52 protein-coding genes (1 of these 52 only partly in view) are annotated in these 55548 nt (G+C 64.7%); 19 read left to right on the top strand and 33 right to left on the bottom strand.

All coding sequences use genetic code 11. The annotated features are described in order from the left end of the window. Nucleotides 1-87 precede the first annotated feature (87 nt). Genes ACUSIJ_RS26130 through ACUSIJ_RS26150 form a run of 5 tightly spaced genes read right to left on the bottom strand, consistent with a single transcriptional unit; the run spans nucleotide 88 to nucleotide 4607 of the window. On the bottom strand, nucleotides 88-876 hold the full coding sequence (locus tag ACUSIJ_RS26130) for a cyclase family protein (protein ID WP_449311352.1): 789 nt from the start codon (nucleotides 874-876) through the stop codon (nucleotides 88-90). Nucleotides 877-899: 23 nt separating this feature from the next. Continuing rightward, nucleotides 900-2141, bottom strand: a complete 1242-nt coding sequence (locus tag ACUSIJ_RS26135; protein WP_449311353.1) for an SDR family NAD(P)-dependent oxidoreductase — start codon at nucleotides 2139-2141, stop codon at nucleotides 900-902. After that, complete coding sequence (locus ACUSIJ_RS26140; protein ID WP_449311354.1) at nucleotides 2138-3328, bottom strand: thiolase family protein; 1191 nt, start codon at nucleotides 3326-3328, stop codon at nucleotides 2138-2140. The genes ACUSIJ_RS26135 and ACUSIJ_RS26140 overlap by 4 nt, the downstream gene beginning before the upstream one ends. 11 nt (nucleotides 3329-3339) lie before the next feature. Then, nucleotides 3340-3768: an organic hydroperoxide resistance protein gene (locus ACUSIJ_RS26145; RefSeq protein WP_449311355.1), complete on the bottom strand. Its 429-nt coding sequence runs from the start codon at nucleotides 3766-3768 to the stop codon at nucleotides 3340-3342. Nucleotides 3769-3812: 44 nt separating this feature from the next. Further along, entirely contained in the window at nucleotides 3813-4607 is a 795-nt protein-coding gene (locus tag ACUSIJ_RS26150; RefSeq protein WP_449311356.1) for an aspartate/glutamate racemase family protein, read from the bottom strand. A 608-nt stretch (nucleotides 4608-5215) separates the two neighbouring features. Between ACUSIJ_RS26150 and ACUSIJ_RS26155 the strand changes: the two genes are divergently transcribed. From ACUSIJ_RS26155 to ACUSIJ_RS26190, 8 genes are all read left to right on the top strand, one after another. Continuing rightward, on the top strand, nucleotides 5216-6367 hold the full coding sequence (locus tag ACUSIJ_RS26155) for an ABC transporter substrate-binding protein (RefSeq protein ID WP_449311357.1): 1152 nt from the start codon (nucleotides 5216-5218) through the stop codon (nucleotides 6365-6367). 40 nt (nucleotides 6368-6407) lie between these two features. Next, a complete protein-coding gene (locus ACUSIJ_RS26160; RefSeq protein ID WP_449311358.1) occupies nucleotides 6408-7451 on the top strand; it encodes a branched-chain amino acid ABC transporter permease in 1044 nt (347 codons plus the stop codon). Further along, the gene (locus ACUSIJ_RS26165; RefSeq protein WP_449311359.1) at nucleotides 7448-9217 is read left to right on the top strand and encodes a branched-chain amino acid ABC transporter ATP-binding protein/permease; all 1770 of its coding nucleotides are present in this window, start codon (nucleotides 7448-7450) and stop codon (nucleotides 9215-9217) included. The genes ACUSIJ_RS26160 and ACUSIJ_RS26165 overlap by 4 nt, the downstream gene beginning before the upstream one ends. Beyond that, entirely contained in the window at nucleotides 9214-9921 is a 708-nt protein-coding gene (locus ACUSIJ_RS26170) for an ABC transporter ATP-binding protein (protein ID WP_449311402.1), read from the top strand. The genes ACUSIJ_RS26165 and ACUSIJ_RS26170 overlap by 4 nt, the downstream gene beginning before the upstream one ends. Nucleotides 9922-10404: 483 nt before the next feature. Next, entirely contained in the window at nucleotides 10405-11568 is a 1164-nt protein-coding gene (locus ACUSIJ_RS26175; protein WP_449311360.1) for an acyl-CoA dehydrogenase family protein, read from the top strand. 23 nt (nucleotides 11569-11591) lie between these two features. Continuing rightward, nucleotides 11592-11954: a hypothetical protein gene (locus ACUSIJ_RS26180; protein WP_449311361.1), complete on the top strand. Its 363-nt coding sequence runs from the start codon at nucleotides 11592-11594 to the stop codon at nucleotides 11952-11954. A 10-nt stretch (nucleotides 11955-11964) separates the two neighbouring features. Then, on the top strand, nucleotides 11965-12705 hold the full coding sequence (locus ACUSIJ_RS26185; protein ID WP_449311362.1) for an SDR family NAD(P)-dependent oxidoreductase: 741 nt from the start codon (nucleotides 11965-11967) through the stop codon (nucleotides 12703-12705). Between the two features lie 86 nt (nucleotides 12706-12791). After that, nucleotides 12792-13274, top strand: a complete 483-nt coding sequence (locus ACUSIJ_RS26190) for a flavin reductase (RefSeq protein WP_449311363.1) — start codon at nucleotides 12792-12794, stop codon at nucleotides 13272-13274. Between the two features lie 15 nt (nucleotides 13275-13289). Here ACUSIJ_RS26190 and ACUSIJ_RS26195 read toward each other — a convergent pair whose 3' ends face one another. The 9 genes from ACUSIJ_RS26195 to ACUSIJ_RS26235 form a co-directional block, all read right to left on the bottom strand. Then, entirely contained in the window at nucleotides 13290-13775 is a 486-nt protein-coding gene (locus tag ACUSIJ_RS26195) for a MarR family winged helix-turn-helix transcriptional regulator (protein ID WP_449311364.1), read from the bottom strand. Between the two features lie 78 nt (nucleotides 13776-13853). Beyond that, nucleotides 13854-15896, bottom strand: coding sequence for an FAD-dependent oxidoreductase (locus tag ACUSIJ_RS26200; RefSeq protein WP_449311365.1), 2043 nt, complete (start codon nucleotides 15894-15896; stop codon nucleotides 13854-13856). A gap of 60 nt (nucleotides 15897-15956) precedes the next feature. Beyond that, entirely contained in the window at nucleotides 15957-17123 is a 1167-nt protein-coding gene (locus ACUSIJ_RS26205; protein WP_449311366.1) for an ABC transporter substrate-binding protein, read from the bottom strand. 86 nt (nucleotides 17124-17209) lie between these two features. After that, complete coding sequence (locus tag ACUSIJ_RS26210; protein WP_449311367.1) at nucleotides 17210-17608, bottom strand: RidA family protein; 399 nt, start codon at nucleotides 17606-17608, stop codon at nucleotides 17210-17212. Then, on the bottom strand, nucleotides 17601-18014 hold the full coding sequence (locus tag ACUSIJ_RS26215; RefSeq protein WP_449311368.1) for an acyl-CoA thioesterase: 414 nt from the start codon (nucleotides 18012-18014) through the stop codon (nucleotides 17601-17603). The genes ACUSIJ_RS26210 and ACUSIJ_RS26215 overlap by 8 nt, the downstream gene beginning before the upstream one ends. Before the next feature lie 15 nt (nucleotides 18015-18029). After that, nucleotides 18030-19223 carry an acyl-CoA dehydrogenase family protein gene (locus ACUSIJ_RS26220; RefSeq protein ID WP_449311369.1) on the bottom strand — a complete coding sequence of 398 codons (1194 nt, stop codon included), beginning with the start codon at nucleotides 19221-19223 and terminating at the stop codon, nucleotides 18030-18032. 1 nt (nucleotide 19224) lies between these two features. Continuing rightward, on the bottom strand, nucleotides 19225-20082 hold the full coding sequence (locus ACUSIJ_RS26225; protein WP_449311370.1) for an enoyl-CoA hydratase family protein: 858 nt from the start codon (nucleotides 20080-20082) through the stop codon (nucleotides 19225-19227). Further along, complete coding sequence (locus ACUSIJ_RS26230; protein ID WP_449311371.1) at nucleotides 20079-20885, bottom strand: SDR family NAD(P)-dependent oxidoreductase; 807 nt, start codon at nucleotides 20883-20885, stop codon at nucleotides 20079-20081. Before ACUSIJ_RS26230 ends, ACUSIJ_RS26225 begins: the two co-directional genes overlap by 4 nt. 9 nt (nucleotides 20886-20894) lie before the next feature. Further along, nucleotides 20895-23228, bottom strand: a complete 2334-nt coding sequence (locus tag ACUSIJ_RS26235) for a bifunctional salicylyl-CoA 5-hydroxylase/oxidoreductase (protein WP_449311372.1) — start codon at nucleotides 23226-23228, stop codon at nucleotides 20895-20897. A gap of 196 nt (nucleotides 23229-23424) precedes the next feature. On the opposite strand from ACUSIJ_RS26235, the gene ACUSIJ_RS26240 reads away from it, so the two are divergent. The 5 genes from ACUSIJ_RS26240 (at nucleotide 23425) to ACUSIJ_RS26260 (ending at nucleotide 30159) form a co-directional block, all read left to right on the top strand. Further along, on the top strand, nucleotides 23425-23961 hold the full coding sequence (locus ACUSIJ_RS26240; protein ID WP_449311373.1) for a MarR family winged helix-turn-helix transcriptional regulator: 537 nt from the start codon (nucleotides 23425-23427) through the stop codon (nucleotides 23959-23961). Nucleotides 23962-24205: 244 nt separating this feature from the next. After that, nucleotides 24206-26359 carry a thiamine pyrophosphate-dependent enzyme gene (locus ACUSIJ_RS26245; protein ID WP_449311374.1) on the top strand — a complete coding sequence of 718 codons (2154 nt, stop codon included), beginning with the start codon at nucleotides 24206-24208 and terminating at the stop codon, nucleotides 26357-26359. Nucleotides 26360-26480: 121 nt separating this feature from the next. Next, nucleotides 26481-28046, top strand: coding sequence for an indolepyruvate oxidoreductase subunit beta family protein (locus ACUSIJ_RS26250; protein ID WP_449311375.1), 1566 nt, complete (start codon nucleotides 26481-26483; stop codon nucleotides 28044-28046). 47 nt (nucleotides 28047-28093) lie between these two features. After that, nucleotides 28094-29173, top strand: coding sequence for an NAD/NADP octopine/nopaline dehydrogenase family protein (locus ACUSIJ_RS26255; protein WP_449311376.1), 1080 nt, complete (start codon nucleotides 28094-28096; stop codon nucleotides 29171-29173). After that, complete coding sequence (locus ACUSIJ_RS26260; protein WP_449311377.1) at nucleotides 29170-30159, top strand: 3-hydroxybutyryl-CoA dehydrogenase; 990 nt, start codon at nucleotides 29170-29172, stop codon at nucleotides 30157-30159. Before ACUSIJ_RS26255 ends, ACUSIJ_RS26260 begins: the two co-directional genes overlap by 4 nt. Here the strand turns inward: ACUSIJ_RS26260 and ACUSIJ_RS26265 are convergent, their stop codons facing one another. Together ACUSIJ_RS26265 and ACUSIJ_RS26270 are read right to left on the bottom strand one after the other, a co-directional pair. Then, complete coding sequence (locus ACUSIJ_RS26265; RefSeq protein ID WP_449311378.1) at nucleotides 30160-30663, bottom strand: MarR family winged helix-turn-helix transcriptional regulator; 504 nt, start codon at nucleotides 30661-30663, stop codon at nucleotides 30160-30162. A 185-nt stretch (nucleotides 30664-30848) separates the two neighbouring features. Then, entirely contained in the window at nucleotides 30849-32480 is a 1632-nt protein-coding gene (locus ACUSIJ_RS26270) for an ATP-dependent acyl-CoA ligase (RefSeq protein ID WP_449311379.1), read from the bottom strand. 126 nt (nucleotides 32481-32606) lie between these two features. Here ACUSIJ_RS26270 and ACUSIJ_RS26275 point away from each other — a divergent pair, with 126 nt between their 5' ends. Then, complete coding sequence (locus tag ACUSIJ_RS26275) at nucleotides 32607-34223, top strand: AMP-binding protein (RefSeq protein WP_449311380.1); 1617 nt, start codon at nucleotides 32607-32609, stop codon at nucleotides 34221-34223. Here the strand turns inward: ACUSIJ_RS26275 and ACUSIJ_RS26280 are convergent. Then, nucleotides 34220-35329, bottom strand: coding sequence for an LLM class flavin-dependent oxidoreductase (locus ACUSIJ_RS26280; RefSeq protein ID WP_449311381.1), 1110 nt, complete (start codon nucleotides 35327-35329; stop codon nucleotides 34220-34222). The genes ACUSIJ_RS26275 and ACUSIJ_RS26280 overlap by 4 nt on opposite strands. A gap of 111 nt (nucleotides 35330-35440) precedes the next feature. On the opposite strand from ACUSIJ_RS26280, the gene ACUSIJ_RS26285 reads away from it, so the two are divergent. Further along, a complete protein-coding gene (locus ACUSIJ_RS26285; protein WP_449311382.1) occupies nucleotides 35441-36031 on the top strand; it encodes a winged helix DNA-binding protein in 591 nt (196 codons plus the stop codon). Nucleotides 36032-36258: 227 nt separating this feature from the next. Here ACUSIJ_RS26285 and ACUSIJ_RS26290 read toward each other — a convergent pair whose 3' ends face one another. Together ACUSIJ_RS26290 and ACUSIJ_RS26295 are read right to left on the bottom strand one after the other, a co-directional pair. Then, nucleotides 36259-37839, bottom strand: a complete 1581-nt coding sequence (locus tag ACUSIJ_RS26290; protein WP_449311383.1) for a phytoene desaturase family protein — start codon at nucleotides 37837-37839, stop codon at nucleotides 36259-36261. Nucleotides 37840-37864: 25 nt separating this feature from the next. Then, the gene (locus ACUSIJ_RS26295) at nucleotides 37865-38656 is read right to left on the bottom strand and encodes a cyclase family protein (RefSeq protein ID WP_449311384.1); all 792 of its coding nucleotides are present in this window, start codon (nucleotides 38654-38656) and stop codon (nucleotides 37865-37867) included. A gap of 287 nt (nucleotides 38657-38943) precedes the next feature. Here ACUSIJ_RS26295 and ACUSIJ_RS26300 point away from each other — a divergent pair, with 287 nt between their 5' ends. Beyond that, entirely contained in the window at nucleotides 38944-39915 is a 972-nt protein-coding gene (locus tag ACUSIJ_RS26300) for an AraC family transcriptional regulator (RefSeq protein WP_449311385.1), read from the top strand. Here the strand turns inward: ACUSIJ_RS26300 and ACUSIJ_RS26305 are convergent. The 13 genes from ACUSIJ_RS26305 to ACUSIJ_RS26365 all read right to left on the bottom strand — a co-directional run bounded on the left by ACUSIJ_RS26305 (nucleotide 39912) and on the right by ACUSIJ_RS26365 (nucleotide 52063). Continuing rightward, nucleotides 39912-40712: an SDR family oxidoreductase gene (locus tag ACUSIJ_RS26305; protein ID WP_449311386.1), complete on the bottom strand. Its 801-nt coding sequence runs from the start codon at nucleotides 40710-40712 to the stop codon at nucleotides 39912-39914. The two genes, ACUSIJ_RS26300 and ACUSIJ_RS26305, sit on opposite strands and share 4 nt — an antisense overlap. Then, nucleotides 40709-41215, bottom strand: a complete 507-nt coding sequence (locus tag ACUSIJ_RS26310; RefSeq protein WP_449311387.1) for a flavin reductase family protein — start codon at nucleotides 41213-41215, stop codon at nucleotides 40709-40711. The genes ACUSIJ_RS26305 and ACUSIJ_RS26310 overlap by 4 nt, the downstream gene beginning before the upstream one ends. Next, entirely contained in the window at nucleotides 41212-42429 is a 1218-nt protein-coding gene (locus ACUSIJ_RS26315) for a styrene monooxygenase/indole monooxygenase family protein (RefSeq protein ID WP_449311388.1), read from the bottom strand. The genes ACUSIJ_RS26310 and ACUSIJ_RS26315 overlap by 4 nt, the downstream gene beginning before the upstream one ends. 127 nt (nucleotides 42430-42556) lie before the next feature. Further along, entirely contained in the window at nucleotides 42557-43195 is a 639-nt protein-coding gene (locus ACUSIJ_RS26320) for a flavin reductase family protein (protein ID WP_449311389.1), read from the bottom strand. Between the two features lie 7 nt (nucleotides 43196-43202). After that, nucleotides 43203-44171, bottom strand: coding sequence for a carbon-nitrogen hydrolase family protein (locus ACUSIJ_RS26325; protein ID WP_449311390.1), 969 nt, complete (start codon nucleotides 44169-44171; stop codon nucleotides 43203-43205). A gap of 150 nt (nucleotides 44172-44321) precedes the next feature. Beyond that, a complete protein-coding gene (locus tag ACUSIJ_RS26330; protein ID WP_449311391.1) occupies nucleotides 44322-45191 on the bottom strand; it encodes an alpha/beta hydrolase in 870 nt (289 codons plus the stop codon). Nucleotides 45192-45209: 18 nt separating this feature from the next. After that, nucleotides 45210-45908, bottom strand: coding sequence for an ABC transporter ATP-binding protein (locus ACUSIJ_RS26335; RefSeq protein WP_449311392.1), 699 nt, complete (start codon nucleotides 45906-45908; stop codon nucleotides 45210-45212). Then, nucleotides 45902-46711: an ABC transporter ATP-binding protein gene (locus ACUSIJ_RS26340; RefSeq protein WP_449311393.1), complete on the bottom strand. Its 810-nt coding sequence runs from the start codon at nucleotides 46709-46711 to the stop codon at nucleotides 45902-45904. Before ACUSIJ_RS26340 ends, ACUSIJ_RS26335 begins: the two co-directional genes overlap by 7 nt. After that, nucleotides 46704-47723 (bottom strand): branched-chain amino acid ABC transporter permease, encoded by a 1020-nt coding sequence (locus ACUSIJ_RS26345; RefSeq protein WP_449311394.1) that lies wholly within the window; start codon nucleotides 47721-47723, stop codon nucleotides 46704-46706. Before ACUSIJ_RS26345 ends, ACUSIJ_RS26340 begins: the two co-directional genes overlap by 8 nt. 4 nt (nucleotides 47724-47727) lie before the next feature. Further along, complete coding sequence (locus ACUSIJ_RS26350; RefSeq protein ID WP_449311395.1) at nucleotides 47728-48642, bottom strand: branched-chain amino acid ABC transporter permease; 915 nt, start codon at nucleotides 48640-48642, stop codon at nucleotides 47728-47730. Nucleotides 48643-48702: 60 nt separating this feature from the next. Then, entirely contained in the window at nucleotides 48703-49902 is a 1200-nt protein-coding gene (locus ACUSIJ_RS26355; protein WP_449311396.1) for an ABC transporter substrate-binding protein, read from the bottom strand. 100 nt (nucleotides 49903-50002) lie between these two features. Further along, complete coding sequence (locus ACUSIJ_RS26360) at nucleotides 50003-50914, bottom strand: fumarylacetoacetate hydrolase family protein (RefSeq protein WP_449311397.1); 912 nt, start codon at nucleotides 50912-50914, stop codon at nucleotides 50003-50005. A gap of 24 nt (nucleotides 50915-50938) precedes the next feature. Beyond that, nucleotides 50939-52063, bottom strand: a complete 1125-nt coding sequence (locus ACUSIJ_RS26365) for a cupin domain-containing protein (RefSeq protein WP_449311398.1) — start codon at nucleotides 52061-52063, stop codon at nucleotides 50939-50941. Between the two features lie 225 nt (nucleotides 52064-52288). Here ACUSIJ_RS26365 and ACUSIJ_RS26370 point away from each other — a divergent pair, with 225 nt between their 5' ends. Continuing rightward, complete coding sequence (locus ACUSIJ_RS26370; protein WP_449311399.1) at nucleotides 52289-52954, top strand: GntR family transcriptional regulator; 666 nt, start codon at nucleotides 52289-52291, stop codon at nucleotides 52952-52954. A 102-nt stretch (nucleotides 52955-53056) separates the two neighbouring features. On the opposite strand, the gene ACUSIJ_RS26375 is transcribed toward ACUSIJ_RS26370, so the two are convergent. After that, on the bottom strand, nucleotides 53057-53485 hold the full coding sequence (locus tag ACUSIJ_RS26375) for a hypothetical protein (RefSeq protein ID WP_449311404.1): 429 nt from the start codon (nucleotides 53483-53485) through the stop codon (nucleotides 53057-53059). Between ACUSIJ_RS26375 and ACUSIJ_RS26380 the strand changes: the two genes are divergently transcribed. Both ACUSIJ_RS26380 and ACUSIJ_RS26385 read left to right on the top strand, forming a co-directional pair. Beyond that, a complete protein-coding gene (locus ACUSIJ_RS26380) occupies nucleotides 53375-54346 on the top strand; it encodes a nitrilase-related carbon-nitrogen hydrolase (RefSeq protein WP_449311403.1) in 972 nt (323 codons plus the stop codon). The two genes, ACUSIJ_RS26375 and ACUSIJ_RS26380, sit on opposite strands and share 111 nt — an antisense overlap. Nucleotides 54347-54602: 256 nt before the next feature. Continuing rightward, nucleotides 54603-55548, top strand: partial view of an AraC family transcriptional regulator gene (locus ACUSIJ_RS26385; protein WP_449311400.1) — the 5' portion only. It continues 47 nt past the right edge of the window; 946 of the gene's 993 nt are visible here — the first part of the coding sequence; the start codon lies at nucleotides 54603-54605; the stop codon falls past the right edge of the window.

Raw genomic sequence — 55548 nt, forward strand, 5'->3', positions numbered from 1 at the left:
TGCGATCTCCCTATGGTTCGGCCTTTTCTGCTCCCGCACGGCCGGATGCGCCAAGGTGGAAATTATAGCCGGTTCCAGCGCCCTGGATCAGGTGGCATCCTTCGGGACCAGCGCCAGCACGCGCAACGGGCTTCCGGAGCCGCGTTGAATTTTCAGCGGAGCAGCGACGATCACGCTGCCGTGCGCGGGCAGGCGGTCGAGGTTGGTCAGGCATTGCAGGCCGTATTTGCCGTGGCCGTGCAGAAAATGATGGGCGGGATAGGGGGGATCGAGATGACCGCCCTGGCCGGCGTCCGTGCCGATGGTTTCGGTGCCGAAGCCCAGAATGTCGCGTTCCGCGACCAGCCACCGGATGGCGGCTGCATCGGGGCCCGGCGTATGCGCGCCGTCGTCGCCGAGGTTGGCATAGGCGCGCCAGTCCTTCTTGGACCAGTCCGTGCGCATTAGTACCCATGCCCCGGCGGGGATGCGTCCGTGCGTAGCCTCCCATGCTGCGAGGAACGGCACGGTGAGCAGGAAATCGGCATTGGCCGCCGCCTCGCGCGTGCAGTCGATGACGACGGCCGGCGCGATCATATGGCGCATCGGCAGCGTATCGACGCTGTTGTCCGGCAGGTCGCGGCCTGTATACCAATGCACCGGCGCGTCGAAGTGGGTCCCGGTGTGTTCACCGAAGCTCAGGTTGTTCCAGTACCAGGCGGGACCTGCAGCATCGTAGCGGGAGATTTCCTCGATGCGGACGGGGGCCGACTGGCCGATTTCCGGCGGCATGACGATGACGGGAAAATCCGGTGACAGGGTGAAGGTCAGATCGACGACAGCGATTTCGCCGGAGGCAATCGCTTCGGCGAAGCCGGACAGGTCAAAGGTAGGCATGCATTTCCTCCGGCATTTCGGCCTCAGCCCGCGAGCTCTCGTTCCAGCGCCTTTGGATCGGCGAGGAAACGCGCATGAATGTCCTGCGCGACGTCGCCGACAAAGACGTCCTCCAACCCGCGCCGCAGGGCATCGACGATGGCGCGCGCCAGCGCGGCGGGGGCGACCTTGGGCGGCGGCTCGGTCTGGAACCACTCGATATCGAGCGGGCCGGTGAAGATGTTCACGACCTTGATACCGCCCGGCCGGAGGGCGGTGCGCAACGACTGGCCGAGCGACAGGCAGGCGGCCTGCGATGCCGAATAGGCGCCGTAGGCGGGCAGGTTCGCGAGCGCGTAGACGGACAGAATGTTCACCCACGCGGCTGCGCTGTTGACGCCGTCGGCGCCGCGCGCGCGCATGACGGGACCGAATGCCTGCGCGAGCCGCACGAGCCCGAGATAGCCGGTTTCAAGCTCCTCCCGCAGGACGTTGAGGCCGCTGCGCTCGAGCACGCCGCCCGGGCGGATATGGGCGGCAGTATTGATGAGAATGTCGACCTTGGCGCCGATATCGGAAGCCAGATCATGCACCGATTTGTCATCGCGCACGTCGAGCGGCACGATGGTCGCGCCTTCCAGCGCGCGCAGTTCCGCCTCGCCCGGGAAAGGCTTCCACTGCTCCGACACGCCCGCGAACACAGTGCCGGCGCCCGCCGCCTTCAGGGCCTTGATGGCGGCAAGCCCGACGGGGCCGCGCGCGTCTGTCACCAGCACGCGGCGGAACTTGGGATCGGCGGTCAGTTCGCGCCATTGCGGGTCATCGGCCATGTTCGGAGTCCTTGTCGCGGGATGAGCGAAGGCGACCGCCTGCCCGCTCCGGTCGAGTTGCAGGGACAGCATCACGCGCTCGCCAAGCGTGCAATCGGCGTGCAGATGCGCGACCATCGACGGACCGCAGTCGAGCGTGACGATGCCGATGCGCCACGGCGCGCGTTCGCGGAAATAGACCTCGCTCGGCACCCTGATCGTGGTTTCGCTCGCCAGAACGCCCCCCGCGGGCGCCTCTGCGAGCTTCACGTCGAAGGACAGGCATTTCGGGCAGGCCTCTCTTGGGGGATAGTGGAACGTGCCGCATTCCCGGCATCGCGGCAGCATGAAACGCCCTTCCGCCGCCGGGCGGATGAGGCCATGCGCCTTGCGGCTGCGCTCGGCCGGGGGAAGGGTGGGCTGGCGCGTGCGCCTGAGGGGATCCTTCCGGCGAGGAGGAACGAGGGGATCGATCATCCGGTTTCTCCCGTCAGGATGACCGCGCCGGAGGAGAGACCGCGGTCGTAATTGATCATGCCGAACCCTGACGCGAGACCGACGCGCGCGTCCGCGACCTGGGTGGGGCCTGCGGTGCCCAGAACCTGCCGCATCGCCTCGACGATGCCCAGATGCCCGCCCGCCGCGCCTGCCTGGCCAACGGAAAGCTGGCCGCCGGAGGTATTGTGGGGAAAGCTGCCGTCGATGGTGAAGCTGTGCTGGCGCACGAAATCGGGCCCTTCGCCCTTCCCGCAGAAGCCGAGGTCCTCGAATTGCATCATGACGATGACGGGATAGTCGTCGTAGGTCTGGACGAAATCGAGGCCATCCGGGCCGACGCCCGCCATGGCATAGAGTTCGTCGATATCCTGCGCCCAGCCGCCGCGCACCTGCATCGGATCGTCCGCGAAGGCGTTGTGACGCTCGATGGTGGCGAGGACGCGCACGCCACTAAGACCCAATTGCGCTGCCGTCTCCCGCCGCATCACCAGAAATGCCTCGGCTCCCGCGCAGGGCATCACGCAGTCGAAGAGGTGGATGGGATCACTGATCGGCCGCGCGTTCATATAGTCGTCGAGGGAGAGCGGCGTCTTCATCAGCGCGTGCGGGTTGCGGAGGGCGTTCCGGCGCTGATCCACGGCGATTTTGCCGAAATCCTCGCGCCTCGCCCCGAATTGTTCCATATAATGACGGGCGATCAGGGCGAAACTCGCGTTCGCGCCGCCGGAACCGTAAGGATAGACGCCGTCCTGGGCGAAGCGGGAGAAGGTGGAGAGCGTCCGCCTGAAGCTGTCGGGGTGGTTGGTGTCGGCGCCGATGCAGGCGACGATGTCGGCGTCGTGCGCCTGCACCGCGCGCGCGGCCCGCCGCAGGGAGATGATGCCGCTGACGCCGCCCATCGCCACATGGTCGAGCCAGCGCACGTTGAGGCCGAAGTGCTGGGTGACGCCGATCGCGGTATCGGGCCCCACGGTGAAGCTCGCGAGGCACAGGCCGTCGATGGCGGCAGGCGCGATGCCGGCTTCCCGCGTGAGCGCCTGCAAGGCGCGGCCGATCCACCAGTGGGCGCTTTCGATGGAATAGCGTACATACGGAACGGTGATGGGGGTGACTAGCACCACGTCGTCGTAGGGGGTACGGGTGACCGGTGGTTCGGGAGGCGTCACGGACATTCCCTTCAGACGACCGTCAGGGTCACGTCGACGTTGCCGCGCGTCGCGTTCGAATAGGGGCAACGCTCATGGGCCTGCGCGACGATCTCCCTGGCGAGGTCGGGCTCCACTCCCGGCAGCGACGCCCGAAGCTCGACCGCAAGCGCGTAGCCGACCGTCACGGGTCCGATGCCGACGACGGCGGTGATCGTCGTGTCGTCCGCAAGCGAGATCTTCCGTGTGCGAGCGACGAGCTTCACCGCGCCCAGGAAGCACGCGGCATAGCCTGCTGCGAAAAGCTGCTCGGGATTGGTGCCCGGTCCGTCGTCGCCGCCAAGTCCCGCGGGAACGGAGAGCTGGACGGATAGCCGCCCGTCAGAACTTGCCGCTTCGCCTTGCCTGCCGCCCGTGGCGCTCGCCCGTGCGCTGTACAATATCTTTTCTGGTTTCGTCATCGAAGGCCTGCCTCGTTTCGTATGCATCACGCGCGCCGCCGGCTTCAGGCACCCTGTTGTCCGCGCCCTCGGGCGACAAGTGCGCGGAAATCGTCCCGCGCCCGCGCGGACGAAAGGGCGAAGGACGGTCCCCGGCTTGGTTCGATGCCGTTCAGCCGATGTAGCTGCACCCACATCTCGGCGCTCTTCAGGGCCACCGCCGCGCAGTTGGCGACCGGGGCGTGCGCGACCGTAAAGCCGTGCTCGCGGCTGATCAGCAGGCCGGGCAGGACGCCGGCGGGTATAATGACATCCGCTCCCGCATCGACCAGCGGACGGGCGCACGCCACGAAAGCGGCGCGCATGCGCGCGTAGGCTGCCTCGTCGCCGGCGAAGGCGTCGCTGAAGTCTCCGGGCGTGCAATCGAGCCCGCGTACGCCGACGATCCGGTCCCCGAGGCCGTACAACGCGGCTTGTTCCAGATGCCAAGTCTCGAAAACGCTGTCGAGCGTGATCAGGCCCAGGCGTCGGCCGAGCTGTACGCCGGCATGGAGCGACGCCTCGCCCGTGCCGATCACGGGTATGCGTAGCGATGCACGCAACTCATAGAGGCCGGGTTCCTGAAAATGACCGATGACGACGGCATCGTAGCCAGCCTCTTCCGCAGCAAGCCCGTTGTCGATCGTCAGAATCGCGCAGCGCAACTCGCTGAGGCGACCGAAATCGCGATCCGGCGGCGACAGTCCCGCCACCTCCACCGTCACCCCGGGGGCGGCGATGCCGTTCAGGTAGTCTCGCAGGCGCGCCATGTATGGCGCGCTCGCCGACGCATCCACGAAGCTCTGCCAGAATATGCGCATGTCCCCTCCGCTTGATCTTGCAGGATCATCATACGGGATCCGTCGTTTCCGGCCGTCGATTGCCGGAGGTTTTCTTAGCGGACCAGAAATTTAAAGCATAAACTAATTAGGTCGTCAACCGAGCCGGTGACGGCTGCCAATAATCTTGCAGCAGCATAGGCCTGCGGAGGTGCCGACATGCGGCGGGTTTACCGCAAATCGGGAGAGTAGAGATGAACATATTGTCAATAAACGATAATTTTGGCGTTTATAGAGGCTATATGCGAAAAGAATCATCGCTCCTGAAATATGCCGTTGACTTCCGTCATGCAATTCTTCTAAGCTTAAAATAATAATGCGAGCCAGTCGCGAAGGGGAATTGAGAATGCCTTGCTGCGTCAGGCGCTGGACGTCGGCCGACATCGTTCGGGGAGGGCGCGCTTTCCATGCAAATTTGAAGTTGGTGTGCGCGCGACTTGCCGTTGTCATCCGTTCTTGTGGTGATTGAAGCGGACGTCGCCGGGGGCAAGCGCCAATGCAGGTCTGTCCGCCAGTTCAGTTCCTGTCGTGATGGCCGATCATCTTCATTTTCGGCCGCTATCGAACAATAAAACGAAGAGGGAAGTAGAATGAACAAGTGGCTATCCGCAGTATCGCTTCTCGCCGGCATCCTTTCCGCGCAGGTGGCGCTGGCCGATATCAAGGTCGGATTCGTGACCGCGCTGAGCGGCAACGGCTCCTCGATCGGCATTCCGTACGCCAAGGGCATCGCCGCCGGCTTTGAATACCGCAGCGAGGTCGACGGCGAGAAGATCCAGCTCATCCAGCTCGATGACGGCTCCGATCCGTCCGCCGCCACGCGCGCCGCGCGCAAGCTCGTCGAGGAAGAAAAGGTCGATGTCCTCATCGGCACCGCGACTGCGCCCGCCACCATCGCCATCGCCTCCGTGGCGAGTGAATTGAAGGTGCCGTTCATCGCGATCTCGCCGATCAACCTCAACGAGAAGGAGGGGGCGGAAAAGTGGACGGTCGCCGTCCCCCAGCCGCCGGCGCTCATGGTCAAGGTCGTCACGGACCGGATGCACCGCGACGGCGTCAAGAACGCGGGCTATATCGGCTTCTCGGATGCGTGGGGCGATTTCGTCTACGCGGGCGCGAAGGCCGCGGAAGAGGCCGGCCAGTTCAAGGTGATTTCGAATGAGCGCTACTCGCGCACGGACACCTCCGTGACGGGCCAGATCCTCAAAATTCTGGCGGGCCGTCCCGATGCCGTGCTCATCGGTGGTTCCGGCACGCAGGGCGCCCTGCCGCTGCTGACCCTGACCGACCGGAATTTCAAGGGACGGGTCTACGGTACGCCCGCGCTCGTCAACGCGGACTTCATCCGCGTTGCCGGCAAGTCGGCCGAGGGAATCCTGCTGTCTGCGGGGCCGGTCATCGTGGCGGAGCAACTGCCAGACGATCATTTCGCCAAGAAGATCGCGCTCGATTTCCGCGCCGCGTATGAAAAGGTCAACAAGAGCCAGACCAATGACAGCTTCTCGGCCTATTCATTCGACGCGTGGCTGATATTCGCGGAAGCCGCCGCGCGCGCGAAGGCGAAGTCTACGCCCGGCACGCAGGAATTCCGCCAGGCGCTCAAGGACGAGATCTTCTCGACGACGGAGCTCGCCGGCGTCCACGCCATCTACAATTTCACGCCCGCTTCGAACTATGGCGTCGACGAGCGCGGCCTCGTGCTTGTGCGCCTTGAGAACGGCGCCTGGAAATATGAGCCTTGAGCCGACACTGCCCAACAACGACAGGAAGGCGTGACGCAGAATGACGCTTGAAATTGCTGCGATCCTCGGAATAGACGGTATCGCCAACGGCGCTATCTATATTCTGGTCGCAATAGGCCTCGTGCTCATCTTCACGGTTACGCGGGTCATCTTCGTGCCGTTCGGCGATATTGCCGCCTTCGCGGCCCTGACGCTGGCGGCACTGGAGAACCGGCAGGTGCCGGGCACGATCAGCCTCGTCATCGCGCTCGCCGTCATCGCCGCCCTGATAGAGGTCGTATCGCTCACGCGGAGAAGGGATTTCCATGCCATTCCCCGCGCCGTTCTCTTCTATCTCGGCCTCCCGCTACTGGTGGTCGCGGCGGTGCGCTTCGGCATCGCGTTCGAGCTGCCGATGGCGGCGCGTATCGCGCTGGCGATCCTGCTCGTACTGCCGATCGCGCCCCTGCTCGACCGCATCATATTCCGTCCCATCGCCGACGCCACCGTGCTGCTCCTGCTCATCGTCTCGGTGTCGTTGCACTTCGCGCTCTCGGGGCTCGGCCTGCTGTTCTTCGGGCCGGAGGGCGTGCGCACCCAACCCCTGACGGAGATGTCGGTCGATCTCGCGGGCATCCTGATCTCCGGCCAGACGATCCTGATCGTGGTCACGTCGGTGATCTTCAGCCTCGGCCTCTATCTTTTCTTCGACTACACGCTGACCGGCAAGGCGCTGCACGCCACCGCCGTCAACCGCACGGGCGCGCGGCTGATGGGCATCCGGCCGGCGCGGTCGGGCGCTATCGCCTACATCCTCGGCTCGTTGATGGCGGGCGCGTCGGGTGTGCTCATCGCGCCGGTCAACACGATCTTCTACGATTCCGGTTTCCTGCTCGGCCTCAAGGCTTTCGTCGGCGCCATCATCGGCGGGCTCGTCGGCTATCCCTCGACGGCGCTCGGGGCGCTGTTCGTCGGCCTGCTGGAGAGCTTCGCCTCCTTCCAGAGCAGCGCGCTCAAGGAGGTGATCGTGTTCTCGCTGCTGATCCCGATCCTCATCTGGCGGTCCATTGCCTCCACCCATTCAGAAGAAGACATCGAAGAATGAGCCCTAACCAGATCCGTGCGGCGGGCGTGGCAGCGGCCCTTCTGCTCCTGGCGGCACCCTACACGCTCAACTCGTTCAGCATCACGCTGATGAATTACATCGGCGTCTACGCTCTGGTAGCCATCGGCCTTGCCCTGCTGACGGGCGTGAGCGGCATCGTCTCCTTCGGCCAGGCGGCCTTCGTCGGCGTTGCCGCCTATGCAACGGCGTGGGCGACGGCAATCAGCGACTGTTCGCCGTGGATCGGTCTGCTGCTCGCCGTGGTTCTCACCTGCAGCATCGCGGCGTTTCTCGGGGTAGTGACGCTGAAGCTCCAGGGACATTTCCTGTCGCTCAGCACGCTCGCCTGGGGGCTCGCCATCGCCTTCCTGTTCGGCAATATCGACGGGCTCGGCCACTTCAACGGCATCGCCAATATTCCACCCATTACCATCAGTTCGCTCGAACTGCTGTCGGGTACGCAGATCTATTTCCTGATCTGGTCTGTGGTCATCGTCGCGCTCGTGCTCGCCTACAACCTGCTCGATTCCCGGGTAGGACGAGCGATGCGCACGCTGCGCGGCGGTAACCTGCTGGTGGAGAGTCTCGGCGTCAACGCCTTTCACATCAAGCTCACCGTGTTCGTCATCGCGGCTCTGCTTGCGGCAATGTCCGGCTGGCTCTACGCGCATCTCGGCCGCTTCGTGAGCCCGACGCCCTTCGAGGCCAAGATGGGCATCGAATACCTGATGATGGCAATGATCGGCGGCTCCGGCAGTCCTATCGGCGCCGTCATCGGCGCGGCTCTCATCACGCTGCTGAAGGACTACGTGCAGGATATCCTGCCGCTGATCGCTGGCGGCGCCTCCGGGCAGCTTGAAATCGTGGCCTTCTCCTTCCTGTTCATTTTGTTCCTTCAGAACGCGCGCAACGGCATCGTGCCCTATATCGTGCGCTTTCTGCCGAAGCCCGCGATGGCTCCGCCCGCCCCAGCGCCCGCCCTGCCGCGCCGCCCGCAGCCCGCGCCCGGCACCCCGTTACTTGAGGTACGCGACGCCGAAAAGCGGTTTCAGGGCCTCGTCGCCGTCAACAAGGTCAATTTCGAGATCCGGGCGGGCGAGATCGTCGGCCTCATCGGCCCCAACGGCGCCGGCAAGAGCACCATGTTCAACCTGCTCACCGGGGCGTTGCGCGCGACATCGGGCGAGATCCGCTTTGCCGGCCTCGACGTTACCGGGAGCGCGCAGCGCGAGGCGTCGCGTGCGGGGATCGCGCGCACCTTCCAGCATGTGAAGCTTCGCCCGCGCATGAGCGTGCTTGATAACGTCGCGCTTGGCGCCTACCAGCGCACCGGCGCGAGTTTCCTGTCGTCAGCGCTGCGGCTCGACCGGGCCGAGGAGGCGAGCGCCCGCTATGAGGCGTGGCAACAGCTCGAACGGGTGGGTCTTGCCGACAAGGCCTTCGAACAGGCGGGCAACCTCGCGCTTGGGCAGCAGCGCGTTCTGGAGATCGCGCGTGCGCTCGCATCTGATCCGGTGCTGCTGGTGCTCGACGAGCCCGCTGCGGGTCTGCGTCGCCAGGAGAAAATCGCCCTTGCCGAGCTGCTCCGCTCGCTGCGGGCGCAGCATCTGACGATCCTGCTCGTCGAGCACGACATGGACTTGGTGATGAACCTCGTCGACCGCATCGTGGTGATGGATTTCGGCACCAAGATCTGCGAAGGCCTGCCCGCCGACGTGCGCAGTGATCCCCGTGTGCAGGAAGCCTACCTTGGAGGAGTGAGCTGATGTCGCTGCTTTCCGTCGAGAACGTCAGCGTCAGCTATGGCAAGGTCGAGGCCGTGCGGGGTGTCAGCCTGTCCGTCGAGGCGGGCCATGTCGCGACCGTCATCGGTCCCAACGGCGCCGGCAAGACGACGCTGCTGACCGCCATCATGGGGCTCCTGCCCTATAAGGGGTGCATCCTGTACGACGGCGCGGACCTGTCGAGGCTGGACGTCGAGGCGCGCGTCGAGCGCGGCCTCTGCCTGGTGCCGGAAAGGCGCGAGCTCTTCTCGGAGATGTCGGTCGCCGACAACCTCATCCTGGGCGCCTACAGCCGCCGCGACCGCAACAATATTGCGCGCGACCTCGACGCTGTCTACGATCGTTTTCCGCGGTTGCGCGAGCGGCACGCCCAGCTTGCGGGGACATTGTCGGGCGGCGAGCGGCAGATGCTGGCGCTGGGGCGCGCGCTGATGACGAAGCCGCGCCTGCTGATGCTCGATGAACCGAGCCTCGGCCTCGCGCCGCTCATCGTGCGCGAGATCTTCCACGTAATCAGTTCGCTGCGGGAGCTCGGCGTATCGCTGCTGCTCGTGGAGCAGAACGCCCGCGCGGCGCTGGAGACCGCCGACTTCGGCTATGTGCTCGAAACCGGCGAACTGGCGAGTTCGGGACCGTCGAAGGAGCTTATTCACGACCCCCAGCTGATCGCCACCTATCTGGGCTGATCCGGAACGGGGCGGGGCAGAATGGCCCGTCCCGCTATCCCCCTGAAAGAGCGGAGGGGAAGGTACCTGGCCCGGTCATGAACGAGACGGAGGGCATTTGAGGGAATAATACGCAACAGACCAAGCTCATAAATAAAGCCAGTAAGCTTAGTACGCCTTGGGAGATTGTTTCCGAGGAAATTTGTTTTTTATTCTATAATAATAATATTATATATTTAAAAAATATTGTTGACTCTTCTTCAATTTACGGTAATTTTCACGTAAGTTGAATTGCCCGATGCGCCCCGACAGTGTGTATGCGCTTGCAGGAGGGGCGAAGGCCGCTTTTCCGGTTCTGGAGGGCTTTCAAGCGGCGAACCGGGGCGTCTTCGACGGAACGCATCAAGGCACCGGTGCCCGCCGACCCCATCATGATCGGCTGCTGAATACGCGGACGCCCGGACGATAAAGCCAATAACACAATAAACAGAGGAATGAACGACCATGACAACGGATGGTATTGACAGGAGGGGACCGCGAAGCGGGGACGCCGTCGTCGACGCGGATGCCATTCTCGCCGAAATTCGCCGGCGGCGCCTCGAATTCGAGAACCTGCGCCATGTGCCGCAGGATATCGTGCGCAAGCTCCAGCAGCTCGGCTGCTACCGGGCCTTCGTGCCGCGCGAGTTCGGCGGCGACGAGCGCTCGCCGGCCGACTTCTGCCGCCTGTTGGAACGCATCTCGACGGCGGATGCCTCGACCGGATGGGTCGCGAGCTTCGGCGTCTCGTCGGTCTATCTCGCCGGCCTCCCGCCGGAACGGTTCGCGGAGATCTATCGCCGCGATCCCGATACGGTGTTCGCGGGCGCCCTGTTCCCGCCCCAGCCGGCGCGCTCGAACGGCGATGTGCTGACGGTTTCCGGGCGGTGGAACTATTGTTCGGGGGTGATGGGCGCATCCCTCGTCGGTGTCGGCGTCAAGGTCGAGGGCTGGGACGACGGCGGCCTGCCGCGCATGGCGGTGCTGCCGCGCGAGCGCGTCACCGTCGACGAGAACTGGGACACCATCGGCCTGCTTGCCACCGGCAGCCACGACGTGGTTCTGGAGAACGCCGAAATCGCGCGGGACTGGACTTTCGTGCGCGGCGGCAAGTCCAACCGGGAAGGGGCGATTTTCCGCTATCCCGCCATGGCGATCGCCGCGCAGGTACTGGCGGTCGTCGGGCTCGGCGCCGCGCGCGAGGCGCTCAACGTCTTGGCGGACCTGGCGGTCGGCGACGGCTCCATCACCGGCGCGCCGGTGCTGGCGAAGCGGGCCTACGTGCAGGCGGAACTCGCGCGCGGCGAGGCGACATTGGCGGGCGCACGGGGCTACTTCTACGACACCATCGAGGACGCCTGGCAGACGCTGCTTGCAGGCGACGACCTGAGCCAACAGCAGCGCATCCGCCTGCGCCTTGCCGCAACCAGCGCTGCCCATGCGGGGGCCGAGGTGGCGCGCGCGGCTTACGTCGCCGGCGGCACCCGCGCCATCATTCGCCATCATCCGCTCGGACGGGCGATGAACGATGCCGCTGCTGTCGCCCAGCACGCCTTTCTCGGCCTCGGAACCTGGGAAAGCGCGGGCGGGGCGCTGCTCAGCCAGCCGGGCGTGCCCGGCTATCCGTGATCAGCAAAAGAAGGGGAACTATCATGACCACTGAAACAAAGCCCTTGCGTGTCCTGTTCTGCATCGCCGTGCAGCAGAACTTCTTCGATCTGCCCGCCGCCGAGATCGGCACCGTCTGGAGAGCATTCGGCGTGATGCTGAATGATCTCAGGAACCTGCCCGGTGTGACCATTCTCGGCACCATCGACGACGACCAGACGATGGTCGGCACGTCGCCCAACGGCTGGCCGTGGACCGCCTACATCCTGGCGGACGTGCCCGACCACGCCACTGTGGTCGCAGCCTGCAACCTGTTCCGCACGACGCCCGTGGGCGAATACCGGCTGTGGAAGTTCTGCCGGGTCGAAGCCCGCATCGGGCGCGAACTCGTCATCCCCAATCTGTGAGGCCGCAGCGATGACGCAGATCGCAATCGTCACCGGCGCGACGGCCGGACTGGGCGAGATCATCGCCCGCACCCTGCACGGCGCCGGCTACCGCGTCGCCGTCACCGGTCGCAACCGCGCGCGCGCGCTGGAGATCGCCGCCGAGCTCGACGGCACGGGCGAGACGGCCGTTGGCCTCGAACTGGAGATCGCGAAGCGCGAGCATTTCGAAGCCGCGTTGGCGCATCTGGTGGAGAAGTGGGGACATGTCGACGTACTCGTCAACAACGCCTCCGTGACGCGGGCGCAGCCGGTGCTCGACATCACGACGGAGGAGTTCAACGAGGTGATGGCGATCAATGCGGGCGGGACCTTCACCGGCTCGCAGGTGTTCGGGCGCTATTTCAAGGAGCGCGGCTACGGCCGCATCGTCAACCTGGCCTCGCTCGCGGGCCAGAACGGTGGCACGGCGACCGGCGCGCATTACGCCGCCTCCAAGGGCGCGATACTGACGTTGACGAAGGTGTTCGCGCGCGATCTCGCTCCCTTCGGCGTGACCGTGAACGCTATCGCGCCGGGGCCGCTCGACTCGCCCATCGTCCACCGTACGATCCCGGCCGACCGGCTGCCCGGCGTCCTGTCGACCATCCCGGTCGGAACGCTCGGCTCGCAGGAATTCGTGGCGCGGACCGTGCTGCACCTTGCCTCGCGGGAAGCGGGTTTCGTCACAGGCGCCACCTGGGATATCAACGGCGGGCTTTATCTGCGCTGACGGCCCGGGCGGGCGCCGAAGGGGTCGCGTATGCGCGCGATTCGCTGGGCCTCTCCGTATGCAATGCGTCTGCGGGAGTAGATTTCATGATCAGTTCGGATGAATTCCGCGAAGCGATGAGTCGGCTCGGCGCCAGCGTCAACCTGGTGACAACTGACGGCCCCGCGGGCCGCTGCGGCCTGACGGTTTCGGCGGTGTGCTCGGTCACCGACTCGCCGCCGACCATCGTCGTGTGCATCAACCGCGCGAACCGCTCGCACGATGTCGTGCGCGACAACGGCGTACTGTGCGTCAATATCCTCGCGGGACGGCACGAGGCGCTGTCGAAGGCTTTCGCCAGCAGCCGCGTGTCGAGCGAGGACAGGTTCGCGAGCGGGGAATGGGAAACGCTGGCCACGGGATCGCCGGTACTCTCAGATGCCCCGACGGCGCTCGATTGCAGGATTGTCTGCCGCCTCGAGGTCGGCACGCATACCATGTTTATCTGCCAGGTTGAGCAGATCAGGGTGCGGGAAGCGGAAAACCTCGTCTATTTCAACCGCACCTTCCACCATCTGCACCCCGCGTGAGCGCGGGGTGGTCTCTCAGTTCTCCACGGATTCGCGCAGGCGGCGCAAATTGGTGAATGCATGCTGCAGCGTGGTGTTCATGGCCTCGATTTCGGTCGGGCCAACAGCCTTGAAGCCGGCGGCAAAGATACGCTCCGCCTCCGCCCAGGCCAGCCGGCGCGCCTGTTCGCCCTTCTCGGTGATGCGCACTTCCGTGACGCGCCCGTCCGATCGGCTCTGGTGACGCTCCACCAGCCCCTCTGCGGTCATGCGCTGGATGATCTTGGTCGTCGTGTTAAGGCGTATGACGCAGAAATCGGCAATCTCGGAAATGCTGAGCGATTGGCCCTCGTGCAGCGACATCAGCACCCGCCACGCCGGCATGTCGAGGCCGAGGGGCTTGAGCACGCTTTCCATGACCTGGGTGTAGACGGCCGATACGCGGACGATCCAGTAGAACGGCCAGTCCGTTTTCCGGAAATCCTTGTGTGGCTCGTCGGGTAGCGGGAGGGCGTTGCTCATCGTCTGTCTCGGTCCGTTGCGCGACGACGATAACATGACCGCCCGGCAGATGGCGAAGGGCGAATGCGGGACCATTCCTCACGGATCATCCGGGCCGAGTCCTTCCTGCGCGAGACGGCGCAGGAGGCCGGGCACTTCCCATGACAGCGGGTCGTCAGCGGCGAATGCCTCGATGCGCCGCTCGATCTCGGCGAGGCCCACGCGGCCCGCGTAGTGCATCGGCCCGCCGCGCCAGCGCGGGAAGGCATAGCCGTGGACGAGCACCAGGTCGATATCCGCCGCCTTCTCGGCGATGCCTTCCTCGAGAATGCGGAAGCCTTCCTCGATCATGGCGGTGGTCGCGCGGGTGACGATTTCCTCGTCGGTGAAGTCCCGGCGGGTGATGCCGGCCTTGGCGGACTCTTCCTTCACGATGCTTTCGATCAGCGGTGAGGGGGTTGCCTTGCCGTCGGCGTAATCGTACCAGCCCGCGCCGGTCTTGCGGCCGAGCCGCCCCGTCTCCTCCACGATCCGGTCGGCGATGGTGATGTAGCGGAAGTTCTCCCTCGTCTTCCACCCGAGCCGCTTGCGGTTGGCATAGGCGATGTCGAGGCCGGAGAGGTCCTGCACCTCATAGGGGCCCATCGCCATGCCGAAGCCGCGCATGGCGGCGTCGACCTGCCACGGGGTCGCACCCTCGATCAGCAGGATGTCGGTCGTCTGACGATAGCGGGTGAGGATGCGGTTGCCGATGAAGCCGTCGCAGACGCCCGCGGGCACTGGGATTTTTTTCAGACGGGCGGCAAGCCGCAGGGCGGTCGCGAGCGTTTCCGGCGAGGTCTCGCGCGCCTTCACCACCTCCAGCAGTTTCATGACGTGGGCCGGGCTGAAGAAATGCAGGCCCAGCAAGCGCTCCGGACGGCGCACGCCGTCGAAAATGCGGTCGACGTCGAGATAGGAGGTGTTGGTGGCGAGCACAGCCGTTTCCGGCAAGGCAGTGTCGAGCGCTGCGAAGATGCGGCGCTTGACGTCGAGATCCTCGAATGCGGCCTCGATGGCGATGTCGGCGGCCGGGAGCGCGTCGTAGCCGGCGTGGAAGGCGAAGCGGGCTTCCCGGTCGGCTGCGGCGGCTTCCGCCGTAGACTTGCCGCGCCTGACCGCCTCGTCATAGAGCCTCGCGATATTGGCGCGGGCGCGCTCGACGGCGGCCGCGTCGGTCTCGACCAGTGCGACGTCGATGCCGATCCCGGCAAGCGCATAGGCGATGGACGATCCCATGGTGCCGCCGCCGACCACGACGGCCGAGCGAACCTCTGCGCCGCCCTCGCGGCCTCGACCTGCGGCGGCACGTTCGGCGAAGAAGATGTGGCGCAGGGCGGCGGCCTGATCGGAGGTCTGGAGGTCGAGGAAGGTCTGCCGCTCGAGCACGAGGCCCTCGGCGAGCGGCAGGCGGGCGGAGGCGGCGACGAGGTCGATGGCCTTCAGCGGCGCGATCTGGCGGGCGAGCCGCCGCTCGGCATGTCGACGCGCGGCCTCCACGGCCGCATCGTCGGCAGCAGGGGCGGGCAGATCGCCGGTCGCGGGGCGTTCGGTAAGCGTCAGGGCGTGCGCGGCGGCGACGGGATCGGCGTCGACCGCATCGACGATGCCGAGGCGCTGCGCTTCAGCTGTGCCGATCAGCCGCCCCTCGCTGATCAGCGACAGCGCGGCGGCGAGCCCGGTGAGGCGGGGCAGGCGCTGGGTGCCGCCTGCGCCGGGGACGATGCCGAGCGTCACCTCCGGCAGGCCGAGCGTGGCGGCGGGTGATGCGATGCGCCAGCGGCAGGCGAGGGCGAGTTCGAGGCCGCCGCCGAGCGCCGTCCCGTTGATCGCCGCGATCACGGGCACGGGAAAACGCTCGATCCGCGCGATGATGTCCGGCAGGTGCGGTGCGCGCGCAGGAGCGGCAAACTCCCGTGCGTCCGCTCCGGCAACGAAGGCCCTGCCGGCACCCGTCAGAATGACGCGCTCGATATCCGCTGTCCCGGCCTTGTCCAGCGCGGCTACGAGCCCCTCGCGAACCGCGTGCGACGTGACGTTGACCGGCGGGTTGTCGATGGTGATCAGCGCGACGCGATCTTCTATGCGGACTGAGACGGACATGAAAACCTCACGGATGCCGGGCAGTGCTGTGGGAGCGGGCGGGGCGCGGCTGCCCGCCCGTCACAGGGGCGGGAGCAACTTCCATTGCCCGTCCTCGATGCGGATCAGCACGCGGGCTCGTTCGTCGACCCAGTCGAGGTTGTCGGGCTTGAAGTTGTAGATTCCCTGCGTGCCGACGAATTCCCGCGTGTTGAAGATGGCTTCGCGCAGCGCCTTGCGGAACTCCGGGGTGCGCGGCTGCGCGCCCGAAGCCTTCGCCCGCTTTGCCGCATCGACGAAGGCGATCCAGCCGTCGAAGCCATAGGCGGAGAAGCCGTCGGAGGGCGGCGCGCCGTTCACTTTCTCATAGGCCGCCCGGTATGCCAGCGCCACCTCGCGGATCGGGTTCGATTCCGGCAACTGTTCCGCCACCGTGACGGGGCCGGTGGGACAGATGATGCCGTTCGCCGCATTGCCGGCGATGCGGAGGAAATCCGCACTGATCATACCGTGGTTGCCGTAGACGGCGCCCCTGTAGGCCCTGTCCCTCAGGGCAAGCACCGGCAACGCGCCGGAGGTACCCGTGCCGCCGATCATGACCGCGTCCGGGCGGGTGGATACGGTTCTCAGAACCTGCGCCGTCACCGATGTGTCCGCTCGGCCGTAGCGCTCGTCCGCGACCACCTTGATGTCCGCGGCGCCGGCGGCCTCCACGAGGGAATTGTACATCAGATCGCCGAAAGCATCACTGAAGCCGATGAAGGCGACGGTCCCGACGTCGTTGGCCTTCATATGATCGACAATGCCCTGCACCAGCAGGGTCGTCGGCTGCGGCACCTGCGCGACCCAGGGTCCATCCCTGCCGGGAGCCACGGGCGAGATGGGCGAAATCGCGATCATCGGCACCTGCAGCTCAACAGCGGTCACGGCCATGGCCACCGTTTGCGGAGCGCCGGAGGTGCCGATCAGGAAATCGACCCGATCCTGTTCAACAAGCTTGCGCGCGTTGCGGGTGGCGATGGAGGGATCCGACGTGTCGTCGAGCTGGATGATGCGGATTGGCTCACCGTCGATCTCGCCCTGATACTCGAACCCCGCCCGTACGCCCTTCGCATTCGGGATACCGATGGACGAAACTGGGCCGCTGAGGCCCGTAATAAAACCGACGACGATCTCCGCCCGCGCTCCGCCACAAACCAGCGGGACAAGCATCGCAGCAGACAAAAGCAGCTTCTGATAGTATTTCATGGCAGAGTTCCCCTTGTGTTTGCTTACATCGTCCGTTCCGGCGTTTCATTTTTTATTCTTCGCGACGGGCGCCGTCGTCCCGCCAATCACTGGTCCGGGATGACGGCAGTGGCCTGGATTTCGATCTTGGCTCGGTCCTCGACGAGCGCGACCACCTGCACGGCGGCCATGGCGGGGAAATGCTTGCCGATAATGTCACGGTAAGCCTGTCCCACGCCCTTGAGGTTGGCGACATATTCCTCCTTGTCGGTGAAGTACCACGTCAGGGAGGTGATGTGCTGCGGCCCGGCGCCCGCCTCGGCGAGCACCGCGACAACGTTCGTGAGCGTCTGGCGAACCTGTTCGGTGAAGTCGTCGGTTTCGAACTGCTGCTGCGCGTTCCAGCCGATCTGTCCGCCCACGAAGACGGTGCGTCCGCGCGCCTCCACGCCGTTGGCGTAGCCGATGGGCCTGGCCCACCCCTCAGGTTGCAGGACCTTATGCATCGTTGATCTCCAGATGGTGGGAAAGACGGGTGCGGATATCGTCCGGCCACGGGATCGGCCGATGGCTATCGAGCGACGTCGCGACGAGGCGCTGGCTCGCCGTCCAGACAGTATCGCCGCCAACGGCCACGTGATGGGCGAAGTCGAGCGAGCTGCGGCCGAGCCCGGCGACGCGCAGGGTGAAGTCGAGCCGGTCGCCGTGGAAGGCCGGCTTCACGAAGGTAGCGTCGAGCCGCACGGTCGGAACACCGATGTGGCGTTCGCGAACGAGCGCCGTCCACGACGCGCCGATATGGGCGAAGAAGTCCTCCGTCACGCCGACAAGCATGTCGATGTAGGAAGGGAAATAGGCGATGCCCGCCGGGTCACACTGGCCGAAGCGCAGGGGGCGCGAGGTCTCGAACATATCGACTCCTGTCGGTCATGGCGCCTTGGGCAATTCGGCCTTGAGCAACTCGCGCGCGATGATCAGCTTCTGTACCTCGGTCGCGCCCTCGTAGATGCGCAGCGCCCGGATCTCGCGGTAGAGCTTTTCGACGGTCTCGCCGCTCTTGACGCCGCGCCCGCCGAAGAGCTGTACGGCGCGGTCGATGATCGTTTGGGCGGTTTCGGTCGCTGTCATCTTGGCCATGGCGGCCTCGCGCGTCGTCGGCTTCTGCTCCACGTCCCGCCGCCAGGCGGCGCGGTAGGTGAGCAGCGCGGCCGCGTCGACGCTCGTCGCCATGTCGCCGAGGGCGGCTTGCGTGAGTTGCAGGTCGGCCAGCGTCGCGCCGAACATCTTTCGCGCTTTGGCATGTGCCAGCGATTCATCGAGGGCGCGACGCGCGAAGCCGAGCGCGGCACCAGCGACGGAGGCGCGGAAAATGTCGAGCGTACGCATGGCGATCTTGAAGCCTTCCCCCGGCGCACCCAGCAGGCGCGCGGCGGGAATGCGGCAACCGTCGAAGCGCAGGGTGGCGAGCGGATGGGGGGCGATGACCTCGATGCGCTCCTTGATGGAAAAGCCCGGATCGTCGGGGAACACCACGAAGGCCGAGATGTCGCGCGTGCCCGGCTGCTCGCCGGTGCGGGCGAACAGCGTGTAGACGTCGGCGATGCCGCCGTTGGAGATCCACGTCTTCTCGCCGTCGAGGACGTAATGGTCTCCCTCGCGCTGCGCCGCGCATTGCATGGCCGCGACATCGGAGCCGGCCTGCGCTTCCGACAGGGCGAAGGCGGCCAGCCATTCGCCGGCGGTGACGCGCGGCAGCACCGCCTGCTTCAGCTCGTCCGACGCCGCGAGGCTGATGGCGCCGGTGCCGAGGCCCTGCATGGCGAAGGCGAAGTCGGCGAGGCCGTCGTGCCAGGCCAGCGTCTCGCGGGCGAGGCAGATGGTGCGCGAGTCGATGGCCGCGCTGCCGGCGTTGCCGGTCGCTGCCGCGAGCAGCCCGGCCTCGCCGAGCAGGCGCACCAGTGCGCGGCAGGCGGCGTCCGTATCGGCGGGGTCGACGCCGTGGAGTGCGCCGGAAGCCGCGAAGGCGTCGAGCTTTTCCGCGAAGGCGCGGTGCTTTTCCTCGAAGAACGGCCACGCGAGATGCTCGCGCGTCGGGCCGGCAAGGACGGAGGGGGTGGTCATGTCAGTCCCCCTCGAAGGCGGGCCTGCGCTTGGCCGCGAAGGCCTCGAAGGCGCGGCGGAAATCCTTCGTCGCCATGCAGATGGCCTGCGCCTGTGCTTCCGCCTCGATCAGCTCGTCGAGGCCCATGGCCCATTCCGTGTTGAGCTGGTTCTTGGTGATGCCGTGGGCGAACCAGGGACCGTCAGCGAGCTGGTGCGCGACCGCAATTGCGGCACCGAGCAGGGCGTCGGGTTCGTGAAGCGCGTTGTAGAAGCCCCAGGCATGGCCTTCCTCGGCGCTCATGGCGCGGCCGGTGAACAGCAGCTCCGCCGCCCGGCCCTGGCCGATGATGCGCGGCAGGATGCCGCAGGCGCCCATGTCCGCCCCCGCGAGGCCGACGCGGGTGAACAGGAAGGCCGTCTTCGCCGCCGGCGTCGCGTAGCGCAGGTCCGAGCCCATGGCGAGGATCGCGCCGGCACCTGCGCAAACCCCGTCCACCGCCGCGATGACCGGCTGCGGGCATTTGCGGATCGCCTTGACGAGATCGCCCGTCATCCGGGTGAAGGCGATGAGGTCCGGCATCGCCATCTCGGTCAGCGGCTCGATGATCTCGAACACGTCGCCGCCTGACGAAAAGTTCCCACCGGCGCCCGCGAGCACCACGGCACGGATGTCGGAGGCGTAGACGAGGTCGCGGAACAGGTCGCGCATCTCGGCGTAGCTGTCGAAGGTCAGCGGGTTCTTGCGCTCCGGGCGGTTGAGGGTGAGGGTCCCCACGCGGCCGTCGTCGCTCGTCTCCCAGAGGAAGTGACGCGCCTCGTAATCCTTGAACGGGCGCAGATGCGAACGCATCGAAGTGAGAGTTGCCGTGTCGCTCATCCTGCCATGACCTCCCCGCCGGCCACCACGATGGCCTGTCCTGTTATCGATGATGCGCCGGGTCCTGCGAGCCAGCGCACGGCGTCCGCCACTTCCTGCGGTCGAACGAGACGCCCCTGTGGATTGGATTTCGTGAACTCAGCCAGCGCCTCCTCGCGTGAGCGGCCGGATTTTTCGGTGATGATGTCGAGCGAGCGGCCGACGAGCGCCGTATCCGTATAGCCGGGGCAGATCGCATTCACCGTGATGCCGGTGCGCGCCAGCTCCAGCGCCAGCGCGCGCGTGAGGCCGACGACCCCGTGCTTCGCCGCCGTATAGGCGGACACATAGGCATAGCCGGTGAGGCCCGCCGTCGAAGCGACGTTGATGAGGCGCGCGCCTTCGCCAGATGTACCCTCGCCATGCCCGCGCAGCTGTGGCAGCACAGCCTGCGTCACCAGATAGACGCTGGTGAGGTTGACGGCGAGCACGTGCTGCCACAGCTCGGGCGTCGTCCTGTGAAAGGGGCTGCTGGGCGCCTCGCCGGCGTTGTTGATCAGGATCGAGACCGCCCCAAAGGCGGCATTCGCCCGCTCGAGCCCCGAGGCGATGGCGGCGACATCGGTGACGTCGAAACCGTCCGCGACGAAGGCCCGGCCCGGCGGCAATTGCGCGGCGACGGCGTCGAGCGGTTCCCGTCGCCGCCCGGCCAGGGTGACGTTCGCGCCATCGCCCGCGAGCGCCAGCGCAATGGCTGCCCCGATGCCGCCGCCGGCGCCGGTGACGAGAGCGTGCCGGCCGGCGAGGGGTGCAGTGGTGGACATCGCATGCTCCTACTGGGACGTGCCGGCGGCGCGGGCGAGGTTCGACTCGTACTGGTATTTGGCCGACCGGTACTGCTTCGGCCATTCGATGCCGGTGATGCCGATCTTCGCCGCCTCGTGCAGCGACCAGGCAGGATCGGCGAGGTGGGGGCGCGCCAGGGCGCACAGGTCCGCACGGCCGGCGGCGATGATCGAATTGGCGTGGTCGGCTTCCGAGATCGCGCCGACCGCAATGGTCGGGATATGGATTTCGTTGCGGATCTTGTCCGAGAACGGTGTCTGGAACAGACGGCCGTAGACCGGCTTTTCCTCCTTCCACACCTGCCCCGACGAGCAGTCGATGAGGTCGGCGCCGGCATCCTTGAAGAACTGCGCGAAGATCGCCGCGTCGTCGGGCGTGTTGCCGCCCTCGAACCAGTCATGGCAGGACAGGCGCACGGATATCGGCTTGTCCGCCGGCCAGACGGCGCGGATGGCGGCAAAAACCTCCAGCGGATAGCGTGCTCGGTTCTCGTGGCTGCCGCCGTATTCGTCGTCGCGCCGGTTGGTGAGCGGCGACAGGAAGCTCGACAGCAGGTAGCCGTGCGCGACGTGAAGCTCGAGCCAGTCGGCCCCGGTGGTGGCGGCGAACTCGGCGGCGCGCACGAAATCGGCCTTGACGCGGTCCATGTCGGCGCGGTCCATCGCCTTCGGCACCTGGCTGTGCGGCAGGTAGGGCAGGGCGGAGGCGGAGAGGAGCGGCCAGCCGCCCTCCTCGGTCGCGGGATCGCCGTCGAGCGGCTGGTCGATGCCGTCCCATGGCCGCCTGGTCGCGCCCTTGCGGCCGGCATGGCCGAGCTGGATACCGACCTTGGCGTCGCTGTAGCCGTGGACGAAATCCACCAGCCGCCGCCAGCCGGCGGCCTGCTCCTCGTTCCACAGTCCGAGGCAGCCGGGAGTGATGCGCGCGTCGGGCGAGACGCAGGTCATCTCGGCGAAGACCAGCCCGGCGCCGCCCAGCGCCCGGGCGCCGAGATGCGTCAGGTGGAAGTCGTCGATGAGCCCGTTCTTCGCCGAGTACATGGCCATGGGCGAGACGACGATGCGGTTGGCGAGCGTGACACCCCGCACCGTGTAGGGCGTGAACATGGGCGGCAGCGCCCGGGCGTCGTCCGCCACGTTGAGGCCCGTCTTGCGCGCGAACCAGCGCTCGTAGCCCTCGAGCCATTTCCTGTCTCGCAGGCGCAGGTTCTCGTGGCTGATGCGCTGCGAGCGGGTGAGCATGGAGTACATGAACTGCTCCGGCTCCAGCGTGTCCGCGTAGCGGCGGCCGACGACCTCGAACCATTCCATGGCGTTGCGGGCGGCGTTCTGGATGCGCGCCACGTCGACGCGCCGCACTTCCTCGTAGGCGTCGAGGACGGCGGGAATGGCCTCCGTGCCGTGGCCGAATTTCTCGAACTGGCAGGTGAGTTCGATGGCGTCGTCGATGGCGAGCTTGGTACCCGACCCGATGGCGAAGTGCGCCGTATGCGCCGCATCGCCCATCAGCACAACATGCGAGCGGCCGTTGAAATGGCTCCACTTGCCGCAGATGAGGCGGTTGAAGTTGAGCCAGGCCGAGCCGCGCAGGTGGCGGGCGTTGGTCATGAGCTTCGCGCCGTCGAGCACCTCGGCGAACAGCTTTTCGCAAAAGTCGATCGAGCCCTGCTGGTCAAGCTGGCCGAGGCTGTGCGCCTCATAGGCTTCCTCGGTGGTCTCGACGATGAAGGTCGAGGTCTGGTCATCGAACTTGTAGATGTGGGCCTGGAACCAGCCATGCTCCGTCTTGCGGAAGTCGAAGGTGAAGGCGTCATAGAGCTTGTTGGTGCCGAGCCAGATGTAGCGGTTGGGCCGCACGACGAGATCAGGCTCGAACACCTCCGCGTAGCGGTTGCGGATCTTCGAGTTGAAGCCATCGGAAGCGATGATGAGATCGGCGTCGGGGAAGTCGAGGTCGCTGTCGACCTCCGTTTCGAACACCAGTTCGACGCCCAGATCCTCACAGCGCTTCTGCAGGATGTTGAGCAGGCGCTTGCGGCCGATGCCGACGAAGCCGTGTCCGGTGGTCCGCTGGCGGGTGCCCTTGAACAGCACCTCGATATCGTCCCAATGGTTGAAGGCATCCTGGATATCGGCGGCGCTCTCCGTATCCCACGCCTTCATGGCGTCCATGGTGGCGTCGGAGAACACCACGCCCCAGCCGAACGTATCGTAGGGCTTGTTGCGTTCGACAACGGTGACACGATGCCCGGGATGGAACTTCTTCATGAGAAGCCCAAAATACAGTCCTGCCGGACCTCCGCCTATACAAACGATGCGCATGGGGACGACCCTCCTGGGTAATGGTTCCCGTCCGGAACGATTATTTTAATATTAAAATAATGGCGCAAAACATACCCTGTCAAGCGTCGAATCCGCGTCATTTTGCGCCTCTCTGGCTGCTGGATGACACGAACATTGTTTTTTCAAGATAATTTAAGTATGAAGCAAAGGGGAGATATAGAGGCGGGATTGCATCGTGGAAGTCACTGGAGAAAATGACAGCGTATTGATCGATGCCGAGTCCAAGGTGCATGAGAATCCGCATGCGCACCGGACGGAATTGCGGCTGTGGCTGCGGTTGCTGACCTGCGCTACCATGATCGAGACTGAGATTCGCAAGCGGCTGCGCGAGCGGTTCGGCACCACGCTGCCGCGGTTCGACCTCATGGCGCAGCTGGAGCGGTCGCGGGACGGCATGCTGCTGGGCGAGCTGTCGCGGCGGATGATGGTGTCCAACGGCAACCTGACCGGTCTCGTCGAGCGCCTCGTGCAGGAAGAGCTGGTCGAACGGCAGGTGAGCGAGGCCGATCGCCGCGCCGCCGTTGTCCGCCTTACCCCTCGCGGGCGAACTGTCTTCGCGGAAATGGCATCCGAGCATAGCGAATGGATCGCGGAACTCGTCGGCGATCTCGACAGCAAGGAACAGGACGCTCTGTGGCTGCAGCTAGGGGCTCTCAAGTCTTCCGTTTTGCGTGCGACAACGCAAGCCAAAGGGGCTGTCGACAAGGACTGAGCCCATGCCGGGCGGCGGCGCGTCGTCATCGATGGCAGCATGTGGAGCGGCCTTTGCCGCCATATAAATATGTTTTTTCATATAAATGAGAGTCGTCCTTTCTTGTGTTATCTGCTGATATTACTTCAATTTTAGGGCAAGATCGTATTTGCTAAAAACCTGATTGACAGGCATTCGATCTATATCATATGATTTTGCAGATTTATAAAATCATAAAGTCCGTTGCAGGACGGGGGATAAGGCTATGGCTGAGCGTTCCTTTGCGCGCGAGGTGGAGGACCTGAAACTCGGTGCCGGCCAGGTGTTCAAGGGCGAGGGGATTCTCGCCATCACCAAGGCGCTGCTGCAATCCGGGGTCAGCTACGTCGGCGGCTATCAGGGGTCGCCCATTTCGCATCTGATGGATGTTCTGGCGGATGCCAAGGACGTCATGGAGGATCTCGGCGTCCATTTCGAGACGTCCGCTTCGGAGGCGACCGCCGCGGCCATGCTGGCTGCATCGGTCAATTATCCGGTGCGCGGCGCGGTGACGTGGAAGTCGACCGCCGGCACCAATGTCGCCTCGGATGCGCTTTCCAACCTCGCCTCGGGCGGGGTGACGGGCGGTGCGCTCATCATCATCGGCGAGGACTACGGCGAGGGTTCCTCCATCATGCAGGAGCGCAGCCACGCCTTCGCGATGAAGTCGCAGATGTGGCTGCTCAATCCCCGGCCCAACCTGCCGTCCATCGTGCAGGCGGTGGAGGACGGCTTCGAGCTGTCGGAGGTCTCCAACACCCCGGTGATGCTGCAGGTTGGCATCCGCAGTTGCCACATGCACGGCCAGTTCGTCGCCAAGGACAACAAGCGCCCGCCATTCACGCTGCGCCAGGCGCTGGAGAACCCCTCGCGGGACCTCAACCGCATCGTGCTGCCACCGGCCTCCTTCCTGCACGAGAAGGAGAAGATCGAGCAGCGCTGGCCGGCCGCCGTCGAATTCGTGAGAAGTCGCCAACTCAACGAGTATTTCGGCCCCGAGAGCGGCGACGTCGGCATCATTGTGCTGGGTGGCCTGTATAATTCGCTGCTGCGCACCCTGCAGCAGCTCGGCCTTGCCGACGTCTACGGCAATTCCGCCATCCCGCTCTACGTGCTCAACGTCGCCTATCCGCTCGTCGACGACGAGGTGGCGGGCTTCTGCGCGGGCAAGAAGGCCGTGCTGATGATCGAGGAGGGCGCGCCGGAGTATATCGAGCAGTCGCTGCACACCATCTTGCGCCGGCGGGACATCCAGACCCATCTGTCGGGCAAGGACGTGCTACCCATCGGCGGCGAGTACACCGCGCCCGTGCTGATGCAGGGCCTTGGCGCCTTCTTCGAGGCGCATGCACCGCAGCTGCTCGGCAACCGGCCGCCGGTGCCGGATCCGTCGCGGGTGCTTGCCGACAAGCGCGTGAAGGCGCTGGCGGAGGTGGTGCCGCCGCGCCCGGCCGGGTTCTGCACGGGCTGCCCGGAACGGCCGATCTTCGCGGCGATGAAGCTCGTCGAGAAAGAGCTCGGGCGCCATCACGTCTCGGCCGATATCGGCTGCCACCTGTTCTCGATTCTGCCCCCCTTCAATCTCGGCGCGACCACGATGGGCTATGGCCTCGGCCCCGCGTCGGCCTCGGCCTTCAACGTGGAGGCCGACAAGCGGCCGATCGCGATCATGGGTGACGGCGGTTTCTGGCACAACGGGCTGACGAGCGGCGTCGGCAATGCCGTGTTCAACAAGCAGGACGGGGTCATCCTCGTCGTGGACAACTACTATTCCGCAGCCACCGGCGGGCAGGACGTCCTGTCTTCGCGTGCGCAGAACCCGCGCCGCAAGACGAACAACTCCATCGTCAACGCGGTCAAGGGCATCGGAGCGACATGGGTGCGCCAGATCGACCGCACCTATGACGTCACGAAGATGCGCGACACGCTGCGTGAGGCGCTGACGACGAAGGAACCCGGCCCCAAGATCATCGTCGCGTCGTCGGAGTGCATGCTCAACAAGCAGCGGCGCGTCAAGCCGCAGTTCGCCAAGGCGGTGAAGGAAGGCAGGCGCATGGTGAAGGAGCGCTTCGGCGTGGACGAGGATGTCTGCACCGGTGATCACGCCTGCATCCGTCTCTCGGGTTGCCCGTCATTGTCGGTGAAGCACACGGACGATCCGCTGAAAGACGATCCGGTCGCGGCCATCGACAACACCTGCGTCGGCTGTGGCAATTGCGGCGAGGTGTCGGAAGCGGCCGTGCTGTGCCCGTCGTTCTACCGGGCGGACATCATCCACAATCCCACGCGGATCGACCGCTTTCTGGCAAGCGTCCGCGGCAGGGTGATCGGCTGGTTGCAGGCCCGCCGCGAGGCGCATCGTGTCGTTTTCGCCGAATAGAGTTGTTTGCATTACTGTTGAATAAGGCTGAATTGCGCAAACATCTCCAATTTATACAGTTTACCGCGACTTGCGTCTAATTTGAGAGCACAATTAAACGCAAACTGCTTTGGGAACAGCCATGACCGATATCGTGACGACGGCGGACCGGCACGCGGTCGCCCACGGCCTCGCCAGCGACAAGCCGCTCGCCATTGCCGTGCTGGCGATGGGTGGACAGGGCGGCGGTGTGCTGGCCGACTGGATCGTGGCGCTTGTGGAGGAGAACGGCTGGATCGCGCAATCCACCTCCGTGCCCGGTGTCGCCCAGCGCACCGGCGCCACCATCTACTACATCGAGGCGATCCCTGCGCGCGAAGGCAGGCAGCCGGTGCTTTCGCTCATGCCGACCCCCGGCGATGTCGATGTCGTCATCGCCGCCGAGCTGATGGAGGCGGGACGCTCCGTGCTGCGCGGGCTGGTGACGCCCGACCGGACTACCCTGATCGCCTCCACGCACCGCTCTTTCGCCGTCATCGAGAAGGAGAAGCCCGGCGACGGCATCGGCGATCCGACCGTGGTGACGGACGCGACCGATTTCGCCGCGCGGCGCACCATCGCCTTCGACATGGAGACGCTCGCGGTGAAGAACGGCAGCGTGGTGTCGGCGGCGCTGTTCGGGGCGGTGGCGGCGTCGGGTGTGTTGCCTTTTCCCAAGCAAGCGTTCGAAGCGACGATCCGCGCCGGCGGCAAAGGCGTGGAGCCGAGTCTCCGCGCCTTCAACGCGGCTTATGAACGTGCAAAGCACAAGCCGAAGGACACGCTGACGGCGACGCCGGAGAAGCGCCTCGACCCGCTGCCGGAGACGGCGGGACACGCGCTGCTCGACGCGCTGGTGGCACGCATCCGGCAGGAATTTCCCGAAGCGGCATGGCCGCTGCTCTACGCTGGTGTGAAGAAGCTGACGGATTTCCAGGACCCTGCCTATGCAGGCGAGTATCTCGGCCGCGTGGCGATGCTTCATGCGCTCGACCGGGAGCATGGGGGAGCGACGCGCGAATACGCCTTCACCGTTCAGGCAGCGAAATACGTCGCCGTGGCCATGGCCTATGACGACGTCATCCGGGTGGCGGATCTCAAGGTGCGCGCTTCGCGTTTCGCGCGCGTTCGGGCGGAAGTCGGCGCGAAGGCGGACCAGATCGTCTACACCACCGAATACATGCATCCGCGCATGGAGGAAATCTGTGGCACGCTGCCCCGCGTCTGGGGCGAGTGGATCGAGAACCGGCCCGCGCTTTTCGCCCGTCTCGACCGCCTCGTGAACCGGGGGCGGCGGGTGCGCACCGGCACGCTGTTCTGGTTCTGCGGGCTTTACGGTGTCTCCGCCCTGCGGCGCATCCGCCGCAAGACACTGCGCCACGCGCGCGAGGAGGCGCACCGTGAGGCTTGGCTCGCCCGTGCCGCGGATACCATCGCCGCCAACTACGATCTGGCCGTCGAGGTCCTCAACTGCCGCCGGCTGATCAAGGGTTATTCGGACACCCATGCGCGCGGCCATTCGAAATTCGACCGCGTGCTGTCGGCGCTGCCCGCGTTGACCGCGCGAGAGGATGGGGCCGCGTGGCTGCGCCGCCTGCGGCAGGCGGCGCAGCTCGATGAAGAAGGCGTCGCGCTCGATGGCGCACTGAAGACGGTCGCCACGCTCTGACAGTGGTCGGCGAACATTTCAAGCAATCAGAACGAGAGGGAACAACAATGAAAGTCGTCGTAATCGGCGGGGGCAACGGTTCTTACGCGGCCGTCGCGGATCTGGTGGAAGCCGGGCACGACGTGCGCTGGTGGCGCCGCGACCGGGCCAGCTTCGAGGATGTGCTGGAGGCCGGCGGCATCACTGTCATCGATCATGCCGGCAGCCGCAAGATCACTGTTGCGCCCACCGATGACCTCGCCGCCGCTCTCGACGGCGCCGCGCTCATTCTCGCGCCGATCCCCGCCTTTGCGCAGGAGGACATCGCACAGGCGCTGGCGCCGCATCTCGTCGACGGGCAGGTGATTTACCTGCCGCCCGGTACGTTCGGCTCGTATCTCATGCTGCGGCGCATCCGCGAATGCGGATCGACGGCCGACGTCGCCATCGCCGAGACCGGTACGCTGCCGTGGCTCGCCCGTAAGCAGGGGCCGCTTCACGTGCGCATCACCACCCGCGCCTCGCGTCTGCCCACCGGCGTGCTGCCTGCCCGCCTCACGGACCATGCGCTCGCCGTCATCGGCGAGGCGTTCCCGGGCGTGATCGAGCCCGTGGAGGACGCGCTTTCGGGCGCACTCATGAACGCCGGCCCGATCATCCACCCGCCGCTCATCCTCATGAATGCGGGGCCGATCGAGCATTTCGACCGCTGGGACATCCACAACGAGGGCACGCAGCCGGCCATCCGCCGCACCCACGCGGCGCTCGACAACGAGCGCATCGCCGTGCGTGAGACATTGGGCTATGGTGCGCCGCATTTCCCGCTCGCCGATCACTACGAAACCAGCAACTGGATGTACGGCAACCTCGCGCACGACAAGCTGGTCGATTCCGGCGACTGGCACGAGGCGCTCGATCTGAAGACGCACCGCTACATGCGGGAGGATGTCGGGCTCGGCCTTGCCTTTCTCGTCTCAGTGGGCAATTGGGCGGGGGTGCCGACGCCGGTCGCTGCCGGGCTGCTCGCCATCGCCTCTGCTGTGGCTGAAACGGATTTCCGCGCGCAAGGCCGCACCTTCGAGAACCTCGGCCTTGACGGGCTCGACAGGGCGCAACTGCAGGCAATCCTGCGGGAGGGGCTGTCATGAGCGGGGAAATCGTTGCCTGCATCGGAGCGGGACGCATGGGGCGCGGCATCGCGCAGAGCGTTGCCTACGGCGGCCATGAAATCCGTCTGCTCGACGCGCGGGCGCGCGATGGGGATGCGTTCGACAAGCTCGCCTCGGAGGTTGAGGCTGAAATCCGGCAGGGGCTTGCCGCGCTTGCCGACCTCGGCGTCTTCGACGGCGCGGCCATTGCGGCGATCCTCCGTCGGATCACCGTCTGGCCGCTCGACCGGGCGGCCGAGGCTCTTGCCGGAGCTGCGATCGTGTTCGAGGGCGTACCGGAGGTGCGGGAGGCGAAGGCGGCAGCCTTCGCCCTGTTTGACGCCCACGCGGAGCACGACGCCATCCTGGCCTCCACGACATCGACCATGCTGTCGACCGATCTGGCGCAACTCACGCAGCGGCCGCGCTCTTTCCTGAACGCACATTGGCTGAACCCGGCCTTCCTGATGCCGCTCGTCGAACTCAGCCCCTGCGCGGAGACGGACGCGGACGTCCTTGCGCGCCTGCGCGCGTTTCTGGAACGCCTCGGCAAGGTGCCCGTCGTCTGCAAGGCTTCGCCCGGTTACATCGTGCCGCGCATCCAGGCCCTTGCCATGAACGAGGCGGCGCGCCTCGTCGAGGAAGGGGTGGCGAGCGCGGAGGATGTCGACAAGGCTGTGACCTACGGCTTCGGCTTGCGCTTCGCGGTGCTCGGTCTGCTCGAATTCATTGACTGGGGTGGCGGCGACATCCTCTATTACGCGAGCAATTATCTGGCCGAGGCGTTCGGTGACGACCGGTTCGCGCCACCCGGCATCGTGCGCAGGAACATGGAAGCGGGCCGGATCGGGCTCAAGTCCGGCGCGGGCTTCTTCGACTACGCGGGCGTGGACGTCGACGCGTACCGCCGCCGGCGGATGGCGGCGTTCGTCGACGCGCTCCAGGCCAACAGATTGCTGCGGCCGCCGGCAATAGGCGAAGACTGATCAGCCGCCGAGATTCCGCGTATTCTGCAATATCCGGTGCAGGATGGCGACGAAGTGGCGATATTCGGCCTCATCGATGCCATCGAACATCTGCTGGAACATCCTATACATATTCGGCCACAGCCGCTCGAAGGCAGCGCGTCCCTCGGCCGTGATGGTGATGTCGCGGATGCGCATGTCCTCCGGGCGCGGCGTGCGGCGGATATATCCCTGCGCCTCCAGCGAATCGAGCGTGCGGCTCATGCTCGACTGCTCGGTGACGGCGAACACCGACAGTTCGTTGATCGTCAGCGAAGGTGCGACGGAGAGGATGGCGAGCACCCGCATCTTCACCGTCGTGATGCCAAGCGCTTTCAGCTCGTCCGAAAGGCTGGCGTTCCAGCGCGCGATGACGCGGTTCATCAGGTAGGGCGCGAACTGATTCAGGCCGATTTCGCCGATGGTTGGCAAGACCGTGTCATCCTCCTCCGAACGAAGAACTGTTCCCGCAAACCGATCCTGCATCGACACCCGCTTCCACTGATCTTCAGTTGCTGATCGGAGTGATATGGCAGCATTCTCGAAGAGGCACAATCGCTATAGCATCGAACCAAAAAGCGTGTGCACTTTTTGGAAAAATTTGATGCGTAGACAAGTGGTTAGAGTGGCGATGCGATTTCGTTTGAATGTCTGCCGCTTGTCTTATGACTCTAACGGCGCACCTGATAGCCTGCTTCCTCCCTGTCCCAGACGCCGGGCAGGCGCCCCTCCTCGCGTAGGGCGAACTTGCGGATCTTGCCGTTTTCCGTAAGCGGCATCTCTGCCACGATCCGCACGAAGCGCGGCACGGCGAAATAGGGCAGCTTGCCCTCGCAGTGCTGAACGATGTCAAGTGGTGATAGGGCGCCGGGGGTCACGAGCACCACGGCGACGGCTACCTCATCCTCGCCGAGCTCCGAGGGCAGCGGATAAGCCGCGCACGCCTCGATGGCCGGGTGGGCGAGCAGCGTCTGCTCCACCTCCCACGACGAGATGTTTTCCCCACGCCGCCTTATGGCATCCTTGGTGCGGTCGATGAAACGGTAATGGCCGTCCTTTTCGCGCACGACGCGGTCGCCGGTGTGGAACCACAGGTTGCGCCAGGCTTCCACCGTCTTGTCGGGCATGCCGAAGTAGCCGGTGGCGAAGGCGAAGGGTTCGTGCGCGCGCAGGAGCAGTTCGCCCGCCTCGCCGTCGGGTACCGGCGTGTCGTCCTCATCGACGACACGTGCTTCCATGCCGTCGATCAGATAGCCCATCGTGCCCGGATGATCCGAGGGGATGGGGCTGCCGAAGACGAAATTCGTCTCCGTGGAGCCATAGGCGTCGAGCAAGGGCACACCGAAGCGGTCCAGGAACGGGCCGTGGAAGCGGCCGGGAACGCCGCCGCCGAGCGCCGCGCGGATGGCATGGTCGCGATCGTCGGCCGCAGGCGGGCGGGAGAGCAGAATGGCCGCCATGGCTCCGAGCAGGTAGGTAATGGTCGCGCCGTGCTCGCGCGCGCTGTTCCAGAAGCCCGATGCCGAGAACTTCGGCAAGATCACGAACCGGCAGCCATGCAGCAGTGCCTGAAAGAACGTGTTGAGCGCGTTGGTATGGAACAGCGGCAGGGTGGTGAACAGCACGTCGTCCGCCGTCAGGGCGAACGCCCTGCCGGTGTTGACGCCCCACCAGAACATCTGCGCGTGCGGGCAACAGACGCCCTTCGACGGGCCTGTGGTGCCGGACGTATAAAGGATGGCAATGGTATCGCCTGGCCGCAGCGCCGCTGCGTCGGCGCGCGGGCCCGGTATGGGCAGTGGGTGCAGTGTTAGCCCTCTGCCGGTGGTGTCTTGCGTTCCGTCGAGCGTCCAGATCAGGTCCGGCACCGGCCCGTCCGCCTCGATGCCCGATTGCAGCGAGGGAAGCAACGCGTGCTCGATGACGAGCAGCTTCGCGCCCGAATTCGTCAGGATATGCGCGAGCTGCACGCCCCGCGAGGCCGTGTTGATCGGCACTGCGATGGCGCCGATCGAGGCGCAGCCGAGGAAAACCTGCAGGAACTCAAGCCGGTTGGAGGCCATGATCGCGACACGGTCGCCCTTCGCGATGCCGGCGTCGAGCAGTGTGCGCGCGGCTGTCGCTGCAAGCTGCTCGACTTCCCCGAAGCTCAATGTCGTATCCGCAAAAGTGACGAACGGCCGCTCGCCGAGCGCCGCCGCCCGGCGGACCAGAAGGGCCGGCAGGGTGCGCTCTGGAGGCGGAAATTCATCCGCGAGGGCCGCTCCAGCCGACAGTGCAGGATTGCTGTTCGGATTGCTCAATCGTCCCTCCCGGACCTTGCGTCCGTCCCTTTTGTTGGTGTCGACACACGATATTATATATTTAAAATTTTTGAAATACCCTCTATCGTCAGGAGAACCAACGCATCCGACAACCGGAGGGGAACCATGGCTCCGACAGCGTCTCCATTCGCAGCCTTCGCTGCATCTGCGCTGCGCGCGCCGGATGCGCTGTTTCTGACCGCTCCGGCGAGCGCGGGATTGAGCTACGCACCGGACGGCTTCCGCATTTCCTACGGTGAGCTTCTCGCGCAGGTAGGGGAGTTGCGGACGTGCTACCGGGCCGCAGGTTACGGGCGGGGAACGCGCGTTGCGCTGCTGCTTGACAACCGGCCGGACTTCTTCGCGCATTGGCTGGCGCTCAACGCGCTCGGTGCATCGATTGTGCCGCTCAATCCCGATCTGCGGGCGGACGAAATGGCGTTCCAGCTGTCGTTGTCGCGGGCGCAACTCGTGGTCGCTGCGCGCGAGCGCATGGACGGCATGCGCGGTGTCGAACTGACACAGGCACGCCTGATCGAGGCGGGCGATGCCGTTCCCCCGGCGCAGGTCGACACACCCGATGACGGCGAGCCCCTGGATGACGACGAATGCGCACTGCTCTTCACCTCCGGCAGCACGGGCAAGCCGAAAGGGTGCATCCTCTCGAACCGCTATTTCATCCAGTTGTCCGAGTGGTACGTGACGCAGGGCGGCATCGCCTCGCTGACGCCGGGCGAGGAAGTTGTGCTGACGCCGCTGCCCATGTTCCACATGAACGCGCTCGGGTGCAGCGCGGTCGGCATGATGCGCATCGGCGGCGCGGTGGTGCCGCTTGACCGCTTTTCTGCCCGCCGCTGGTGGGCGAGTGTCGCGGACAGCGGTGCCACAGTGGTGCACTGCCTTGGTGTTATTCCCGCCATCCTGCTGGAACTTTCCGTCTCGCCCGACGAGCGTCGCCACCGGGTCAAGTTCGCGCTGGCACCGGGAGTCGACGCAAACCACCGGGCGGCTTTCGAGGCGCGTTACGGCATCCCCATCGTCGAGGCATGGTCGATGACGGAGACGGGGGGAGCCGCCGTCACCTCCACAGCGGGCGAGGGCAACGCCTTCGGGCCGCGCTGCATCGGCCGGCCGGCGCCCTCCATGGACTACCGTCTGGTTGACGATGCCGGCATGGACATGGTGCCCGGCCAGCCGGGGGAACTGCTGGTGCGCGCCCGCGGCGCCGATCCCCGCCAGGGCTTTTTCAGCGGCTATCTCGACGATCCGCAGGCGACGGAGGAAGCCTGGGCGGGCGGCTGGTTCCACACCGGCGATGTCATCTACGGCGATAACAAGGGGTTGCTGTATTTCTTCGACCGCAAGAAAAGCATCGTCCGGCGCAGCGGCGAAAACATCGCTGTGCTGGAGGTCGAATCCGTGCTCAACCAGTTGCCCGACATCGAAACCAGCGCCGTCGCACCCGTTCCCGATCCGCTGCGCGGGGAGGAGGTCTTCGCCTTCGTCGTCGTGGCGGAATCGGCGGCGCAGGACATCGGGCTTGCGCAAGCCATTCTCGAACAGGCGGCGCAAACGCTCGCCTATCACAAGCTGCCGGGCTACGTCGCCTTCGTCGACACCCTGCCGCTCGCCGCGACCCGGAAACTCGCGCGCGGTGTCATCAAGGAGAACGCCGCGCGCGCGGTTGAGGATGGCTCCGCCTTTGATTTGCGAGCGCTGAAAGGCGGTTTCCGGACCCGTTAGCTACTGCCGATCTGGAGCGCTTGCCGTATGCCGCGCGCTTCCAGAAGGGGCAATACGTTGTCGCGGAAGTACGGAAATTCCGCGACATAGTCGACGAAGGAAAGCGTGGTGCCGCGAAAGCCGGCTTCGTGCAGCGACCCGATGCCTTCAGCGACCTGCTCCGGCGTGCCCACGAGCGGGAAGCCGCCGTGCCCTGCCGCCATCCTGTCGCGGATCAGCGCCAGCTGATCGTGGGGGAAGGAATGCGCGTGTGCGAACTGAAGCTTGATGAGATTGTCGACAGCGCCCCAATCCGCATTCGTCTGGCCGGTATGCTCGAGATAATCCCTCGCTTCCTTCTCTGTCGGCCGGCAGACGATGTGGGAAAAGGTGAGCACGTCCACGCTCCTGCCGACGTCGATAGCTTGCTGCTTCAGCGCCGCGATCTCCTCCTTCGAGCGCGACAGGTCAATGGCGGGCGTGAATAGGAAATCCGCGTTGCGAACGGCAAATTTCCGTCCCTCTTCGGAACCGGCGGCGTTCAGAATCGGAATGGGCGAGGTGGGACGCGGGGCTCCCAGCACGTTCCGGAGTTTGAACCAGGTTCCTTCCCAGTCGAAGCTTTCGGTAGAACTCCAGAGCCTCCTGACGATGTCGAACCACTCCTGTGCATAGCCGTAGCGGGTTTCGTGGTCGTCGGGCAGCTCGATGCCGAGAGCGTCGTATTCAGGTTTGTTCCAGCCGGCGACGATGTTGAGGCCACTTCGCCCGCCGCTGATTTGGTCGATGGTTGCAAGCTGCTTGGCGAGCACGACCGGGTGGTTCGCAACCGTGTGGACCGTGGCGAAAACCGAGATGTCGCGCGTGCTGGCGAGCAGACCGGCGGCCCAGGTGACGGTTTCCAGTACATTGCCGTGAAAATTGGTTTCGCCGCCGTAGCCGATCCAGCGGGCGATAGGCAGCATGAAGTCGATGCCGGCATCGTCCAGCATCCGTGCCAGCTTGAGGTTGTTGGCCCAGGAGTTGTCCCAGCGCTCGGACGCCTTGGTCACGGTCATGCCGCCCGAGCAATTGGTTGCGAAAGTGCCAAGCAGGAACGTGCCCGCATTGAACATGCGATTGGTCATTCTGAATCCCTCACGGATTTATGTTATAATTTATAATAGAAAATCTATTTAATATTTCGATGGACGTCAAGCGCCATTTGGTTTCATCCTGCGCGAGAAGGGAGGGAGTCGATGACGGAGCAGGAGGGACGCGAGGCGCCGCCGGGCGCGTTGGACCGGAGCTGGCATCTGGGGCGCTCGCCGCTCGAAATCGACGTCGCGGAGTTCGAGTACGCGCTGATGCGATCGTTCGAGGCATTCGGCTCATGGCAGGCCGAGTGTCTTGCGACAGTCATCGACTTTGCCGCAAGTGGACCGGAAAACGCGCTCCTGCATGTCATCCGTATGGACGACCGGCCCAAGAGCGTGCGCGACCTCGCCTACATGACTAACCGCGAGGACATTCCAAATATTCAGTACAGCCTGCGCAAGCTGATCAAGGGCGGGCTCGTCGAGCGCCACGGCAGCGGACGTTCGGGCGTGTTCTATACGGCGACGGAACTCGGGCGGCGGGTGACCGACCGCTTCGCCGACGTGCGTGCGATGCTTCTGATCGAGGCGGTGCGGCAGGTGCCGGGCCTGGCTCAGCGGCTTACGGACGCGGCGAAAACACTGGAGCTGATGATGGGCATTTATACGCAGGCTGCACGCGCCGCGGCCATCCGCCGTCGCCGTTCGGACCAGATCGCCACGACCCGGACCGAGCAGGACACGCCCCGCTAGAGCATCGGATTTTTTCCGAAAAGTACGTGCACTTTTCGGAAAAAATCCGATGCATAAACAAAAAGTTAGGGCGGCCGAATGATTCCAGTTGAACGTCCGCCGCTCTAGGAGCGTCAAACGGAAAAATGAATATTGCCTACCAGATGGGCTTGGTGCATGAGCAAACGAGTGAAACGACGTGGCATGTTTCCCGTTTCTGTCCGCCGATCCGGCAGGTATGCCGGATTTCAGTTCAAGGCGTTGCCGATCAGGAAACCGGAGCCACCGCCGAGGCCCGGGCCTGGATGGGTAGCCGCACCGATGTGGTAGAGACCGCGCACGTGTGTCGTATGGTTGATCGAGGTAGCAAGCGGTCGCCAGATGAAGAACTGGTCGATGCCGCAATGGCCGCCGTAGGGATCGCCGCCGACCAGATTGACATTCAGTGCCTGCAGATCGGCGGGTGAATAGCTCTTACGAGCGATGGCCGCGCTGTCGAAGTTTTCGATGTGGCGACGCAGGATCGCTTCGACACGGTCGGCGAATTGCTCGCGGATCGCGTCCGTCCAGCGGCCGTCGCTTTCGGTCGCGATTTCGCTGGCGGCATCGCCTTTGATATGGCGCGGAGCCTCGGGCAATTGCAACCACAGGATTGCTCCTCCATCCGGCGCGCGGCCGGGATCGAGCGCTGTCGGCTGGCCGACGCAGATGGTCGGCACGGCAGGCAGCAGACCGCGCTCGGCTTCATTGGCGGCGCGGGATACGCCGTCAAGCCCGGGCGTCAGGTGGATCAGCGCTACCTCGTCTAGTCCCGCGCCCTTCCATTTCGGCTTCTCCCGCAGGGCGTAGTGGATCTGCATGTTGCCCTTGCCATAGCGGTAGCGGGCAACCCCGTCAGTCACCTCCTGCGGAACGGCCCCGCCTGCCAGCAGTTTGCCATAGAGCTGGGACGGGGCCACCGAGCAGATGACGCCCTTTGCGGCGGTGAGCACGTCGCCGCCGACGAGGCGCACGCCTCTGGCGGTGTTGGTGCCGTCCACCATGACCGTGACGACTTCCGCGTTGGTGCGCACGGAACCGTTCTGCTCGGCGATCAACCCCTCGAAGGCCCGCACGGCGTTGACCGCGCCGCCCTTGACGATGGGCGCCCCTGCTGCTTCCAGCGCGAAGCCGATGACCTTCACCATCTCGCCCGAATAGGCACTTTCGGGGTTGAGGCCGCAGTGCAGCACCCAGGGCGCGAAGAGGCCATGCACGAGGTCGGATCTGTAGCGCGTTTCGAGATAGGGACGAGCGGGTGTGAGCGCCTCGCCGAAGAAGGCGGCGAGGCCGCGCAGGCCGCGCTTCCAGGCCTCCTTCATGATGGCTTTCAGCATGTCGAGCGACCATATCCGCCCGCCGAGCAGGCCGAAGACGAAGTTGGCATTGGCGCTGAAGCCGTCCATTTCCCGCTGGAAGGCTTCGCCGTCAACCGGGTCGGCCGCGTTGAAGGCGGCGATGTTTTTGGCCCTGTCTGTGCTCAGCACGAGATGGTGGCCGTCGGGAAGGATGACCGCTGTGGGACTCTGTGTGTTACAGAACTCCAACCCGTGCCGGGCGAGATCCGCTCCCAGGACGGAATAGGCGGGCGACGTGGTGAACAACACGAAGGTGGTCGCCATCACGTCATGGATGAAGCCGGGCGCGGTGATGGCTTCGGTGCGCAGGCATCCGCCGGCGACCGCCTCGCGTTCCAGCACCAGCACCTTGTTCCCTTTCTTGCCCAGCATGGCTGCTGCGACGAGGGAGTTGATGCCGCTCCCCACGACAATGTAATCCGCGTCGGCCATCCCTCTCACCTCCTTGGTCACTGCCTCAGCCGCGCGGCACCAGGGCGATGGCGCGCACCGGGCTGCCGGTGCCACCAACAATCTTGAGCGGGGCCACCACCAGCAGGGCGCCAGTCGGCGGCAACCTGTCGAGATTGACGAGGCTCGCAAGGCCGTAGCTGCCTACGCCGAGCAGCAGGTTGTGCGCGGGGAAGGGTGGATCGAACGTAGCGGCGTTGCCCGCATCGGTGCCGACGCATTCCGTGCCGAAGCCGAGCACGCCTTTCTCCACCAGATAGCGCACAGCATCGACGCTGGGACCAGGCGTGTGCGGGCCGTTCTCGTCGGTATTGAGGAATGCCTCGGTGCTGGTGTTGCGCGGATACCAGTCCGAGCGTAGCAGCACCCAGGAGCCCTTCGGGATGGCGCCGTGTTCCGCTTCCCAGCCCTTGATATCATCGGCAGTCAGCAGGAAATCGGAATCGGCGGCCACCTCTTTTGAGCGGTCGATCACGACGGCGGGTGCCACGAAGTGCTGCACCGGCACGGTGTCGGTCGTGTTGTCCGGCAAGTCCTTGCCGGAAACCCAATGCACGGGTGCGTCGAAATGGGTGCCGGTATGCTCGCCGAGTTCCAGCCAGTTCCACGCCCACCACGGTCCATCCTGATCGTAGGCGGAGATCTTGTGGATCGCGACCTTGGGCGTGTTCCTGGCGAAATCCGGCGGCAGATGCAGGACCGGCGTGTCCGGGCCGAGCGGGGCGGTCAGGTCGACGACCTCTATCGTGCCTGCTGCAAGAGCGGTTGCGACATTGGCCAGATATTGCTGCGTGCTCATGTTCCACCTCTCGTGATTTTTCGGGTTTGGCCTCCGCCGGTCGAGCCGATCCGGCAATCGTGGCGTGAAGCGGCATCAGGGGACGGCGTGACGTTGCGATTGAAAGCATAGCTGGAAAACGGGGCAGGAAAAGATATTTTATGTTCAAAATATCAATCGGAGCGGGGAGGACGGAGGCGATCGCGCAAACCGCTTGATCGATCATCGGTCCACGTTATAAGTTTAAGCTTAAAAAATATGAGGGGAACTAAAGTCGACATCGAGATATAACAGGGAGGCAGCCGGTCATGGCTCTGGAACGCCCTCTTGCCCGCTATGCACGCTTCACCACCACCGCCGTGGATGAAGCTCGGGAGCAGGTTGCGAAGGTTTACTGTGATCATCATCTGGACCTTCTCGGGGATGCGCGTCGGCTGGACGCGTGGCAGAATATGGTGCGCCTCGGTTCGATGAGCGTCGGCGCGATGAGTTATGGCGCCGACGTGGACATCGCTCCGGGGCAGCTCGGGGATTTCTATCTCCTGATGCTGCCACATGCCGGCACGGCCGACATTCAGCACGGCCGGCAGCGGGCCGTTGCGACGAGCAGATGCGGGACGCTGCTCAATCCCGATGACCTGACACGAATGCGCTGGTCCGCGGATTGCGACAAGATCATGGTCCGCATCGACCGGCAGGCGCTGGAGCAGCAGCTCTCCAGCATGCTGGGCGGCGTCCCGGTGAGGGGCATCGCCTTCGACCTCGCTACGCCGCTCAGCGGGGGGATGGCGCGGTGGTGGCGCACGGTCGGCCTGCTGATCGAGGATCTCGACGCATCGCCGCACGCCCGTTCCTCCCTTGCCGCCAGCCTGCACGAATCCCTGTTGCTTGTGAGCCTGCTGGAGCACCAGCCCAGCAACTACAGCGACCGCCTTTCCGCCCGCTGCGCCGGCATAGCGCCCCGCCATGTGCGCAACGTCGAAGCCTATATCGAGGCGAATGCCGACAAGCCGCTCACCATAGATGATCTCGTGGCCGTGAGCGGCGTAAGCAGCCGCGCGCTGTTCGAGGGCTTTCGCCGGTTTCGCGGCGTCTCGCCGCTCGCCCATGTCCGCACCGTGCGCATGCGCATGGTGCGCGAACGGCTGCTCAACCCGCGGGACAACGACACCGTCACCTCCGTCGCCACCGATTGGGGCTTCCACCAGCTTGGCCGCTTCGCCGCGCAATACCGGCAGATGTTCGGCGAAACGCCGTCTCAGACCCTGCGCCGGGGTTAACGGACACTGCCACTGCCGCCGGTCAGTTCCGCGATGGCCTGGCCAGCGCCTTCTGGCCCCAGCGCTGTATAGCCACCGTCCACCTTGAGCTCGGAGCCGGTGGTGAAGCTTGCTCGGTCCGACAGCAGGAACAGCACGCCTGCCGCCACTTCCGCGCCGCGTCCAACCCGGCCGAGCACATGGTATTGCCCGCCGACGCGATCGGCCTTCTCCTGATCGTTGCCGGACAGGCCAGCAATGGGATCGCTCCATATCCAGCCTGCAATCAGGGTATTGGCACGGATGCCGTCCTTCGCATAATCCAGTGCCTGCGAATGGGTCAGATGCAGGATCGCGGCTTTCGAAACCGGGTACGTCCAGCGGCCCGATTGGGCTGCGTAAGCGCTGATCGAGGAGATGTTGACGATCGCGCCCTTCGTCTTCGCCAGATGCGGCCGGGCCTTTTCGCTCAACAACGCGCTCGAGACGACGTTGGTATTGAGCGTGTTGAGCCATGACTCGCGACTGCTCGCGGCGCCGTCGTCGTCATAGACGGCCGCGTTGTTGACGACGAAATCCAGCCGGCCGAGCGCGACGGCGGCGGACACCAGAGCGTCGAGGTCCTCGTCCTTGCGGATATCGGCCTCGACGTAGCGTACCTTCTGGCCCAGCTCCCGGGCGACGGTCTCGCCGGCTTCCTTGCTGCGGGCACCGATGACGACCGTCACACCGGCCTCGACCAATGCCTTCGTGATGTCCAGTCCGATGCTGGCCGCGCCACCCGTAACGATGGCGACTTTCCCGTCAAAGCCCGTCATTGGCATGTTCCTCTGAGTTCCGGTCGTTGCAGATAGTTGTAGCCTCCGCCGAAGTAGAGCAGCGGTTCGCCTTCGTCATGGCGGTGCCCGATCACCTCGCCAATAAAGATGAGATGGTCTCCAGCGTCGAGCGTTTGCCTGATCCGGCAGGAGAACTGGGCCAGGGCTCCGGCGATTACCGGCACGCCGTCGAGGTCCTCGAAGGCGATCTCCACTTCCGGACTGTTGCGTGACGAGAAGTGACGCGACAGGCGCTGCTGCTCACGGCTGAGGACGGAAAGCCCGTAGTGACCCGACTCCTGCAGCGCCTGCCGCATCGCGGCGCGCTGGTCGATGCAGATGAGGACGAGCGGCGGCGTAAGCGAAACGGAGGTGAACGCATTCGCCGTCATGCCATGAATGCGATCACCCCAACGGGTCGTCACGACGAGCACCCCCGTCGCGAACCGGCCGAGGGTCCGGCGCAACTGGACCGGATCGATCGTTGAAACCCTCTCGCTCATGCCGCCTTCCCCAGAAATGTATCGGCCGCATGCGGATCGGTGATGATGGGGAAGAAGGTGCGTGGGTCGTTGAAGCCGTTCACGAACCAGTGTGCCACGCGCGGATCGTGCTGGGCTGCGCCGAACAGCCTCTGCAGGTTCTCCGTCGGTGGCAGCAAGGTGCCGTTCGTCCATTGCACCACGTACTGCGCGTAATCCCAGTAGCGGTCGAAGGCACCTTGCATGAAGGCTGCGTCGAACGGCCGGTCGCCGTGGTCGAGAATGGCGGCGAGATAAGCGGCCGCCGCGTGACTGGCATTGTTCGATCCCTGACCGGTAACAGGATCGTTGAGGCAGACGGAATCGCCCACGCCAAGTGCGAACCCGCCGGAGGGAAGCGTCAGGATCGGTTTGCGGACGGTGGGCGGGAAGCGGCCGGCGAGCACGCCGAGGTCGTCGGTGAGCACGCAGTCCTTGCTGCGCTCGTATTCCTCCGGCACGAACTCCTTGAGGATGCGCAGGCTTTCCGCAAGATGCTCCTGCGGGCTCGTCACCCCGGCCCACTTGTCCATCGGCCCGCCGATGACGCCCTCGAAGACCATGATCTCGCATGGACCGCTGAGAGTGAGTGAGGGGAAGACAAAATACTCTCCAATACCGGGCATGAAGTTGAAGTTGACGGCCGTATGCTCCTCGCGTGGACGCATACCGTGCACGTAGGTCAGTGCGAGCGATCGCTGCGGCTTGTCGAAGAGCGAGCGGCTGGCGTCGCGCTCGAACAGCTTGCCGATCTCGCCCTTGCCGGACGCGACGATCACGAGATCGCTTTCCCTGTGCAGGGCCTCGAGTTCGGGAATGCCGACGTCCGCAATGCGCAGTTCTCCACCCGCGGCGACGAATTCATCCATCCAGCGGGGCATCTTGAGACGCTGGTCGATGGCCTGCGCCGGTGCATCGAGGCGGGACGACCATTTCAGGGCGGTCCCGCCGCCGGGCTCGAGCAGCGCAAACTGGATGCCCTCGACCGGAACCTCTCCCTCCCAGAAATTGAGGCCGACATCGCGCTCGTTCTGCAAGGCGCGGTCGAACATGCACTGGCTGGAGGTGACGCGTCCGTTGTAGATCTGCTCGCCGGTCTGGTTGGAAGTGATCACCACTTCATAGCCGTGCCTGAGCAACCCAATTCCGAGCTGCAGGCCAGCCTGACCCGCGCCGACAATAGCAATTCTCGTCATTTTTTCCTCTCTGATATAGTTCTCAATCAGAAGAAGGTGACGAATAGTTTCGTTTGAGACTATGCGCGGAGCGCGGCAGCTGTGCGAAAAGTGCGGAATATTGCACCGCGTCCCCACCGCCGTCGGTTCAGGATTTCTTCCGAGCCGCCCAGCTCTCGTCCCACTTCGGACGGTCGAGCTGGAACAGGTCTGTCGACCGAAGATAGCCGCCGCTTCCATGCATCCGGGCGACGAGGCGCAGGGCTGTTGTGTCGATGTGGCAACGCTTCTCGTCCAGAACGAAATTGTCTTCCACATGGGCACAGATAACGCGACCGATGACGATGGTCTGGCGCGGCCCCGTGACCAGCGACGTCAGCATGCGGCATTCGAGGGAAACCGGAGACTCGCGGATGCGCGGCGGCGCGACTGAGGAGGAAGGCTCGGCCGTCAATCCGGCGAGCGCAAGTTCATTGACTTCGGGCGGCGCGTCGATGCAGGTCAGGTTCATGGCCTCGGCATTTGCCTCCGCGACAAGGTTGACGACGAACTCGCCGGTCGAGAGGATGTTGGCGGCCGTATCCTTCAGCCGCCCCGAGCCTGGCATGATCCCGACCGCGAGGGTGGGCGGGTCGTCGCCCATCATGTTGAAGAAGCTGAACGGCGCGGCGTTGAGCACGCCGTTTTCCGACAGCGTCGTGATCCATGCGATCGGCCGCGGCACGATGCACGCGGCGAGTACCTTGTAACGGTCCCGCGCCGTCAGCGCTTCCAGATCGAACAGCATGCCAACCTCAGTCTGTGAGTGTGTCGGGTTCCGCGGCCAGCGCCGAAACGGCCCTTTTGGGCCGGTTGTCGACGGTGAGTTGGAAGATGTCGGGGCGCGCGTAGTGACCTGTGACGTCGAAATCGAACTTGCCGCGCGCAATCTGGTCGAGATCGATGTCGGCGTAGAGAATGGTCTCCCCGCTGAAATCCGGGCCGGCGAGGACGCGGCCGAGCGGGTCGACGATCGCGCTGCCGCCGCGCATCATCACGGTGTCCGGCGCATCGCCCATGGCGGACTCGTGCGCGTCCCCATAAGCGGATCGCTTGATATGTTGGCAAGCCGTGAGCACGAAGCAACGTCCTTCCAGCGCGATGTGCTGCATGGACGGCAGCCAAGTGTCGCGGTCGTCCGCAGTGGGCGCGCAGTAGATGCCGATGCCCTGCGCGAACATGTGCATGCGCAGCATCGGCATGTAGTTCTCCCAGCAGATCACCGCGCCGATGCGCCCGAGCGGCGTCTCGAATACGGGCAGGGTGGAGCCGTCGCCGAAGCCCCAGATCAGCCGCTCGCCGGCGGTGGGCATCAGCTTGCGGTGCTTGCCGACGAGCCCCCGGTCGCCGTCGAAGAACAGGACGGTACAATAGAGGGTGCCGCCGTCGCGCTCGATGCAGCCGATCACCGCGAACAGGCCGGTCTCGGCGGTCGCCGCCGCGACGACGGCCACCTCCTCGCCGTCGAGGTCGATCGCGCCCGCGTGGTAGCGGCGGAATGCCTCGCGCCCCTCCGGCTTGCGCAGGCCGATGGGGGCGCCGAAGGAAGCGCCCTTGGGGTAGCCGCCGAGGAAGGCCTCGGGGAACACGATCAGTCTCGCTCCCGCTTGGCCGGCTTCCCGGATGAGTGCGGCCGCCTTCTCGGCCGAGGCGCGCGGATCGTCCGGAATGGAGGCGGTCTGGGCGACTGCGGCCTTGTATGTCGTTCTGGTGCTTGCGTTCATGGTGCTGCTCCGGTCCGTTCCCTCTGTTCCGTTTATACCGACGTTCCCGGTCTTCGACCGGTCGCGTGTGGGCATCGCTCAAGCGCAGCGCGGGCTTGACTGAATCCCGATGAGTCAAACTCATCGGGATTCAGTATTATATGACCGACCTTACCCGCCGGCGGATGCTGCGACCGCTCGCGCGAGCACGCCGTCCGGCTCGCCGAGGCTCAGGGCGATGTCGAAATGATTGTGCCGCGGCATGTCAATAAGCTCGCCCTCGTGGCCGGCAGCGGTCCAGGCGGCGTAATAGTCGGCAGTCTGCCGACGGAACTCCGCGGTTTCGAGTCCGCCCACCGATGCCAGAAGCCGGGCCGCGGAGCGCTGTGGGATGTGACGGATGGGACTGTTGCGTGCGATGGCGCCATCGTCGAGCCCGAGCCAGGCGTCGATGTGGGTGTGGCGCAGCGGCTCGATGTCGTGGAGACCGGAGAGCGCCAGTGCCGTGCCGATGACATCTTCCGGCACGCCGAAGTCCCAATGCCAGCCTCCTGCGAGCAACATGCCGACGAGATGCCCGCCGGCGGACGATCCGCCGATGGCCACGGGACCGGGCGCAATGGAGAAGCGCTCGCGGCTTGCGTGGAGAAAGGCGAGCGCGCTGCGTACCTGCCGCACGATCTCGTCGAGCTTGACGGCCGGGGCGAGCGTGTAGTTGACAACGGCGACCGCCATACCGTGCGCGCGGGGACCGGGCACGACGAAAGCGTTGTCGTCCTTGGACGTGGCTCTCCAGTACCCACCGTGAATCCACAGAAAGACAGGTGCGTCTGGATGGGCGGGGTAGAAGTCGAGCGTCTCGCCGCTCACCGGATCATAGACGATGTCGGCAAGGTGCGGGACCTCCCGCTTCACACGCTCGCTTCCGGCCACGTAGCGGGCATATTCAGCATCGAAGGAAGGGACGCTCTCGCGGGCGTTGTACTCGCGGTCGAGTGTCGCCTTGTCAAGGCCACGATAGAGGAGTTGGTTCGATAACATGCAGTGCCTTTCCGTCCGTCACAGACCGAGGTAGCGCCGGGCAATGTCGGGATCATCCGCCAGTTCCGCAGGCGTTCCAGACCAGACGATGCGCCCCTTTTCCACGATGTTGTGACGGTCGACAAGTGTTGCCATTTCGGACAGGTTCTTGTCGATCACAAGGATCGTCTGGCCCGCGGTCTTCAGATCGTGGAGGCAGCGCCAGATCTCGGCACGGATCAGGGGGGCAAGTCCTTCCGTTGCCTCGTCGAGGATGAGAAGCCGCGGATTGGTGAGCAGCGCCCGGCCGATGGCGAGCATCTGCTGCTCACCGCCCGAGAGCGTGCGGGCCGACTGCCGCCGGCGCTCCCCAAGGCGAGGGAAGAGCGCGATGACGCGCGCCAGCGTCCAGGAGGGGCCCGACCGTCCTGGCCGCGCGGTCGCGATGAGATTTTCCTCCACCGTCAGAGACGGGAAGATGCGCCGTCCCTCGGGAACGAGGCCGAGACCGAGGCGTGCGAGGATGTTCGGCGCCAGTCCGGCGACAGCGTATCCGTCGAAGCTGATATCGCCGGCGCGCGGCTTGATGAGCCCCATGATCGCGCGCACGGTCGTCGTCTTGCCCATGCCGTTACGCCCGATCAGTGATACGACCTCGCCCGCTGTCGCGCTGAACGATAGGCCGAACAGGACACGGCTCTGGGCATAGCCCGCTTCGAGGCCGGTGACGCTCAGCATGGATGCTCCTCCCCGAGGTAGGCGGCCCGGACCTCCGGATGGTCGCGTATCTCGCTGGTCGTGCCGGTGAAGATCACCTTGCCGTAGACCAGCACGCTCACCCGGTCGGCGAGGGCGAAGACCGCGTCCATGTCGTGCTCGATCAGCAGGATAGTGCATTGCCGCTTGAGGCTGAGGAGCAGTCCGGTCATGGCCGCCGACTCTTCCGGCCCCATGCCGGCCATGGGCTCGTCGAGCAGGAGCAGTTTTGGCCGGCGCGCAAGCGCCACTGCGATTTCGAGCTGTCGCCTTTCGCCGTGGGCGAGCACCGAAACGCGACTGTCTGCCCTGTCGGCGAGCCCGACCCGGCCGAGCCACTCACGCGCTGTCTGCCGATTGCGCGCGTTGCGACGCGGATTGGAGAACATGTCGAAGGAGCCACCGTGCTGTGCTTCGATCGACAGCAGGACATTCTCCAGTACCGTGAAATCGAGGCAGAGCTGCGTGATCTGGAACGAACGGCCGATCCCGAGGCGCGCCCGCGCCGGGGCCGGCAGCCGGGTGACGTCTCGCCCGTCGAAGGCGATGCGTCCCGCAGTCGGTGTCAGTTCCCCGCAGATCAGCGCAATCAGGGTGGACTTGCCGGCGCCGTTCGGTCCGATCAGGGCGTGCAGTTCGCCTTCGCGTACGTCGAGCTGCACGTCGTCGGTGGCGACCAGCGCGCCGAACGTCTTGCGCAGGCCGGTGATCTCCAGCACGGGAGGACCGGGCAGGGAGGCGCGCAAGACGGTCGCGGCCTGTTCAGCAATGGCAAGGTCAGTCATGGCGAGGCCCCAGGATGCGGCCAGCCAGCCCCTTGCGGCCGAACAGGGCGACAAGCGTCAGGACCGGTCCCATCACGATCATCCAGTGTTCCGTCCAGCTCGACAACGCCTGTTCCAGCGAGATGAACACGGTCGTGCCGAGGATGGGGCCGAACAAGGTGCCGAGCCCGCCGAGCACGACAATAGCCATGAACTCGCCCGACTTGGTCCACGCTGCCATGTCGGGCGTGATGAAACGCGCGTAGTTCGCCCACAGCACGCCCGCGAGCCCCGTGCCGACGGCGGAAATCACGAAAGCCGCCAGACGGAAGGGGAAAGGCCGGATGCCGAGATTGACGGCGCGCCGCTCGCTCTGGCGCAGGGCCTGCAGGATCATCCCGAAGCGTGAATTGACGACGGATGCGCAGAACGCCGTCCAGGCGACGAGCAACGCGAGGCAGAGGAAGTAGAAGGTCTGCGGCCGGCCGATATCGATGAAGGGCAGTTCGTTGCGGCGATCGATCAGCAGGCCGTCATCACCGCCGTAGACCTGGAGCGAGACGAGGACGAAAAACACCATCTGCGCGAAGGCGAGCGTGATCATGATGAACTGCACGCCGCTCGTGCGCAGCGCCAGCGCGCCGACGAGCGCGGCGAGCAATGCGCACGCCAGCAGCGCGAGCGGCCAGACCACGAGCGCTGCGTTGGTGCCGGACCAGCCGAACAGCGGTTCGCCTCCGAATGTGTGATGGGCGACGATGCCAACGGCATAGCCGCCGAGGCCGAAGAACATGGCATGGCCGAAACTGACCAGCGCACCATAGCCGATGATGAGATCGAGGCTGACCGCCGCGATGGCATAGATGACGATGCGGGTGAAAAGCCCGAGTAGCGCGGCGGAGCCGGTCGCGTCTGCGAAGGATGGCACAGCGAGGAAGACGGCGAGCCCGGCGATGATGAAGGCACGGCGGAGGCCGTCGGCTGTGGCGGTGGTCGCGCGTTTTCCGACAATTGCGAGTTGCGTGGTGTTCATCGGGTCATGACCTCGCGGGCAGGAGGCCGAGTGGCCTGACGAGCAGGACGGCGGCCATCAGCACGTAAATGCTGGCCGAGACGAGGCCGGCACTGAGCGTGTCGGCGATTGAGGGCGGTAGTAACATCTGAAGCCCTTGCGGCAGGTAGGCACGTCCGAGGCTGTCGACCATGCCGACGAGCAGTGCCCCGAGCAGAGCGCCGTAGATCGAGCCCACGCCGCCGATGACGATGACCACGAAAGTCGTAATCAGCACGCGTTCACCCATGCCGATCTCGACCGCAAGCAACGGCGCGGCCATGACCCCTGCCAGACCGCAGAGCAGGCCGCCCAGCCCGAACACGAGCGTATAGAGCTTGCGGATGTCCACGCCCAGCGCGTCAACCATCTCGCGGTCGTCGGCGCCGGCGCGGATCAGCATGCCGACGCGCGTGCGGTTGACGAGCAGCCACAGTCCCGCTGCGACAAGGGCGCCGACCATGATGAAAGCGAGGCGCATCACCGGATAGTCTAGACCCGGCAGCACCGGCACAGACCCCTGCAGGAAAGACGGAATGTCCATCAAGGGCGGGCGGCGGCCGAACACCATGCTGACGGCTTCGTTGGTGAACAGGATCAGCCCGAACGTCGCCAGCACCTGATAGAGGTGATCCCGGCGGTAGAGCCATTGCACGACCGCGACCTCGACGAGGACGGCGTAGAGCCCCGCTCCCGCCAGCGCCGCTGCGACAGCGGCGAGAAAGGACCCGGTGCCGAGAAACGCAAAAGCGGCGCAATAGGCCCCGACCATGTAGAAGGAGCCGTGGGTCAGGTTGATGACGCCCATGATTCCGAAGATGAGCGTCAGTCCCGAGGCCAGCATGAAGAGCATGGCGCTGTATTGCAGGCCGTTGAGGGCCTGTTCGATCAAGAGAAGCATCGGCAACGCCTCACCAGACAACAAGGAGACCCGCCGCGAAACGAATTCGCTGGTGGCAGATCACTGTGTGACGCACTTCGACGCATAGGCGTCACCGTAATCGGAGGCGATCTTCTTCACGATAGTCTGGACGATCTCTCCGGAAGCATTCTTCTCGAAGCGGGTCAAGTAATAGTCCTGAACGGGGTGCTGGTTGGGGCCGAACGCGAACTTGCCGCGCACCGGCGTGAAATCGGCGGTGCGCAGCGCCTGCCGGAATTCCTCCTGCCGGCTGAGATCGCCGTCCACGGCCTTCAGCGCGCTGCCGATGAGGTGCGCCGTGTCGTAAGCCTGTTGCGCGTACATCGTCGGCGTCCGCGAATGGGCATTCTTGAAGGCTGCGACGAAAGCCTGCGATTCCGGATTGTCGAGTTCGGTCGTCCAGAGCGCCGATGCATAGACGCCATCCGCTGCGTTGCCGGTGGCGCCGATCATCCGCGCGTCCATTGAGAAGCTTGGAATGAGCATGGGTATGCTTTTCGGCAGGCCGGCGTTGGCGTACTGCTTGGCGAAATTGATGCCCGCCCCGCCCGGGTGGAACTGATAGATGGCATCCGGCGCGAGCGAGCGCACGCGGGCGAGTTCGACCGAGAAATCCGTTTGGTCGAGCTTGGTATAGATCTCGCCTGCGATCTCACCCTTATAGGTACGCTTGAACCCCTCCAGCGCGTCGCGTCCGGCCTGGTAGTTGGGAGCGAGCAGGACGACGCGCTTGTAGCCGAGTTCGTTGGCGGAGAGCCCGGCGGCCTCGTGGAAGGCATCGTTCTGGTAGGAGGCCACGAAGTAGTTCGGGTGGCACTTCTCGCCGGCGAAGTTGGAAGGGCCGGGGTTGAGGCTGACGTAGAATCCGCCCGCTTCGATCACGCCCGGCGCCACGGCCGTCAGCACATTCGAGAAGTTGACGCCCGTGAACAGCCTGACGCCGCTCTGGATCAAGCGATCCGCTGCCTGCTTGGCATTCGCGGGCTTCAGGGCGTCGTCCTCGATCTCAAGCTTGACCGGTATGCTGCCGAGCGTGCCGCCGCCTTCGTTCACGGCGAGCTGGAAGCCGTCGCGGATATCCTCGCCGATGTAGCCGGCAGGCGTCGACAGCGTGGTGATGAAGCCGATCCGGACAGGCTGCTGCCCGGAGGACTGCGGCCATGCCGTTGTCGGCGAGAGCAGGGCGGTTGTCAACAAGCCGGCCATGACGGTGCGGCGGTTGTAAAGAAGCGCGTTCATTGGCTCAATGCCTCCACAAGGTTGAATGCCGAACTTGCCGACGGCTATTCGCTGGTTCCCACTCTTTTGACTTCTGCGTTTGATTCATGCGCCGCGATTCCTAGACCGCGACGACCGGATGGCGGATCGTGCCGATACCCTCGACGCCGGCCTCGACGACATCGCCCGGCCACAGCCATTCCTGCGGGCTGCGCCCGGCACCCACGCCGTCCGGCGTGCCCGAGGCGATGATGTCGCCAGGTTCGAGGGTGATACCAGCGCTGATGTCGGCAATCAGGGTCGGGATCTTGAACAGCATGTGGCGCGTGTTCGATCGTTGCTTGGTCTCGCCGTTGACGGTCAGCCAGAGATCAAGCCCGTGCGGGTCGGGGATCTCGTCAGCGGTGACGATGGCGGGGCCGAAGGGGGCGTAGGTGTCTTGCCCCTTCGAGTAGATCCACTGGCCGGCACGCCGGTTGTCGCGGGCGCTGATGTCGATCAGGACGCTGTAGCCGAAGACGAAATCGAGGGCTTCGGCCTCCGTGACGCGACGGGCGGTGCGCCCGATGACGACGGCGAGCTCGACCTCCCAGTCGAGCTGCTGGGTGATGCGTCCGTTGTGCTCGATGGCGTCGCCCGGACCGATGACGCTGGTCGGCGGCTTCGAGAAGATAACCGGCTGCTTCGGCAGCTCCTGGGAGGTGTCGAGCGTGCGCGCCGATTCCGCCACGTGCTCGACGTAGTTCAGGCCGATGCCGAAGATGTTCTTGCGCGGCCGGGGTATGGGTGCGAGCAGCCTGACGTTCGCCAGCGGCAGGGCGATACCCACCGGCCAGCGGCCACGATAATCGTCGAGCAGCGCGCGAAGCCCAGCGACTGCGGCGGGGCCGAGAGCGATGAAATCGAGCATGCGGGCCGGCAAGGGAAGCCCCGCCTTCTCGCCGATGTTCTCGACATCGATCACCAGATCGCCCTCGATCGCCCCGAGGCGGGCCGCGGCGTCGATGGCGTCGCGATAAGTAACAAGACGCATGGTCGAAATCCCGGAGCAGAACGCTTATGCTGAAATCGGCTGCTGGCCGCCGTTGTCGCCGAAGGCTTCCTCGCGGTAGAGCCCAAGTGATTGCATCACCGGCAGGTCGTTGAACGAGAACAGGACGGCGTCGTCCCCGTCGGAGGCGTTGGCGTGCTCATGCCAGGCCCAGGACGGGACACAGAATATGTCGCGTTCCTGCCAGTCGAACCGCCGGCCGTTGATGATCGAGTAGCCGCTCCCCTTCGCCACCTGGTAGAGGAAGCTGCCGGTGTGGCGATGCGCCTTCGTATGTTCGCCGGGTCGCAGGAGCTGCATCGAAGCGCCGATGGTCTGCATCACTGGCCCGCCGGTGAGCGGATTGACGTAGTGCAGCAGAATGCCGTCGAAGGGAGACCCGTCGGTCGACTTCTCATAGCGTTGGAGCGATTCGTAGGTCGGCCCCCACTCGTACTTGAAGAGCGGCGAATAGGGTTTGTTCCATTCGGTGCCGTGGGGACGCAGTCCGGGGTTGCCCCAGGCTGCAGTCGAGTCGTTCACGGGGTAGCCGACCGCCTGATGCAGGTCCTCGTGGACCGCGTAGAAATTCGCCTCCAGCGCGTTGACCAGCGGGATGTCGAGACCGTCCTGCCAGATGCACGGAGCGCCGTCGGGCGAAACGCCGTGTTCGTGCCAGGTACCGTTGGGAGTCAGCACGAAATCGTTGGCACCGAGTGTCATCTTGTGGCCGTCGACAATGGTGTAGGCACCCGATCCCTCCATGATGAAGCGCAGCGCGGATGCGGAATGGGCGTGAGCAGAGGCCACTTCGCCCGGGTGCATGACCTGCAGGCCCGAATAGAGCCAGCCGACCGCCGCCGAAACGTCGCGGCGACCCGGGTTATTGAGGTAGATGACGCGCCGTCCGGCCTTCTCCGGCGTGACCAGCTCAACCGAACGCAGGACGTGATCGCGCAGGTCCCGGAAACGCCACAGAACCGGAACCGAGGCCGATTTCGGTTGCCACGGCTCGATCTTGTTGGCGACGGTCCAGAGCGCGCCGGCTTCGAGCTGCTCCAGCTCTTCGTAGTAGGCCAGCAATTCCGGCGTATCCTCGACGTTTGCACGGCCGGCGATATCCTCGCGGTGGTTCTCTCTCTGCGTTGACATGAGTCCATCCTCTCCGCTTTTTATATGTCGATTCGTATTTTCGAAAATGAGTTATTATTATGTCTACCACAAAGAGTTTTCGACACAAGGGTCTTTTGTGTGCAAAGTCATTGAGGATATGGAGCCGCGACTCGGGCTGAACTGGAGGAATGAGACGTGCGGATGGGGCGAAACAGAGCGCTGCCGGAAAGCGACGAAACGCCGGCCGCGCCGGGTCCGGCGACCTTGGCGGAAACCGCCTATCGTCTCCTGCGGCAGGATATCGTCGCCGGCGTCTTCGCACCCGGCCAGCCGCTGCGGCTGGAACAACTCCGCCAGCGTTACGGCTTCAGCTTCTCGCCCTTGCGCGAGGCTCTCAATCGCCTCCAGACGGAGCGGCTGGTGGCGACCGCGGCTTTGCGGGGATTTTCTGTTGCCCCGGTTTCGATCGAGGAAATGTGGGATGCCATGGAAACCCGCATTCTGATTGAGTGCGAAGCACTTCGGCGAGCAATCCTCAACGGCGACGACGATTGGGAGGCGGGCATCGTCGCGGCCTTTCATTCCCTGGATCTGCAGGCGCGCCGGATGCCCGCGGGCGACGAGGCGCCCGGGGGCGACGATTTGTGGGCGTTCGAAAGTCGCCACCAGGATTTCCACCGGGCACTCATCGCCAGATGTCGATCGCGGAGGTTAATCGATCTGGCGGATCAGCTTTACGCCGAAACCCAGCGGTACCGCCTTCCCACCCTCGTCGGCAAAGTCGCCTCGACCTGCCGCAACGTGCCGCTCGAACACCGCGAGATCATGGAGGCGGCGCTTGCGCGGCGCTCCGACGAGGCGCTCGGGCTGCTGGCAGCGCACTATCGCCGGACGGCGGAACTCATCGAGGCGAGCATGCCGAGGCGCTAGTCGTTGCCGCTTCGCACCATTTCCAGACGATAAAAAAAGAGCGGTTTTGCGCAAATGCGGCATGCGTTGCGCGTAGTCGTTAACGATCCGGATCGTCAGAGGCTATCCTGTTTTCCAGGGGTGGACGAAACGCGCCCCATAACAGAAGAACGGACGAGGGAGCCAGAACGGCGCGCTGCGGCGGGCCGGCAATCGACTGCATGCCGCGGGTTCCTGCCGCGAAGGAACGATCGTCGATCCTTGCCGGACCGAGTAGCCAGATATCGCTTCCCGCACGCCTGATCCCGCCTCCGCCTTCTCCACCGTCAGGAAAGGAACGACACCGTGGTCGAGCCGTACAATTGCGTTGGTCTGATCCCTACCGTGCGGGGCATTCGCAAGCGCGAAGACATCATGACGAACATCGATCATCTGGGTCATTTGACCAAGGCCGCCGCCTGGCTGTCGAGCCTCGATATTCCGGTGCGTCTGCTGGTCATCCCCGAAGGGGGGCTCCAGGGCTTCAACGACGAGGTGCTCGATCTCGACCATGTCGACTTCGCCAACACCTGCGCCATCGATATTCCCGGGCCGGAGACCGACGCGCTCGGCAAGATCGCCCGCGAATACGACGTCTTCATCATGGCGCAGGCCAAGGCCCGGCATCCGGAGTGGAAGGATCGTTTCTTCAATATCGGCTTCGTGCTCAATCCCCAGGGTGATGTCATCCTGCAGCATTACAAGCTGGCAACCCTGTATCCGGTTGAGCACAGCGTCACGCCGCATGACATTTTCGACTGGTGGATCGAGAAATACGGCCGTACGCTGCAAGCTTTCTGGCCGGTGGTCGATACGGAGATCGGGCGGCTCGGGGTGATGATGGCCAATGAGGCGTCGTATCCGGAAAACGGGCGAGGCCTGGCGCTGAACGGCTGCGAGGTCGCCTATCGTGCTTCCTTCCCGCATCCCGGCACCGGCAACGACTTCTTCGAAATATCGTCCCGCGCCCGCGCGCTCGAAAACAACATGTATGTGCTGTCGCCGAACATGGGCACTTACTATCTTTTTCCGGACTCAACGACGCCGATCGATACCTTCGGCGGACGCTCCTTCATCATCGACCATCGCGGCGCTATCGTCGGTAAGCAGGAATATGGCGGTGGGTCGACCTATGTCGCGGGCGTCATCAACATCGAGCAGCTGCGCCACCATCGCGCCAATGCCCAGGTTTCCAACTGGCTGAAAGATGTGCGCTCCGAACTGGCCCAGATCATTTACGAGAATGGGATCTATCCGAAGAACCTATACCTCGACCGCGAGCCGTTCAGGCACGAGGCGTACAAGAAGGAGATCATCGATCGCCAGATCTTGCTCCTTCAAGAGCGCGGTATCTGGCAGAAGCCCGGCCGTTGACGCGGCATCGGAGAGATCGGTGGTGCCGCATCACGGCGGGAGGGGCGCGCCCCTTCGGCGATAATCGGAGAAGCTCGCTTTCCGGAGACCTCAGGAGCATTGGGGGCGACATCCCGCCGGAGGGCACCAAACCCTTGAGCGGCAGGGAACCCTGCAATGAAGCACAAGTTGCGATGAAACGTAAAAGTGATGTATCCCTGCTGCCAATAGTGTCAGAATGCCCTGGGTAATAAAAACAATCACCGGGGGTTGCCAAATGTCATCCATCGTTCCCGGTATCGATGACTTTCCGATGAGCGCGGCCACCAAACTGCGCGGCGGGGATTTGTGCATGGTGGAAAAAATGGTGAGTGACCTCACCGAACCACGCCGCATCCAGCTATGTGCCAGCCGTTCATTACCGAATATCCGCGTCAGCCATGTTGCCTTGAACTTCGGCCACCTGTTCGGTGTGCAGCACAGATCCGCCATTCACGTAACCTCACCACCGATCAATATTTTCCAGATCATGGTTCCACTGAGTGGGCATTTGGTCTGCGCATCCGATATCGTCGCTGCGCCAGGAACCGCACTGGTATACACACCAAGGGAGCCTCTCAACACCTACTGGAGCGACGACTGTGTTGCGCTTGTACTGTCTATTTCCGCAGAGAAAGCCGGAGCACTTGCCCACGCGACATTTCCCGGTCTGGAACTGAACAGGATACAGGCCAGATCGTTGATGATGCTGACTGAGGGCATGGGACGCAGTTTCGCCAACGCTCTCGGCGCCATTTGCCAGGAAAGCGTGGATCCGGACTCGGCTTTCAGCCGCGGAATCACGGCCAGATCGTTGGAGGAGGCCCTGTTGTTATCCTTGCTGTTACCTCTGGCGCAAAATGGCAATGCACGGATCCCGTGCGCCAGAATAGCTTGCAACAATCGGAAAACTTACGTTGCGCGCGCGGTGGACTATATAGAGGCCCATCTGGACGAAGACATCACCCTGACCGATCTGATCCGGGCTTCGGGCGCTTCTGCGCGCACGCTTCAATACGGCTTCACGGAACAGTTCGGCGTCGGACCGATGACCTATCTGAAGCGGCTGCGTATGCGTTGCATCCACGATGCCCTGCGCAGGGCATCGCCGGGCAGTTGTTCGATCGGGAACGTCGCGGCGCAATGGGGGTTCTACAACGGCAGCGCCTTCGCCCGCATCTATC

This window comes from Pseudochelatococcus sp. B33 (genome assembly GCF_053570585.1).

What these genes read in the sequence shown, in the direction of transcription:
- ACUSIJ_RS26130 (WP_449311352.1), bottom strand. Translation starts at nt 876, where the DNA reads ATGCCTACCTTTGACCTGTCCGGCTTCGCCGAAGCGATTGCCTCCGGC.
- ACUSIJ_RS26135 (WP_449311353.1), bottom strand. Translation starts at nt 2,141, where the DNA reads ATGATCGATCCCCTCGTTCCTCCTCGCCGGAAGGATCCCCTCAGGCGC.
- ACUSIJ_RS26145 (WP_449311355.1), bottom strand. Translation starts at nt 3,768, where the DNA reads ATGACGAAACCAGAAAAGATATTGTACAGCGCACGGGCGAGCGCCACG.
- ACUSIJ_RS26150 (WP_449311356.1), bottom strand. Translation starts at nt 4,607, where the DNA reads ATGCGCATATTCTGGCAGAGCTTCGTGGATGCGTCGGCGAGCGCGCCA.
- ACUSIJ_RS26155 (WP_449311357.1), top strand. Translation starts at nt 5,216, where the DNA reads ATGAACAAGTGGCTATCCGCAGTATCGCTTCTCGCCGGCATCCTTTCC.
- ACUSIJ_RS26160 (WP_449311358.1), top strand. Translation starts at nt 6,408, where the DNA reads ATGACGCTTGAAATTGCTGCGATCCTCGGAATAGACGGTATCGCCAAC.
- ACUSIJ_RS26165 (WP_449311359.1), top strand. Translation starts at nt 7,448, where the DNA reads ATGAGCCCTAACCAGATCCGTGCGGCGGGCGTGGCAGCGGCCCTTCTG.
- ACUSIJ_RS26175 (WP_449311360.1), top strand. Translation starts at nt 10,405, where the DNA reads ATGACAACGGATGGTATTGACAGGAGGGGACCGCGAAGCGGGGACGCC.
- ACUSIJ_RS26180 (WP_449311361.1), top strand. Translation starts at nt 11,592, where the DNA reads ATGACCACTGAAACAAAGCCCTTGCGTGTCCTGTTCTGCATCGCCGTG.
- ACUSIJ_RS26185 (WP_449311362.1), top strand. Translation starts at nt 11,965, where the DNA reads ATGACGCAGATCGCAATCGTCACCGGCGCGACGGCCGGACTGGGCGAG.
- ACUSIJ_RS26190 (WP_449311363.1), top strand. Translation starts at nt 12,792, where the DNA reads ATGATCAGTTCGGATGAATTCCGCGAAGCGATGAGTCGGCTCGGCGCC.
- ACUSIJ_RS26195 (WP_449311364.1), bottom strand. Translation starts at nt 13,775, where the DNA reads ATGAGCAACGCCCTCCCGCTACCCGACGAGCCACACAAGGATTTCCGG.
- ACUSIJ_RS26200 (WP_449311365.1), bottom strand. Translation starts at nt 15,896, where the DNA reads ATGTCCGTCTCAGTCCGCATAGAAGATCGCGTCGCGCTGATCACCATC.
- ACUSIJ_RS26205 (WP_449311366.1), bottom strand. Translation starts at nt 17,123, where the DNA reads ATGAAATACTATCAGAAGCTGCTTTTGTCTGCTGCGATGCTTGTCCCG.
- ACUSIJ_RS26210 (WP_449311367.1), bottom strand. Translation starts at nt 17,608, where the DNA reads ATGCATAAGGTCCTGCAACCTGAGGGGTGGGCCAGGCCCATCGGCTAC.
- ACUSIJ_RS26215 (WP_449311368.1), bottom strand. Translation starts at nt 18,014, where the DNA reads ATGTTCGAGACCTCGCGCCCCCTGCGCTTCGGCCAGTGTGACCCGGCG.
- ACUSIJ_RS26220 (WP_449311369.1), bottom strand. Translation starts at nt 19,223, where the DNA reads ATGACCACCCCCTCCGTCCTTGCCGGCCCGACGCGCGAGCATCTCGCG.
- ACUSIJ_RS26225 (WP_449311370.1), bottom strand. Translation starts at nt 20,082, where the DNA reads ATGAGCGACACGGCAACTCTCACTTCGATGCGTTCGCATCTGCGCCCG.
- ACUSIJ_RS26230 (WP_449311371.1), bottom strand. Translation starts at nt 20,885, where the DNA reads ATGTCCACCACTGCACCCCTCGCCGGCCGGCACGCTCTCGTCACCGGC.
- ACUSIJ_RS26235 (WP_449311372.1), bottom strand. Translation starts at nt 23,228, where the DNA reads ATGCGCATCGTTTGTATAGGCGGAGGTCCGGCAGGACTGTATTTTGGG.
- ACUSIJ_RS26245 (WP_449311374.1), top strand. Translation starts at nt 24,206, where the DNA reads ATGGCTGAGCGTTCCTTTGCGCGCGAGGTGGAGGACCTGAAACTCGGT.
- ACUSIJ_RS26250 (WP_449311375.1), top strand. Translation starts at nt 26,481, where the DNA reads ATGACCGATATCGTGACGACGGCGGACCGGCACGCGGTCGCCCACGGC.
- ACUSIJ_RS26255 (WP_449311376.1), top strand. Translation starts at nt 28,094, where the DNA reads ATGAAAGTCGTCGTAATCGGCGGGGGCAACGGTTCTTACGCGGCCGTC.
- ACUSIJ_RS26260 (WP_449311377.1), top strand. Translation starts at nt 29,170, where the DNA reads ATGAGCGGGGAAATCGTTGCCTGCATCGGAGCGGGACGCATGGGGCGC.
- ACUSIJ_RS26265 (WP_449311378.1), bottom strand. Translation starts at nt 30,663, where the DNA reads ATGCAGGATCGGTTTGCGGGAACAGTTCTTCGTTCGGAGGAGGATGAC.
- ACUSIJ_RS26275 (WP_449311380.1), top strand. Translation starts at nt 32,607, where the DNA reads ATGGCTCCGACAGCGTCTCCATTCGCAGCCTTCGCTGCATCTGCGCTG.
- ACUSIJ_RS26280 (WP_449311381.1), bottom strand. Translation starts at nt 35,329, where the DNA reads ATGACCAATCGCATGTTCAATGCGGGCACGTTCCTGCTTGGCACTTTC.
- ACUSIJ_RS26285 (WP_449311382.1), top strand. Translation starts at nt 35,441, where the DNA reads ATGACGGAGCAGGAGGGACGCGAGGCGCCGCCGGGCGCGTTGGACCGG.
- ACUSIJ_RS26290 (WP_449311383.1), bottom strand. Translation starts at nt 37,839, where the DNA reads ATGGCCGACGCGGATTACATTGTCGTGGGGAGCGGCATCAACTCCCTC.
- ACUSIJ_RS26295 (WP_449311384.1), bottom strand. Translation starts at nt 38,656, where the DNA reads ATGAGCACGCAGCAATATCTGGCCAATGTCGCAACCGCTCTTGCAGCA.
- ACUSIJ_RS26300 (WP_449311385.1), top strand. Translation starts at nt 38,944, where the DNA reads ATGGCTCTGGAACGCCCTCTTGCCCGCTATGCACGCTTCACCACCACC.
- ACUSIJ_RS26305 (WP_449311386.1), bottom strand. Translation starts at nt 40,712, where the DNA reads ATGACGGGCTTTGACGGGAAAGTCGCCATCGTTACGGGTGGCGCGGCC.
- ACUSIJ_RS26310 (WP_449311387.1), bottom strand. Translation starts at nt 41,215, where the DNA reads ATGAGCGAGAGGGTTTCAACGATCGATCCGGTCCAGTTGCGCCGGACC.
- ACUSIJ_RS26315 (WP_449311388.1), bottom strand. Translation starts at nt 42,429, where the DNA reads ATGACGAGAATTGCTATTGTCGGCGCGGGTCAGGCTGGCCTGCAGCTC.
- ACUSIJ_RS26320 (WP_449311389.1), bottom strand. Translation starts at nt 43,195, where the DNA reads ATGCTGTTCGATCTGGAAGCGCTGACGGCGCGGGACCGTTACAAGGTA.
- ACUSIJ_RS26325 (WP_449311390.1), bottom strand. Translation starts at nt 44,171, where the DNA reads ATGAACGCAAGCACCAGAACGACATACAAGGCCGCAGTCGCCCAGACC.
- ACUSIJ_RS26330 (WP_449311391.1), bottom strand. Translation starts at nt 45,191, where the DNA reads ATGTTATCGAACCAACTCCTCTATCGTGGCCTTGACAAGGCGACACTC.
- ACUSIJ_RS26335 (WP_449311392.1), bottom strand. Translation starts at nt 45,908, where the DNA reads ATGCTGAGCGTCACCGGCCTCGAAGCGGGCTATGCCCAGAGCCGTGTC.
- ACUSIJ_RS26340 (WP_449311393.1), bottom strand. Translation starts at nt 46,711, where the DNA reads ATGACTGACCTTGCCATTGCTGAACAGGCCGCGACCGTCTTGCGCGCC.
- ACUSIJ_RS26345 (WP_449311394.1), bottom strand. Translation starts at nt 47,723, where the DNA reads ATGAACACCACGCAACTCGCAATTGTCGGAAAACGCGCGACCACCGCC.
- ACUSIJ_RS26350 (WP_449311395.1), bottom strand. Translation starts at nt 48,642, where the DNA reads ATGCTTCTCTTGATCGAACAGGCCCTCAACGGCCTGCAATACAGCGCC.
- ACUSIJ_RS26355 (WP_449311396.1), bottom strand. Translation starts at nt 49,902, where the DNA reads ATGAACGCGCTTCTTTACAACCGCCGCACCGTCATGGCCGGCTTGTTG.
- ACUSIJ_RS26360 (WP_449311397.1), bottom strand. Translation starts at nt 50,914, where the DNA reads ATGCGTCTTGTTACTTATCGCGACGCCATCGACGCCGCGGCCCGCCTC.
- ACUSIJ_RS26365 (WP_449311398.1), bottom strand. Translation starts at nt 52,063, where the DNA reads ATGTCAACGCAGAGAGAGAACCACCGCGAGGATATCGCCGGCCGTGCA.
- ACUSIJ_RS26375 (WP_449311404.1), bottom strand. Translation starts at nt 53,485, where the DNA reads ATGGTCGAGATCGAGCACCTCGTCGTTGAAGCCCTGGAGCCCCCCTTC.